At 55.5% G+C, this 55,766-nt stretch carries 44 protein-coding genes, 1 tRNA gene and 2 pseudogenes (1 of these 47 cut by a window edge); 16 read left to right on the top strand and 31 right to left on the bottom strand.

The genetic code is table 11. From position 1 onward, the window contains the following. Positions 1-503: 503 nt before the first annotated feature. On the top strand, positions 504-1,022 hold the full coding sequence (locus tag HDF15_RS13415) for a heme-binding protein (RefSeq protein ID WP_184256317.1): 519 nt from the start codon (positions 504-506) through the stop codon (positions 1,020-1,022). Positions 1,023-1,281: 259 nt separating this feature from the next. On the opposite strand, the gene HDF15_RS13410 is transcribed toward HDF15_RS13415, so the two are convergent. The 6 genes from HDF15_RS13410 to HDF15_RS13385 all read right to left on the bottom strand — a co-directional run bounded on the left by HDF15_RS13410 (position 1,282) and on the right by HDF15_RS13385 (position 9,574). Next, a complete protein-coding gene (locus HDF15_RS13410; protein WP_184256316.1) occupies positions 1,282-2,118 on the bottom strand; it encodes a hypothetical protein in 837 nt (278 codons plus the stop codon). A gap of 441 nt (positions 2,119-2,559) precedes the next feature. Then, positions 2,560-3,117 carry a histidine-type phosphatase gene (locus HDF15_RS13405; protein ID WP_184256315.1) on the bottom strand — a complete coding sequence of 186 codons (558 nt, stop codon included), beginning with the start codon at positions 3,115-3,117 and terminating at the stop codon, positions 2,560-2,562. Positions 3,118-3,252: 135 nt separating this feature from the next. Further along, positions 3,253-4,026, bottom strand: a complete 774-nt coding sequence (locus HDF15_RS13400) for a carboxypeptidase-like regulatory domain-containing protein (protein WP_260331048.1) — start codon at positions 4,024-4,026, stop codon at positions 3,253-3,255. Positions 4,027-4,270: 244 nt separating this feature from the next. Then, positions 4,271-4,855: a hypothetical protein gene (locus HDF15_RS13395; protein WP_184256314.1), complete on the bottom strand. Its 585-nt coding sequence runs from the start codon at positions 4,853-4,855 to the stop codon at positions 4,271-4,273. A gap of 20 nt (positions 4,856-4,875) precedes the next feature. Then, on the bottom strand, positions 4,876-5,676 hold the full coding sequence (locus HDF15_RS13390; RefSeq protein ID WP_184256313.1) for a YncE family protein: 801 nt from the start codon (positions 5,674-5,676) through the stop codon (positions 4,876-4,878). A gap of 475 nt (positions 5,677-6,151) precedes the next feature. Beyond that, positions 6,152-9,574, bottom strand: a complete 3,423-nt coding sequence (locus HDF15_RS13385; protein WP_260331058.1) for a Plug and carboxypeptidase regulatory-like domain-containing protein — start codon at positions 9,572-9,574, stop codon at positions 6,152-6,154. Positions 9,575-10,011: 437 nt separating this feature from the next. Here HDF15_RS13385 and HDF15_RS13380 point away from each other — a divergent pair, with 437 nt between their 5' ends. Both HDF15_RS13380 and HDF15_RS13375 read left to right on the top strand, forming a co-directional pair. Beyond that, the gene (locus HDF15_RS13380; RefSeq protein WP_184256311.1) at positions 10,012-11,124 is read left to right on the top strand and encodes a hypothetical protein; all 1,113 of its coding nucleotides are present in this window, start codon (positions 10,012-10,014) and stop codon (positions 11,122-11,124) included. Positions 11,125-11,172: 48 nt separating this feature from the next. Then, complete coding sequence (locus tag HDF15_RS13375) at positions 11,173-11,589, top strand: secondary thiamine-phosphate synthase enzyme YjbQ (protein WP_184256310.1); 417 nt, start codon at positions 11,173-11,175, stop codon at positions 11,587-11,589. Positions 11,590-11,695: 106 nt separating this feature from the next. Here HDF15_RS13375 and HDF15_RS13370 read toward each other — a convergent pair whose 3' ends face one another. The 4 genes from HDF15_RS13370 to HDF15_RS13355 form a co-directional block, all read right to left on the bottom strand. Further along, positions 11,696-12,229 carry a sigma-70 family RNA polymerase sigma factor gene (locus HDF15_RS13370; protein WP_184256308.1) on the bottom strand — a complete coding sequence of 178 codons (534 nt, stop codon included), beginning with the start codon at positions 12,227-12,229 and terminating at the stop codon, positions 11,696-11,698. A gap of 356 nt (positions 12,230-12,585) precedes the next feature. Further along, positions 12,586-13,230 (bottom strand): rhodanese-like domain-containing protein, encoded by a 645-nt coding sequence (locus tag HDF15_RS13365; RefSeq protein ID WP_184256306.1) that lies wholly within the window; start codon positions 13,228-13,230, stop codon positions 12,586-12,588. 34 nt (positions 13,231-13,264) lie between these two features. Then, positions 13,265-15,925 (bottom strand): serine/threonine-protein kinase, encoded by a 2,661-nt coding sequence (locus HDF15_RS13360; RefSeq protein WP_221314410.1) that lies wholly within the window; start codon positions 15,923-15,925, stop codon positions 13,265-13,267. A gap of 163 nt (positions 15,926-16,088) precedes the next feature. Further along, entirely contained in the window at positions 16,089-16,703 is a 615-nt protein-coding gene (locus HDF15_RS13355; RefSeq protein ID WP_184256302.1) for an ECF-type sigma factor, read from the bottom strand. 177 nt (positions 16,704-16,880) lie between these two features. Here HDF15_RS13355 and HDF15_RS13350 point away from each other — a divergent pair. Beyond that, a pseudogene (locus HDF15_RS13350) lies at positions 16,881-17,108 on the top strand (tyrosine-type recombinase/integrase); the annotation flags it as partial. Positions 17,109-17,952: 844 nt separating this feature from the next. Continuing rightward, positions 17,953-18,099 carry a hypothetical protein gene (locus tag HDF15_RS25540; protein WP_221314409.1) on the top strand — a complete coding sequence of 49 codons (147 nt, stop codon included), beginning with the start codon at positions 17,953-17,955 and terminating at the stop codon, positions 18,097-18,099. 214 nt (positions 18,100-18,313) lie between these two features. Here the strand turns inward: HDF15_RS25540 and HDF15_RS13340 are convergent, their stop codons facing one another. The 4 genes from HDF15_RS13340 to HDF15_RS13325 all read right to left on the bottom strand — a co-directional run bounded on the left by HDF15_RS13340 (position 18,314) and on the right by HDF15_RS13325 (position 21,473). After that, the gene (locus HDF15_RS13340) at positions 18,314-19,351 is read right to left on the bottom strand and encodes a D-cysteine desulfhydrase family protein (RefSeq protein WP_184256298.1); all 1,038 of its coding nucleotides are present in this window, start codon (positions 19,349-19,351) and stop codon (positions 18,314-18,316) included. 33 nt (positions 19,352-19,384) lie between these two features. Beyond that, positions 19,385-19,834: a DUF6130 family protein gene (locus HDF15_RS13335; RefSeq protein ID WP_184256296.1), complete on the bottom strand. Its 450-nt coding sequence runs from the start codon at positions 19,832-19,834 to the stop codon at positions 19,385-19,387. Positions 19,835-19,888: 54 nt separating this feature from the next. Continuing rightward, positions 19,889-20,986 (bottom strand): redoxin domain-containing protein, encoded by a 1,098-nt coding sequence (locus HDF15_RS13330; RefSeq protein ID WP_184256294.1) that lies wholly within the window; start codon positions 20,984-20,986, stop codon positions 19,889-19,891. Between the two features lie 67 nt (positions 20,987-21,053). Continuing rightward, the gene (locus tag HDF15_RS13325) at positions 21,054-21,473 is read right to left on the bottom strand and encodes an organic hydroperoxide resistance protein (protein ID WP_184256292.1); all 420 of its coding nucleotides are present in this window, start codon (positions 21,471-21,473) and stop codon (positions 21,054-21,056) included. Positions 21,474-21,661: 188 nt separating this feature from the next. Between HDF15_RS13325 and HDF15_RS13320 the strand changes: the two genes are divergently transcribed. From HDF15_RS13320 to HDF15_RS13295, 6 genes are all read left to right on the top strand, one after another. Then, positions 21,662-24,706, top strand: coding sequence for a PAS domain-containing protein (locus HDF15_RS13320; protein WP_184256290.1), 3,045 nt, complete (start codon positions 21,662-21,664; stop codon positions 24,704-24,706). Further along, positions 24,706-25,086, top strand: a complete 381-nt coding sequence (locus HDF15_RS13315; RefSeq protein WP_184256288.1) for a response regulator transcription factor — start codon at positions 24,706-24,708, stop codon at positions 25,084-25,086. Before HDF15_RS13320 ends, HDF15_RS13315 begins: the two co-directional genes overlap by 1 nt. A gap of 21 nt (positions 25,087-25,107) precedes the next feature. Next, the gene (locus HDF15_RS13310; protein WP_184256286.1) at positions 25,108-25,782 is read left to right on the top strand and encodes a response regulator transcription factor; all 675 of its coding nucleotides are present in this window, start codon (positions 25,108-25,110) and stop codon (positions 25,780-25,782) included. 168 nt (positions 25,783-25,950) lie between these two features. Then, complete coding sequence (locus HDF15_RS13305) at positions 25,951-26,910, top strand: hypothetical protein (protein ID WP_184256284.1); 960 nt, start codon at positions 25,951-25,953, stop codon at positions 26,908-26,910. Between the two features lie 856 nt (positions 26,911-27,766). Then, positions 27,767-27,976 carry a hypothetical protein gene (locus HDF15_RS13300; protein ID WP_184256282.1) on the top strand — a complete coding sequence of 70 codons (210 nt, stop codon included), beginning with the start codon at positions 27,767-27,769 and terminating at the stop codon, positions 27,974-27,976. Between the two features lie 72 nt (positions 27,977-28,048). Continuing rightward, entirely contained in the window at positions 28,049-28,966 is a 918-nt protein-coding gene (locus tag HDF15_RS13295; RefSeq protein ID WP_184256280.1) for an SDR family NAD(P)-dependent oxidoreductase, read from the top strand. A 148-nt stretch (positions 28,967-29,114) separates the two neighbouring features. Here HDF15_RS13295 and HDF15_RS13290 read toward each other — a convergent pair whose 3' ends face one another. The 5 genes from HDF15_RS13290 to HDF15_RS13270 all read right to left on the bottom strand — a co-directional run bounded on the left by HDF15_RS13290 (position 29,115) and on the right by HDF15_RS13270 (position 32,828). Then, on the bottom strand, positions 29,115-29,300 hold the full coding sequence (locus HDF15_RS13290) for a hypothetical protein (RefSeq protein WP_184256278.1): 186 nt from the start codon (positions 29,298-29,300) through the stop codon (positions 29,115-29,117). Positions 29,301-29,521: 221 nt separating this feature from the next. Further along, on the bottom strand, positions 29,522-30,214 hold the full coding sequence (locus tag HDF15_RS13285; protein ID WP_184256276.1) for a response regulator: 693 nt from the start codon (positions 30,212-30,214) through the stop codon (positions 29,522-29,524). Continuing rightward, the gene (locus HDF15_RS13280; protein ID WP_184256274.1) at positions 30,208-30,531 is read right to left on the bottom strand and encodes a hypothetical protein; all 324 of its coding nucleotides are present in this window, start codon (positions 30,529-30,531) and stop codon (positions 30,208-30,210) included. Before HDF15_RS13280 ends, HDF15_RS13285 begins: the two co-directional genes overlap by 7 nt. 30 nt (positions 30,532-30,561) lie before the next feature. Further along, positions 30,562-31,413, bottom strand: coding sequence for an SDR family oxidoreductase (locus HDF15_RS13275; protein ID WP_260331047.1), 852 nt, complete (start codon positions 31,411-31,413; stop codon positions 30,562-30,564). 83 nt (positions 31,414-31,496) lie between these two features. After that, entirely contained in the window at positions 31,497-32,828 is a 1,332-nt protein-coding gene (locus HDF15_RS13270; RefSeq protein WP_184256272.1) for an epoxide hydrolase family protein, read from the bottom strand. Between the two features lie 591 nt (positions 32,829-33,419). Here HDF15_RS13270 and HDF15_RS13265 point away from each other — a divergent pair. Continuing rightward, complete coding sequence (locus HDF15_RS13265) at positions 33,420-34,574, top strand: Fic family protein (protein ID WP_184256271.1); 1,155 nt, start codon at positions 33,420-33,422, stop codon at positions 34,572-34,574. Positions 34,575-34,992: 418 nt separating this feature from the next. On the opposite strand, the gene HDF15_RS13260 is transcribed toward HDF15_RS13265, so the two are convergent. The 3 genes from HDF15_RS13260 to HDF15_RS13250 form a co-directional block, all read right to left on the bottom strand. After that, positions 34,993-36,045, bottom strand: a complete 1,053-nt coding sequence (locus HDF15_RS13260; protein WP_184256269.1) for a beta-propeller fold lactonase family protein — start codon at positions 36,043-36,045, stop codon at positions 34,993-34,995. A 182-nt stretch (positions 36,046-36,227) separates the two neighbouring features. Next, the gene (locus tag HDF15_RS13255) at positions 36,228-36,770 is read right to left on the bottom strand and encodes a hypothetical protein (protein WP_184256267.1); all 543 of its coding nucleotides are present in this window, start codon (positions 36,768-36,770) and stop codon (positions 36,228-36,230) included. After that, complete coding sequence (locus HDF15_RS13250; RefSeq protein WP_184256265.1) at positions 36,736-37,698, bottom strand: kelch repeat-containing protein; 963 nt, start codon at positions 37,696-37,698, stop codon at positions 36,736-36,738. The genes HDF15_RS13255 and HDF15_RS13250 overlap by 35 nt, the downstream gene beginning before the upstream one ends. A 99-nt stretch (positions 37,699-37,797) precedes the next feature. On the opposite strand from HDF15_RS13250, the pseudogene HDF15_RS26450 reads away from it, so the two are divergent. Then, a pseudogene (locus HDF15_RS26450) lies at positions 37,798-38,328 on the top strand (integrase core domain-containing protein); the annotation flags it as partial. Positions 38,329-39,113: 785 nt separating this feature from the next. Next, positions 39,114-41,621 carry a sensor histidine kinase gene (locus HDF15_RS13240; protein ID WP_184256263.1) on the top strand — a complete coding sequence of 836 codons (2,508 nt, stop codon included), beginning with the start codon at positions 39,114-39,116 and terminating at the stop codon, positions 41,619-41,621. Positions 41,622-41,746: 125 nt separating this feature from the next. Here HDF15_RS13240 and HDF15_RS13235 read toward each other — a convergent pair whose 3' ends face one another. The 4 genes from HDF15_RS13235 to HDF15_RS13220 all read right to left on the bottom strand — a co-directional run bounded on the left by HDF15_RS13235 (position 41,747) and on the right by HDF15_RS13220 (position 46,057). Beyond that, entirely contained in the window at positions 41,747-43,507 is a 1,761-nt protein-coding gene (locus HDF15_RS13235) for a cyclic nucleotide-binding domain-containing thioredoxin-disulfide reductase (protein ID WP_184256261.1), read from the bottom strand. Between the two features lie 73 nt (positions 43,508-43,580). Further along, complete coding sequence (locus HDF15_RS13230; protein ID WP_184256259.1) at positions 43,581-44,402, bottom strand: alpha/beta fold hydrolase; 822 nt, start codon at positions 44,400-44,402, stop codon at positions 43,581-43,583. A 140-nt stretch (positions 44,403-44,542) separates the two neighbouring features. Next, complete coding sequence (locus HDF15_RS13225; protein WP_184256257.1) at positions 44,543-45,298, bottom strand: alpha/beta hydrolase; 756 nt, start codon at positions 45,296-45,298, stop codon at positions 44,543-44,545. A 27-nt stretch (positions 45,299-45,325) separates the two neighbouring features. Then, positions 45,326-46,057: an alpha/beta fold hydrolase gene (locus HDF15_RS13220; RefSeq protein ID WP_184256255.1), complete on the bottom strand. Its 732-nt coding sequence runs from the start codon at positions 46,055-46,057 to the stop codon at positions 45,326-45,328. 327 nt (positions 46,058-46,384) lie between these two features. Between HDF15_RS13220 and HDF15_RS13215 the strand changes: the two genes are divergently transcribed. Then, positions 46,385-47,761 (top strand): FAD-containing oxidoreductase, encoded by a 1,377-nt coding sequence (locus HDF15_RS13215; RefSeq protein ID WP_184256253.1) that lies wholly within the window; start codon positions 46,385-46,387, stop codon positions 47,759-47,761. A gap of 2 nt (positions 47,762-47,763) precedes the next feature. Here HDF15_RS13215 and HDF15_RS13210 read toward each other — a convergent pair whose 3' ends face one another. The 5 genes from HDF15_RS13210 to purH all read right to left on the bottom strand — a co-directional run bounded on the left by HDF15_RS13210 (position 47,764) and on the right by purH (position 55,046). Continuing rightward, positions 47,764-48,393 (bottom strand): response regulator transcription factor, encoded by a 630-nt coding sequence (locus tag HDF15_RS13210; RefSeq protein ID WP_184256251.1) that lies wholly within the window; start codon positions 48,391-48,393, stop codon positions 47,764-47,766. Positions 48,394-49,476: 1,083 nt separating this feature from the next. Then, positions 49,477-49,551 (bottom strand) — tRNA-Glu (locus HDF15_RS13205). 94 nt (positions 49,552-49,645) lie between these two features. Then, positions 49,646-50,815, bottom strand: coding sequence for a dGTP triphosphohydrolase (dgt, locus tag HDF15_RS13200; RefSeq protein ID WP_184256249.1), 1,170 nt, complete (start codon positions 50,813-50,815; stop codon positions 49,646-49,648). Positions 50,816-50,840: 25 nt separating this feature from the next. After that, the gene (locus HDF15_RS13195; RefSeq protein WP_184256247.1) at positions 50,841-52,931 is read right to left on the bottom strand and encodes a tetratricopeptide repeat protein; all 2,091 of its coding nucleotides are present in this window, start codon (positions 52,929-52,931) and stop codon (positions 50,841-50,843) included. Positions 52,932-53,468: 537 nt separating this feature from the next. Next, a complete protein-coding gene (gene purH / locus HDF15_RS13190) occupies positions 53,469-55,046 on the bottom strand; it encodes a bifunctional phosphoribosylaminoimidazolecarboxamide formyltransferase/IMP cyclohydrolase (RefSeq protein ID WP_184256245.1) in 1,578 nt (525 codons plus the stop codon). Positions 55,047-55,197: 151 nt separating this feature from the next. On the opposite strand from purH, the gene murQ reads away from it, so the two are divergent. Then, a protein-coding gene (gene murQ / locus HDF15_RS13185) for an N-acetylmuramic acid 6-phosphate etherase (protein WP_184256243.1) crosses the window boundary here: on the top strand, positions 55,198-55,766 show its 5' portion. 358 nt of this gene lie beyond the right edge of the window; the window shows 569 of its 927 coding nt (coding positions 1-569); the start codon lies at positions 55,198-55,200; its stop codon lies off the right edge, out of view.

Raw genomic sequence — 55,766 nt, 5'->3', positions numbered from 1 at the left:
CACAACAACAACTAAACAAACCAGATCAACATCCCGTAGTTTGCGCAGATGGGCCGCCCCAAGGGTGGCCCTTGATCTGTCCGGCCCCTCAAACGCGATTGACTCGTTCGAATCCCCTTTCAAACTTCGTCACCTTCACGACAATTGATTCTGGGAATCCGCCGTCCGCTACAGTGGAACAACAACCTACGACTTCCACTCTGTGGAGGTGATATCGCGGCACCAGGATGCACATTCTAAATGGGTTATCAGCCAAAATAGTCAGGGAAAACCGGCATTACGGGCTGGTTTGGCATCAACTGCTAACCAGTGGGCGAGGGCTGATCGTGGGGTTCAGCCTGATTTTCCTTAGCTCCTGGCAGCAAGAGAGCCATCCACTACTACTCTTCGTTGAAATCATCGCTTTTTCGTTCCAGGCCTCAGCGTTTAAATCGGTCGTCATGTGGCGCCATCGTAGTCAGAGGCTTCACATCCACTTAAGCCACCCCAGCTAGCCTCGATAAATGATCTTTACTCTAAAAAAGCTTGCATACTCTTTCTGCTTCTTCCTTCTTGAATTCTCTATCGGAGGAAAGGTTCTCGCGGCAGATTCCATTGTCACCGTGAATGTGATCAGCGAAGCAGGTGCAAAACAGGCCATTGAGGCTGCCGAGCAGGCGGCGCAAAAGCTTCACGCGCCTTGCGCTATTGCTGTTGTCGACAGGAGCGGCATACTGGTTGCCCTTCTCAAGATGGACGGCGTCCGTGATGGCAGCCCCGATCTCGCCATCGGGAAAGCGCGCACCTCCGCCTTACTACAACGCCCCAGCGCAGAAACAGAAACCAATGTAAACGAAGGCCGCACCGCTTTCGTCACCTCTGGCTTTATGACACTACGCGGCGGCGTTCCGTTGATGGCTGGCAAAGAGATCGTCGGTGCCATCGGCATCGCCGGTCTTAATAAAGATACAGACGTAACCATCGCAAACGCAGCAGCGGCAGCCTTCGCAACCACTACTGGCACACAACCTGTATCGCGCTAGCAACAGCCCACAGCCCAACTCGCCGCGGGCACGTTTTGGATGAGCAGATCGCTGATGTTCCCTTATCAGGGTCGTTGCGTTTGTCGTTACATCGCACAGCGATGGCTCTGTGTCCTGTACGTAACAGGTGACCTTCGTGCTACGAATCCGCTACCCAATCCTCCTCTTTAGGCCTGGATGAAAGGCAGCAACCCGTTCGTCCTCTAAACTTCGATCTCAAAGAGGAATGCTACGAATCTGGACTTGATAAAGCTCAACCTCAAGGAAGCGATGGCTGCTCCGCCAGCGCGACGGCCTGCGCGAGTGTCAAAGGCACTGAGAGGCGGTGGAACTGAGAGCGCGTAACATCTTGATTTTTCGCAATGGACTTAAACAAAGCCGCCTTACCGCGTATGTCGCCGAGGACATGCACGGTTCGCCACTGGCCATAAAAAGGCGCCTTGAGAGACGAAAAACTGCTCCCGGCGTGGATCGTTGCAAGGAAACCAAAGCCGATGTTGACATCGCGGGGCATGCAGCCCTCAATCGCGTGGAGGCGAAGCTGGCTTCGATCAATCAGAAGATATCCATTCATGCCATAGAGGATCTTTTCCTCAATGCCGCTGGGTGAGTAGTTAGGTGACGGATGGAAGTCGATACGCCAATCACTTCCCTCTTCACGCATGTTTTCAAGCAGAAAAGCCTTCGGCAGCAGCTCCAACATCTGTCGCGCATGCGCTTCGTCGTCCTTCTGCACTTTCTCTCGGGCCTCAAAGCCCAGGGGATCAGCTAGATCGTGGGCGAGGCGTCCACGCTCCTGCGCATCGCGATCGGCGGATAGCGGCTTGCCATCCTCGGCGATGAGGAACCGCACGCGGCCTAACGAGGTTTCAACGACATGTTCTGTCCAAGCCCTTCCACCCGTGCGGTCGGAGCGCTCCACCGAAAGGTAGTCGAATTGCTCCTTGTGGGCCTGTGCATCGAGTTCGCGAGCGACCATCGTGTTCACGATATCTACCGGAGACGATTGGCCCCACACCGGAATTGCGAGGCAAACGCTCGTCGCAAGAACGCAGACTGTGATAGGCCATAGACCGTTACAGACGCGCTCACTCATCCGTAGATTTTCACTGACGTTCCTTAACGCTACCTGAAGGTGGCCAACCTACATTAGCGGATGCAGCCGCGAGCGCCTCAGGATCAGCAAGCAAAGGAACGCATACATCCCGGTGTTGCCGTTCTTGATACTGACCGCCTCGCCAACGCGAAATTGTGTCTCGTTGTTTATGGCGGAGCCACCGGGCGCATGTGGTCAAGATCAGGTTGGTACGTAACGATCGTGATCGTCTGCCGATGCTCATCGAGGTTGTCTGGCTCTACATCGGCGTCTTCCGAACTCCAGCAACGCAAATCGATTCACTCGCCGCTTAATCCCGGCAGGCGGGTAAATCTTTAGCAGATACTCGGACGTTCAGTTGACAGCATCACTTACGAGAGACATGGGCTGAGGATGAGGCACTGTGAACTAAGTGACTTTTGACACCATTAACTTTCATTTTTATTTTACGAAGTTATCGTCGATCACCGTCTTAGCAAGAGACTCGAACCTGCTCCAATCGCAAGGAGAACCCTCTCCGAGCTTGCTGCACCTGGGAAGAAACACAACGGCTTTTCCCGGAGGCATCTCCAAGGATAAACGCACTGTGTTGCGCATCTGATCGGGAGTTTGCACCGTGTAATACACCCGAAGAGTGTCTTGATGCCCAGATTCCTGCCACAACTCAAAGACCAAAGCGCCGCCCGGCGCTGCGTCATCTCTTTGATAGCCGCTTACCAGCCAGTCGGCATCGAGCAAGGCGGCCACACTCGCAATATTGGCATCGTGTCCAACGATAACGACCACGTTGTCATCCTTTGTTCCGATCGCTCCAACCACGGCCTTGCGTTGCTCGGCTTGCTCAAGCGTCCGTAACATATGCGAGAGCAGGTTGGAAGCTTGTACACGTGCGATGTAGGGCGTTCTCTGAAGCAGGTCCGACCCGGCCGCATGGACTGCCATGAACGAGCGCATCTTTGCTTCGTCAACACGCCCCCGCCCTGCTTTATCTGCGGGCATGTCCTCCAGATACTCCAACTGGAAATTCTCCGCAAAGGAACGCCGACAAGAAGGATTTACTGGCAACTCCGTCTTCGTTGTCGCAAGCCAAGGGCGAACATTTAGTAGAGCTGCGTAGTCCTCTGACGGCAGCGTCTAGTCGAAGATGCTGCCGTGGAAGACGTCCGTTCCTGTCTTGGAGATCAGGCTGACCTGACCACCTGCAGAACCACCCGTATCGGCGGTGTATCCAGCAGTATCTACCTTGAACTCCGCGATCGATTCCGTCGAGAACTGCAGCCTCAATGCAGACTTGAGCGATGCATGAAAGACGCCACTGGCGTCTACACCATCCAGGCGAAAGTTATTGTCATCGGTTCCATTTCCCGCAAAGCGGATCGAGGATTGCTGCCCGGACCCCGCATCGATAGCGCCTGGTGCCAATAGCTCAAGCGTTGTAAGATTGCGGCCGTTCAGCGGCAACTCTGCGACCTGTACGGACTGGATTGTTCCCCCCAGAGTCGCATCGCTTTTGTTGAGCAACGCGCCGGCCCGGTCGCCCTCAACCTGTACCGTCTGCGAGACGGCTCCCACCTTCATCTTTGCGTTGATCGTACGCACGTCGCCGGAATGGAGATCGACATCGGCAATGCGAAGGTCATTAAATCCGTCACGAAGAAACACCACGGTGAATCTGCCAATGGGAAGCGAGGAGGCGACGAACTGGCCCTGCTTATCGGAGACGACGACTCGCTGCTGATTCGTTCCCTCCTGCCGAATCGTAACCGTCACACCAGAAAGCATGGCGCCAGACGGATCGCTGACAGTGCCATTGAGCTCGGTTCGGTCAATCTGCGCCATCGAAGGTGAGACTACGCAGACCAAGAGGAGAAGGAGCCAGACGAGTTGTTGCATTCGAGGGGATTTCAAGGGATCTCCAATGAAAGAAATAAGTGAGGACTGACATCTTCAGTGAACCGAAGTGTCTCTGCAGGAACATTGCATTGCGGTTGAATTTTCCTGAATCCCAACTCATCGAATCTTCAGATTCGATGAGTTGGGCTGCCTGGATCAGGGCATAAGGGGTCGTGTCCGCGCATACTACTGCGCGGATAAGACCCTGCCCTGCGATCAAAGGCAGTAAGTTGTTCAGGATGTGCAGGCTAAGAAATCTTTATTTGTGCCGGAAGAGCCACTCCAGATTTGGGATCTTTGCAGAGAGTTCCTTGCCAATTGCCTCTGCCCGGAGCGCGGCATCTTCCTGACTGGTCGCTGTCGTATCTGGAATCTCCATGACGAGAATCCCAATACGGCGCTCTGCCGCGTCGAACATCTGCATCTTCATGTTGTAGAACCCGCCGTCGGCAATATGAGGACCGTAGGTCTTACCGTCCTTCACCGCAGCGAAGTCTCCTGTCGAGCTATGAATACCAAGCCTGGTTGCATTGCCATTGGCGATAAGAATCATCGTGCTTTGGCCAGGCGGAATCACATGCAGCCCGATCTTGCGCAGGTAAGGATGGCTCGACAGTATATTGAGGATCAACTTTTCGGCGACAGGCGCATTCACAGGCTCCTGCGGCTCTGGCCCGCGTACGTCTCCCGAGCCCGTGTTCATCGGCTCAAAGATCTCAACGCGTGCACTCTTCGCACCATCCTGGGGTGCAGCAATAAAGAGCCGGCTCAGTTGCGGAACAAACCGCCCCGTCTTCGCCCTCGAATCAGTGGAGATACTGCCGCGAGATACATACTCATCCATGCTGATCTGGTCATAGACATCTACAGAGCCACCACCGATTGCATAGATCCGTTGCTCTTCGGATCGTAAATCGTGTCGTCGACGCCCGGTGTGATGGGAAGGCTTTGCAGTTCCTTGCCCGTATTGGTATCGAGGACAACCAGCTTGCCGTCCCTGCACCCAACGAAGAGGCGCTGCCGCTGTTCGTCTAATGCCATCGTGACATTGACCTTGCCCATTGTGATGGGCCACGTCGCGACGATCGTGTTTTCGAACCGGTCGAAGACAACGACTGTGTTCTTTGCCTTGTCATTGATGTAGATGCGGGGCCGGTAGGTATCGAGCGCCATGGCTTCGAGCGTATCGCCGTCGATCTTAACGTCTGTGAGCTTCTTATTACTGCTCGTATCAATCACGCTGAACATCGAGTAGGTCTGATGAACATCCCCGCCACCGTTGTCGACATACAGATACTTCCGCGAAAGATCGTAGCCGATTGAATCTGCGTCTTTAAGAAGAGGAATTCTATTGAGCAGCTTGTAGCTCTCGCCGTCGTATACCTTCACACTCCCATCGCCGCCATCCGTCACATAGAGGCGATCGGTATCTTCACGGTACAGCACCGCATGGGGACGCTCGATTCCGCTGATCTGGTGAATCAATGTACCTTGAGCTAGATCGAAGACCAGCACAGCCTTGAAATCTTCCGGTGTAGCGAACAGCCGGTTTCTCTCCAGATCGATACCGAAGTGGTCAAAATTTCCTTTGATCGTCGCAGGAAGTGTAATCGTCTGAACATGGCGCAGGGATTCACCCTTTAGCAGCCCCGCATCATTACGCACGCCTTGTGCTGAAGCCGTTATTCCCGAGAAAATAGTAGATAAGAGTACCGCCGCCAATAACCGCATTAAAGCTGACCTCGCAACTTTCATGATCCACAGGATCTTTCTCTAAAGTTAGGCCTACGGGGAGTGCGGCAACGTAACAAAGGAACAAATTTACTATCAAACGCTCTTCAGTGAATGTTCAGGAAGTTCGGCTTCTTACGAGAAAAGCTGAAGAACAAAGCGATCGACAGTCCTTCTATAAAGTAACTGCATCCATCACCGGCAAAATATTGATGCCTTGCCTCGGTCGAACAGACAATGGAGTCAAGGGTTTCCATTCTCCCCTCAAGCCCCATCACAGTCTCAGGACAAGGGGAGGCTCTTCCTGACGCTGCACCAGAGGAGCGAACCCCTCGCAGCCAGTGCGTGTTGTTTTGGCAATTACAAAGAGAGAAATAGGGAGACGGAAGAAGTATCCGTCTCCCTGTTCTTAGAACGAGTAGCGTAGCGATAACTGGAGTTGCCGGGAGAGAGCGGTCTTGCTGGTGACCTTGCCGAAGGTGGAAGTACCGGGAGTGATGCCGGGACTCGACCAATTGGCGTGATTGAAGACGTCGTAGGCCTCGGCCCGAAATTCAAAGTTATTCCGTTCATTGATGGCAAATTGCTTGAATAGCCCCGCGTTCCAATCCTCATATCCGGGACCGTAGATTACGTCGCGAATTCCATGCTGCAGGTTGAAGGTTCCCTGCGTAGGTGCGGTAAACAGCGGACCACCGTTGGATGTGGTCGTACTGAAGTATGTATTCGAACTCGTGGAGGCTGTCGAGAACTGGCGTGGATACCGAGGCTTTCCATTCAGTACCCAGAATTGAGGCAGGCCGGGAACCCCCACCCCAGCGTAGTCAGTGTTCGTCGTGTAGACACTCTGTGGAGCTCCGCTCAAAAATTGAGCGGTGAGGCTGAGCCTCCAGCCACCGAGTACCTTGTCAGTGAGGCGTCGCTTGTCTCTCAGGAACGGCAAGTCATAGGTAGAAGTAGCAACAAAGGCCTGACGAACATCGAAAGTAGAAGGGCCCCAAAGATTGCTTGAGTCGTACGTATCCGGAACAGTGTCACTATAGCTGGAGCTATTGTCCATGCTTTTGGCCAGCGTGTAAGCAGCCGAGAAACCCAGAGACCTGACGAACCGCCGTTCCCAGAAGATCTGCAAGGAGTTGTATCTTGAACTGGCCACACTCTGCTCCATCAGGATTGAGGAGAAACCCTTATAAGGAGCTAAAGCAGCTATGTTGACTCCAGGGTTCGCATACGTGGTTCCCGGGAGCGGCTCATTGATGTCCGCCGAATCCCAGAGGTGTAACCCGCGGCGACCTACATAGGCAACGGATAACACCGAACTCCACGGAAGCTGCCTCTCCACCGTAACGTTCCAGTTCCAGGCATCCGGTTGTCTGATATTGCGGTCATACGTTGTCACTGCCAACGTGGGCGCTGTAGCAGTGTTCAACCCAGCTCCTGGATTGTCCACCGAAATGCCCGACACCGTAACGAAAGGCTGGAATGGAGAGTTGCCGCCGGGGAAGATGTTGTCCAGCAACCCCATGCGAGTGAGAAAGCGGCCGCCGCCACCGCGAATTACTGTCTTCTCGGTAAATTGGTATGCAATTCCCAGGCGCGGCTGAAGGGCGTTTTGAGCATCAACCAGGCCACGAGGCAAACCAGGGTTGAACAAGCTGGTGTAAGCATCGGGAGTGGTAGCTTGAAAAACCCCGTGTTGCGCGGCGCCGTTTGGGAAGCCTGAGAGACCCGGAATGACCATTCCGTTATATTGGTTGCCGCTACCCACTGCAACCAGGCCTGTCTTGGGGTTGACACTGACAGCCTGCCCCGGGTTATACAGAGCGGGATCGAAGTAGGCAGCGTTCCCCCACAGGGAGTGAAAGGGGAAAGCAATCGTATCGCGCACCCCATAGTCGAGGTGCAGTTTTGGGGTAATCTTCCACGAGTCCTGAGCGAACGATTCATACATGGCGCCCCGCCAAATCGTGTATGCCCGCGGTCCGATTTCGGTATAACTATCAGCCAGCCCAAGAGCCAGATTGGCAAGACCTAGACCGCTGCCATTCGCATAGGAGTCGGTAAGAGTAAAGGTTCCGTTCTGGTTGCTGCTGCCTCCGGGAACCGTTGTAATGTTGATCTGGTCGTCATCATCCTCGCCCCGATAGTCATATGAAAAGCCGAACTTGAAGAGATGGTTCCCCGATGATTTCGTCAGGCTATCCCTGTAGGAATAGATCGGTCCACCGGAGTGGGATGGATAGGGCCCACCACTCAAACTAAAGAAAGGACTCGGCAGGCTTAGGCTCGGAATTTTGTTGAGGTCCTTACCCCCGGCAACGATGTAGCTATAGTTAATTCCATAATTGCTTCGATTAAAGCCCGGGTCCGCAAGATTGGCCGGCTGTGATACCCGGTCAATGCTAAGAGTCCCGCTCATCTCATTGACCGTTGTGGGTGTGATGGTCCAGACCCAGGAAAGAGTGTTCGTCTGGTTCGGCCACGTCTTGAACACACCTGTCAACCCCAACCCCTGATCGAGGGCCGAATATTCGTTATAGGAGAGGTCTGTTCGCCGAAATGAGATGTGGTGCCTATCGTTCACAATGACATCGAAGTCGTAAGTACCTTTTCTCTGGTTGATCGGATGAGGGGCCGTAGCTTCCCAGTTCTGATCTCCGTTGACGAGCAACCCCGGGATAGGCTCCGGATAAACGCTCAGGATAGCCATTCCGTTGGAGCTCCACAGATTTTGCGGGATAATGTTTCCAGCAAACGGCGCGCAGGTCTTCTTTCCGTTGTTGGTCGTGCAATCAAATGGGTTGGTGATGATCTTAGGGGTGCTATAAAACGGGTTCGGCCCGAGTAATTCGCTGAAATTACCCATGTGCATGAGGCTTGTGGGGACAGTTTCAAAATTAGTATCCGTATACCTGTATCGGATCCAATCTTCGGCCACAAACCAGAAGAGCTTTCTGCGCAGTGTGGATGGCAGACCCGGAGTCCAGATCGGCCCCCCTGCGGCAAAGCCGAAGTCGTTATAACGAAAAGGTGATGCAAATCTTGTTGTCGGACTTTGGTTGCGCGACCAGGTATTCGCATTCAATGCCGAATTTCGCAAATATTCATATACCGTTCCATGGAAGTCGGTCGTTCCACTTTTGCTGACCATGCGGACCTGAGCACCACTGGCCCCGCCGTATTCAGCCGAGTAGGCCGCGGTCAACACTTGAATTTCTTCGGTTGAGTCCACGTTCGGAGCGCCAATAACGTACGTGTTTGCGCGAGTACGAACGGCAGGCGCACCATCAAGCGTTACCGTTGTGCTTGTCGACTCCGCGCCGTTGACGGAGAAGCCCGGCTTACTTACGCCGAAATTGAAATCACCAAGTGTAGATCCCGTGATCACACCAGGCAGTAATTCAGCCATAAAGACCGGGTTCCGGCCGTTGAGTTCCTGATGCTGAATCTGCTCCCCGGGGATCAGGTGCTGAACCGACCCGGAATCGGTCTGGATTCGATCCGCGCTCGAGGTCACCTCCACAGACTCGTTGGAAGTCCCAACGGCCAGTGAGGCGTTGATCGATAAGGTCGACAGTGCGTCTAACTTATTGTGGACGCTTTCAAAGGACTTGAATCCCTGCATGTGAACGGACAGGGAATAAAATCCAGCTGAAAGATTTGAAAGCGAGTAGTATCCGCTCTTATCTGTAGTGATCGTATGGCTTTCCTGCGTGGTCTCAGATATCGCTGTGACCTGTGCGTTGGAAACCATCGCTCCCGATGGATCCTTGACGAAACCTGTAATCGTGCTAGTGTCCGATTGCCCGTACATACATAGGTGAATGCCCATCAAACAAACCAGCGCCCAAACGATATTCCGAAATCCTTGACGGCTTAGCTTCACTTTCATCTCCCGGCTGGCAGTGAAATCAATGTTCCTCCTCTATGTACACACGTCAGCCGTCGATCCGGTAGTTAGGGCCGGATTCGTAACAGTTTGGGATGTCATTGTAAATAAGAGATTTATTTCCTAACGTGAGTTTTAACAGTCATGAATCGTGGATTTGATATGTTCGCCGTGTGAACCCGATAAAACAGGAACCGTCGAATGAAGATTTGTTCGCCCTCAGGACCGATTTGATCGTTTCGCGCGCGAACGAGCTACGGCACCATGTTGATCGGATCGTAACAAGTCGAGCGTTCAGCAGAAGTCGCAGGAGTTGTGAGTTTCTACAATATCTCCTCGATAAGACGCTGGCGGGCCAGCACGACGAGTTGAAGGAACGCATGATTGGGATGCAGTTGTTCGGCCGTGATCCCACCTACGATACGGGCGAGGATGCGATCGTGCGCGTGACTGCGACCGACGTCAGAAGACGGCTGAAGCGTTTCTATGATGATGTCGAAACAGACATCCGTCTCGACCTGCCTCCCGGGGCCTATGTCATTGAGTTCGTTGAACAGGCTGCCCCACCAGAGGTGCCCAGCCCTCCACAGCCATCCGAGCCAGAGAAGATTCCGCAACCACCGGCTACACGGCCTTCCATCTGGCGCCGCCTCTTGCCGGTGGCGATGGCCTTGCTGGTGTTGGGGCTTTTGGCGAGCGTGTATCACTACCGCATGCCGTCAACCAAAGCCGACCGTCTGCCGTGGGCGGCTATGCTGCCGCGCCGAGAGCAACTGAAGATTGTGTTTAGCGATCCCGATATCGTTGCTCTTCAAGGGCTCACCGGGAGCGCGATTTTACTCACAGACTACGCGGACCATCGCTACTTACCCACGCAACAGCTACTGGATCATCCTTCCAGCGTTATAGGACGGCTCTTCAAGGGTAATAACGTTCCTATGATTGATGCCGACTTTGCCCTCGGTGTCAGGAGTCTGCTCCCATCGGGGCCTATCAACACCTATCGCGCCAGAACGCTTCAATCCCAGGACTTCAAGACGGAAGACAACTTTATACTACTCGGCAGCCCAGTGTCGGATCCCTGGGTTGCTCTCTTTCAGGGCCGGCTCGATTTCTATTTCACATATGATCTAACGCGGCATGAAGAAATTATTAATAACCGAAGAGTCGGACACGGAGAGACATCCGTTTATGCTCCTACGTCTCCAGGATGGGGTACAGGTCAGGCGTTTGCGATTATAGGATTGCTCGAGAACCCGAATCAAACAGGGCACATTCTGATCCTTGCCGGTTCCAACGCTGTAGCCACGGAAGCGGCCTACAGGTTGGTCACAGATGTGGATTCCATAGATCGAGTGCTTCAGGAGCACGGTATCGACGTTTATGATCGCAATGCTCAGTTTGAGATCCTGCTCCGCGTAAATACCATGGCCTCGTCACTCGATACCTTCGAAGTAGTAGCCTGTCATCGTCTCCCTGAGGCTGGACATTGATGGCGAGCACAGGAAAGTAATATTTAAGGAAAGCGGAGGAAGAGTCGATTGAAGCAAGCAGTGCACAATCTTGAAATCACAACGCGAGGCCAGGGTCTCTACGAATTCACATCGAGTATCAGCCAGTGGACAAGCGGCCAACAGGTGCAGACCGGACTATTGACGGTCTTTTGCCGACACACCTCTGCTTCGCTGTTGATTCAGGAGAATGCCGATCCGACCGTGCGCCTCGACCTCAAAGCATACTTCGACCGCATCGCACCCGAAGATGGAGCGTACGAACATGACTCAGAAGGTCCAGACGACATGCCGGCTCATCTGAAGACGGCACTGACTCAGGTTCAATTATCAATCCCTGTGGTGAAGGGCGTTCTCGTACTGGGTACCTGGCAGGGTGTCTACCTTTTTGAGCACAGAGTGCATCCTCACAGACGAGAGATCGTCCTTCACCTGGTGGGAGAATAATCCAAAGGCGATAAAGAACTGTAGGACCGACGCTCTCCCTGCAACGCTTCTTCATGCCAATAGAGACGACCTCAAGGCCGTGCAGGAGTTGCTACGGCACAGTTCATCATGCAAAGGCTGGTGAAAGCAATGCCCGAAGCTTAGAGCGCGCTCTTGCAAGACGCGACATGACTGTCCCTGTAGGGCAATCCAGAAGATAAGCGATCTCCTGATACGATAATTCTTCAAATTCGCGTAGCACAATAATCTCTCGGAATTCGGCAGGTAACTGTTCAATCGCCGCTCGTACCTGCTCGGCTTCCAGCTTGTTCACATAGCTCTCATAGGATTGTTTGCCAGGATCGGCTAAGTCACCTGCAGAACTAAACTCCATATCAAATTGAACGATCTGAGGGCCGGTTCTCTGTTTCCTCAGTTGGTTCAGCCATGCGTTTCGGAGAATTTTAAAGAGCCAATTTTTTATATTGCTCTCCCCACGGAGCCTGCTTATTGCCGGTATGGCACGCACGTACGTTTCCTGTACCAGATCCTCTGCTTCCGCAGAGTTGCGAGTCAGAACCATCGCGTAGCCATATAACGCATTGATATGTTCGACGCTTGAGCTGTAAGCCTCGACTGAGCCGTAGTGTTCGCAGAGCATAAGTATTAGCTTCCGATCATGATGACTTGGCAACCGCCGATGAAGTATTCGTGGATGTCTACATAACTGCAGCCATATTCATAGTTTTAGAGAAGTGCTTACACTGGGATGCCTCTATTTACCTGCGTTCAGCTTGCTCTCTGACAGAAAACGAATCGATCGCTTGGAATAAGCAGGTGGCCCCACCCATTCAAGTTGCCCAATCATTCAAGCTGATCCAGTAAACGCTGCTCCTTAACGATGGCGTTTTTGTTTCTCAGCTTAGAATGCGCAAAGGAGGCTACAGATCGATCATCCGATTGCATTTTTTTGGGAAATCGTCCGGCAAATCATCAACACGAGATGCGTCCGCTCGTCTATGACGTTTCCAGGGGCAAATCGGAGGCTCGCCATCCCTCCATTCCGTCGATCAAAATACCGAGATCGCCGGAGTTACTCCGTAGCAGAAGGCTGGCCGCAGTCGTCGCTCGATATCCTTCCTCGCAGTACAAAACATTGAGTTTAGAGAGATCGACGGATGCGGCGTCTGAACTGAGTTCAAGCAAAGGCATCGAGATCGCACCAGGCAGGTGCCCTTTCAACCACTCCGCCCGGCTACGGACGTCGATGAGCTGCAGTGGGCGATCTTCTTGTAGAGCCTGGCGTATATCGTCACACCGATGTATAGGGAGACTGATGAGCGTGAAGCCTTGCCGACGCCACGCCTTCTCGTCTGCGAGAGCATATCCGATCACATTTTGGAGACCTACCCTTGCCAAACGGTTTTGTGCCTCATAGGCACTATTTGAATCTTCGGCAATGATTAGAAGTTGCTGCGTAGGCCTGATCAGGATCGCTGCCCAACTTGCAAAAGGCCCCATGAGGCCAATCTGTAGCGTTTTGGGAATATGGAACGTGGCAAATTGTTCTGCGGCTCTTGTGTCCAAAATAAGAGCACCCTGGCGACATTCTTTCTCCAGCTCGGCTGCTGTTAGCTGCTGAAGTTCTGATGGTTCCGGCAAATGAATCTTCCTCTTTACCTATATGCGCACTGCATCACGGTTTTCGATCATCCTTTGCCACTAATTTCAGTTGTTCTTTATCTCTCTGGGAGAGATCGCTCGATCTTTTGAGGAGCCGTTCTACCCGTTGCCGTTCCTGTTCGCTTTCCGCTGTAGCTACGCCTCGTCTATTCCACGTTGCCCACACCTTTGCACTGTTCCGATACCACTCATTCGACTCGGCTTCGGCAGCATGCCGAGCAGCAGGAGGGAGGGTTGGGTCCAATGCCGCGTGAAACTGTGCATTTCCTTCACTTTCATAGCAGGACCCTACGTCTCTCAGAACCAGCAAACTGGGAGACTCCGTCCCGAACTCATGGAGAAAGGGCAACGCTGCATTCGAGTACTGGCGAGCCTTTGCAAGATCTTTCACGGCGAGTTCCGCATCGCTCAACTTGCAGTACGATCCCATCAAATGGAGGCGCCCATGCGGACTACTCTCGGCCAATTCCCACCTGATCAGATTTGCTTCCAGAAGAAGACGCAGCCGCTCCGGCGCGTCCGCTTCGCTGGGGAGCACTTCCGCCAGCGCCTCATCCCGTATCGCGATCAAGTGCCGCGCGGCCGCGCCATACATCGGAGTCAACCGCTTCGTGAGAGTAATCGAACTTCGATACCACACGCTGGCCATGTGCATGTTGTCAAGGCGAAAAGAGTCACCCATCGCCTGGTATGCGAGAGCCAGATCGAAATTTGCCTGAGCATTTGTGCTGTCGATCCCAACGAGCATTTGCGCAATCGCAAGTGCCTTTCGAGCGTAGATCTGCGCCTGCGCGGAATCTCCTATATTCAGGGCGTCTCTTCCAGCTAAAACCAGGACGACCTTCTCGTCCGCCAAAAAGAGCGCGCGTCGCACTTGGGCCGAGGATGGAAACCTTTGCACTAAAGCCTCGGCGAGAGCCACCGCTTTTCGATGGTAGGCTAGAGACTCCGATTGATGGCCAAGTTCGTTGAGAGCGTCCGCTTCGTTAAGATAAAGCTTAATCAGTATTCGATCATGATCTTCGGCGCCGTTTGGATTGTCCCCGAATATCCGTAAAGCCGCAGAATATCTATCTAATGCCTGCTCCGGATTCAAGCCCCCGAGATTGACATCGCCGATTCCTGCATAGCTCATCGCCAAAAGCCGTATACGAGTCGGATCGGCTGGTCTTTGCTTCCAGAAACCTTGTGCCAACAAAAGTCCTTGCTGGTAATGATCATTCGCTTGATGCAGGCTTCCGAGAAACTTTTCGATGCTGCCCAGGCGTTGATAGGCTTCAATGACAGCTTCAGTGCTCTCGTAACCAGGTGTTCGGCTATTCGCTTCCATGGCAACCCGCAAAGCTCCCTGGTAGCTGGTAATGGCAGCATCCGAGTTGCCCAAATCGGCAACCGAGGGTGACCCCTCCAGGTCGCCAACGCGCACATAAGCTTTGGACAGTTCAAGCAATAATCGAGGGTCGTTTCCAGTGCTCTTTTGCAGTCCATCCAAATACCGGAGCGCACTGCGGAAAATTGCTGCCTGTGTCTCTGCGGAGGCGGAAGAATGTTGGAGCTTGTCGGTCATATCCGAGATAGCGGAGTCCGAAAGCGTCCGAACCTGCCGCACTCGACGATCGGCCAGGCGAGATTGCCTCGAACCGATGAGGAGAGAAAAAAATAATGCTACAGAGACGGCAGATGTCGCAACCACCGCTGTCTTATGGCGTTGCATCAACTTTCTCAATCGATAGGCAGCGGATGTCTTTCTCGCGGAAACAGGCCTTCCTTCCAGGTAGCGAAACAGATCCTCGTCAAAGTGCTGAACCGACAGGTAGCGTCGTGATGGATCGGGATCCATCGCCCTCAGTACAATCCCGTCGAGGTCTCCCGATAACTCCTTTCGGATCCGGCGAGGCAGATCTGGAGCCAGGCTTAGCTTCCAGCTATCTTTCTTGAAAACGACTTGCTCCGTTGCGGCGTCCGACAGATTTTGAAGCTTATAGGGACGCGAACCTGTCAGAAGCTCGAACAGCAGGACTCCCAGAGAATAGATGTCAGTAGCAGTCGTCAGTTGTTTTCCCTGAAGCTGCTCCGGGCTTGCATAGTCAGGAGTCATCATTCTGGAGCTGGTTTCCGCAGAGGAAACATGTCCTTGAATCGGTTGCGGCACCAGCGGTTTTGAAATTCCGAAGTCAATGAGCTTGACCATGCCCTCCGGCGTAACCATCACGTTGCTTGGCTTGATGTCTCGATGCAGGATCAGCTTCTGATGAGCGTAGTGAACGGCGGAACATACCGAACGAAATAGTTCAATGCGTTGCCGGATCGACAGGTTGTGGTTTTTGCTGGCAAGCGTAATCGGCTGACCTTCCACATACTCCATCACGATGAAGGGACGACCATCTTCGGTCTCGCCTCCATCAAGAATGGCACCGATATTCGGGTGGTTTAGCGTCGCCAGAACCTGCCGTTCCATGCGAAACTGTTGAACCATCTCCTCTGAGTCGCGCCCCTTGCGAATCGTTTTGATAGCCACGATCTGGAAATACTGATCGTCAGAACGAACAGCAAAGTACACAACTCCCATCCCCCCGCTATCTAACTCGCGCACCAGAAGATAGGGGCCAAGGCGCAGCCCGATCTCCGAGGGGCCTGAAGTACTCGTCATTTCCTTCAGGTCTTTCGCTATCACGGAATGGAGTACGCTCTCGGCGTCATTGTCGCTTGCAAGAAGAGACTCGATCTCGGAGCGTAGTTGCTTGTCATTCCCACACGCCTGCTCGACAAACTGCTTCCGTTCCTCCGATGGCCGGTCCAGGGCTCCCTGAAAGATCTCCTCGATCAATTGCCAACGATCACTTTTCATCTTTGTTATCGATCAGAGCGCCTGACATCTCGCGGCGTATCCATGCTTGTCCCAGGCGGAGTTCGCGGCCGACAGTCGCCACCGAAATCCCTAAATGCAGACCAATTTCTTCCGTACTCAGACCGCCAAAATACTTAAGTTCGATGGCTTGGCTCTTCCTTTTATCAATTTGTGCCAGTCGTCCAAGGGCTTCATCCAGCATGATAAAGTCCGGCGGGCGCTCCTGGGCGATATCCATCCCCGTTTGCAATGTAATCCTCATCCCGCCGCCCCGTTTCTGAGCGTTATGGTTTCTCGCGTGCTCAATCAGCACGCGTCTCATGGTATTGGCTGCAATCGCATAGAAATGGATACGACTTTCAGCATGTACCTTGCTCTGGCCAGCCAGCCGGAGATAGGCTTCGTGAACCAAACCCGTTGGTTCAAGCGTGCAATCGCCATACTCGCGTCTCAACTTTGCCTTGGCAAGGCGAAGTAAATCGTCGTAAATAATGGGAGTGAGTTGTTCGAGGGCTGAATCGTCTCCTCGACTCCAGAGAGCGAGAAGACTGGTTACATCACCCCGACCTTCAAGTGCTGCACTGAGGGGCGCCCCCTTGGACATTCAGAGTCTCCTCTTCAAAAAATAGCATGCCCCGGCATGAACGCCCCACAGGTGATAACCCTGCATTTCTTGTTGAAAGAACAGGTCGTTTCGAAGTCGATTGCCGTTGGGATTGGATCCTACCGTCGAACTTTACCAAACACCATCAAATAAGGAAGAAAGCCCGCTCTAAAAGAGGCGATGATCACCGGTAAGGTGGAATGTCACACGTTCCGTCACTCCTACGCGACGATCTTGAAGTCGCATGGCGAGGACGTGAAGACTGTTCAGGAACTGATGCGATACGCCAATAGCAGTATCACCCTCAATCTGTATGCCCAAGCCATCAGGGAAACCAAACGTGCGGCTCAGGGCAAAGTAACCCGGCTGGTTTTTCAGTCGGCAAAAAGGCCATCCGAAAAATAGCTTTTTCTTATCGGACGGTGGCAGATTTTAGGGATTTGCGCTAAGTTGTTGAAATGATTTGGCGTCCCCGACGGGATTCGAACCCGTGTTACCGCCGTGAAAGAACCCGGGTAAACCATAACTGCAACAAAACAAATGCGTGGGAAGCCATCGGAACGCATCCTTCGCGTAGTAGCAGACAATCAAATGGGTCCCCAAAGGGTCCCCGAGCATCAAGCGGATTGGCGGTCCCCTGCCTCTACTATTGCAAGGGGCACTGGCGCTACCGTGGCGCCACCACCAGACTGAAGTTCTGAGCAGGCACACTTCAACTCACAGAAACAATCTCTATCGCATCCAGTGTGGGGGAGAATTCAATGCAGATGAGACTCACTGCAATCTTATGCCGTGACAGAAAAGTAGAAACTCGTAACCGTAAGAAACCAGGCGCAACGGATGGCTCTCTGAGCGCCTAGAGGCACCTTCGGAAACGGTTATCGCCCCCTTATCGAACCCACGTCCTCTGTCCACCAAACCTCTGCCATTCGACCACAGAATGGCCAGTGAAACGGACTTTCAGTCTCTTTGTTGACGATTTGCACGGCGTCATCCTGGCCGGTCAATTCTTGCTGCAGCGACAGCCGCCTGTTCCTGGCTAGTGGTTGTCCCCAAGGATTCACATGCATTGATAATAAAGGGGATATGACTATTTCCCACAGCTTCCCCACGCCGTTCCCCATACGCGAAATAAAGATTGTTTATTCGATTCGTCGGGCACTTTGTAGCCTAAAAGGATAGGGTGATATTTTGTGCGTTGCGCTCGCAAATTTCTGCGATTGTCCAGACATCTTGATGGTCCGTTCCAATGTCCTCGGTCGTGACATCCTCACTCCACTCGATGGGGTCAATTACGGGGCGTGAGGCCGAGGGCGTGGGCAGCGCGAAGACGATGGCAACCTTCAAGAGCGACCCACTCCCCGTTACCCTTCCATCCAAACAGCACGAACAGTAGGAGCGCCCATTTCCGCCATTTCGGACTGGACTTTAGCGAGATGGTCGGCGTCGAGGTGGTTGTGTGAGGACGATTCGCATGTCCTTATTGCCTCTCCATAGGGTAGATGATTCGCCGACAAATCGGTGGCTGGGTTGTTTTGAGTTTTTCGGCAGGTCCGAACCTACGACTTCCACCGTGTGAGCGGTTGTGGGCCTTGCGAAACGGCAGTCCATCAGGACACCCTAAGGGCATCTTCAAAAGCGGGTTGATACGCAAACAGACCGGGAAGACCGCCGGTCATCAGGAGCAGAATTGCGTCGCCATCGCGGTGAGCTCCACTGTTTACTTCGGAAAGCAAGCCCGCGAAAGCCTTGCCGGTGTACACCGGATCGAGCAGAAGTCCTTCGGTTCGGGCCATCGTTCGCACCGCACTCAACATAGCCGGAGTCGGAATACCATATCCATCCCCAAGTTGATTGCCGACCACATCGATTGTGTTGGGGGCTATTGACTTGGTTGTGTCAATCAGCGAGAGAGTTGCGCTGGCAAGGTCACGGGTAGTCTTCTGCGTCTTCTCCGCAGTATTGAGAACGGCGTACGAACGTACTCTTGCGGTATCCATCCCCATCGCGGTAAAGCCAGCAGCGAGGCCGGCATGCGTTCCGGAGCTTCCATTTGCAAGGACGATATGAGCAAAGCCGCCGTCTATAGCCAACTCTTGCTCTGCAATCTCTGTCGCGCATGCCGCATAGCCAAGGCAACCGACTGGTGAGCTACCTCCTGCACCTACGACGTAGGGGCGTCGGCCTTCCTTCTTCAGAACCTCGGCTCGCTCGTCAGCAAAATACAGGGCGTTCTCCATGCCATCGAGCAGATGGATTCTTGCCCCGAATATTTCATCAAGCAGAATATTGCCGTTGCGTCGATACGCCACATCCGTTCTAGGCACAACCTCAGTAAGGATAAGCTCGCATGCAAGCCCCGCTCGCGCTGCGGATGCGGCGCTTAACCGTGCGTGGTTCGATTGCAGGCCGCCAGTTGTGATGAAGGTATCGCACCCTTGCTCAATCGCCTCGCCCAACAGGAACTCGAGTTTCCGCAGCTTGTTGCCACCTCCACCGAGACCCATCAAATCGTCGCGTTTTACAAAGAGGCGTACACCGGTTCCCAAAACATGCTCCAGGCGATGCAGCCGCTGAATGGGTGTGGGACCCTCCAGAAGCTGTGTGCGGCGGAAACGCTGAAATAGGGATTCGTATTGGGTGGTCATCGTTGGCGCCTCATCGTGAATCTCCTTTCGAGTTCAGTGATCACGGGTTACTTTCGGAACGACGAAGGTGACAACGCTTTTATCGATGGTTTGGTGGTTTGGATTGACCAGTTCGATCAGGACCGTATGTGGTCCGGGAGGAAAACCATTCAGGATGAGCGGTTCGCCGCTGGCATCTGCCCAGTGCCAAGGGAGATCGTCCACGGTCACGTGAATGTGTCCGATGCGCGGAGACACAGAGAGCGCCGCGGGTCCGAACACAGGAACGATATGCAGGTTTTCGGTACGGTACTGGATGACAACACGTCCGAACGAGAGCGGGCCCGCAAGCGGAGGATCTACAACAATTCTCGGTGCGGGTTCGCTCAGGAGCGGCACAACTGCCGCTGGGCCACGGATCTCCCTTGCGGTCTGTGCAATCCCCGTTAGGGAATAGAGGATGACTGTGGTTCCAATCACCCGTAAAAATTTGAGATGTTTCATGAGTCCTCTTCCTGAAGCTTTCTTACTATTTCCGCTGGTGTGCTCGGCCATCGATTACCCAAACGTGAATACAAAAGCCTCCACGCCCGGATCGAGAAACTCGATGTCGAATGTGTGATCTGAAATAGGCTTCGGTTGCCGTATCAACTGATACATACGCTGTTCGATGACTGCGCCATTTCCTTGATCGTCCACGTCGATTCCGTGGGCAGCACCGGGAGGTCGTCCATCGATGAGCACACGAAATCGCACGGCGCTGCCTCGCGCTACCGGTCCCATAACAAGGTGAAGATCACGCGCATGGAATCGATAGACGATTCGCCCATTAGCAGCGTTTAGCACTGCCCCTTGTTTCCCTACAGTCCAATCTCCGGCAAGAGCCCAATGATTGAGTTTCAACTCGGCAGGGCTGGTGTAAAGCCGACTCTTGTTCCGTGCGGTACCACCGGCACTTCCAAAGTTCTCGCTGCGCTCATAGCCGACATAAGTCTCTGGAGACTTCAAGCTTCCCCAATCGGCCGCAGCTTCAGCACCGCGCGCATCGACGGAAACTAGACCATGATCGAAGCCGTCGTTTCCGGCCTCGGCAATCAACTGCTGAATAATCATTTCTGCCTGTGCGTATCCGCCCTCGCCTAATTGATGATGGAGAACGTGCCCTTTCGCATCGATGAAATAGAGAGCCGGCCACGCTTCGTTATCGAAGGCGCTCCATATCGCATCCTCGTTATCAATAGCGATCGGATAATTAAGTCTCATATCGTTTACAGCCCAGCGGACGTTATCGATGTTTTCCTCAAATGAGAACTCAGGCGCTTGTATCCCGATAACCACCAAGCCATGATCCTTGTACTTCTCGGCCCACGCACGGAGATACGGAAGTGTGCGGATCGAATTTATGCAGGAGTAGGTCCAGAAGTCGACGAGGACGACTTTGCCGCGCAGGCCGGAAGGCGTCAAAGGCTCCGAATTGAGCCACCCGGTCGCGCGCCCCAGAGACTGCAATTCCCCTTCACCTGGCAATCGAACGCCTAAGGAAGAGTCGCTGCGTTGCGCTCTCGCGCAACCGATCAACCCGCGTTGAATGATAGCGAGGGTTAAAGCTGCAGCGCCAAGGAAGCGCGGATAACGTGTGTTGCTTCTCACGGACATCTTTTGCTCTCCAATTGGAAGTGGCCTGTTCCGCAAACGCGGCAGGCCACCTCTTTGACTGACTAACTCAGACGAGGTTGATCACAACGCTGATGTTTCCGCGTGTGGCCTTGGAATACGGACAGGTTTGATGAGCGGTGTCTGTCAAAGCCTGGGCGACCCCACGATCCAGTCCGGGTAGATTGACGTTGAGTCGAGCTTGGAGAAAATAGGCGTCGCCGTTTAGGCACAGGTCGACTTCGGCGTCGATAGCCGCGTCAGGAGGAAACTTGACCTCCATCTTGTGTGCCGCGATCTTCATGGCGCCGATGAAGCAGGCCGACCAGCCTGCGGCGAACAGCTGCTCCGGGTTGGTGCCAGTTCCCCCAGTGCCAGGAATCGAAAGCTTAATATCTAGACGGCCATCAGAACTTTGCGATGTGCCGCCGTCCCGGCCACCTGTGGTGTGATCTTTCGCGGTGTAAAGGACATTTCCGAGTTGAGACATGGCGTTTCTCCTACATGAAATTTCGTTACAAGAGCCGTTCGTGCAGGTCCGCTGCACGTGTCCGATCACACCAGATGCATGGAGGAGAATCTATGGGACGAAGGTATCGACCAATACCTTCGTCCTGGGCCCACAGGGATTCGGGATCGAAAACCAATACCAAAGGATGATGGACGACCGGGCGCAAAGTGGCGCATGCTTATGCCATGGAGCACGGCGCAGGAAGCACCGGAGCGCAAGACGATCCTGAACGCGCAGGGGACGCGAAAGCCCTGCCCGCAGGCGAGGCCCAATTCCGCGGCATTCTGGATGGAATTCCCGGACTTGTGATTACCGCCGCCGGGACCGGTGAGCTTGAGCTCTTCAATGCCCCAGTACTGGAGTTTTTTGGTAAGACGCCCGAAGAACTAAGAAACTGGACGATCAGTGGAATCGTCTATCCCGATGACCTTCCTCGCTTAATCGAAGTCTTTACGGTTTCGATGTCCACCGGTTGCCCCTACGACCTTGAATACCGCCTGCGGCGTTTCGATGGCGTCTACCGCTGGTTTCACGGTCGAGCGCTTCCCCTTAGGGCCTCGGACGGACGCATTCTCAACTGGTGCTTTCTGCTTACCGATGTGGAAGACCGCAGACGCGCTGAAGCTCTGCTTGCCAGCGAGAATCGGTTACTCGAAATGGTTGCGGGCGGCGTTTCGATACCGAAGATACTCGATGAGCTTTGTCGGCTTGTCGAAGACACCGCTACTGGATCTTATTGCAGCGTCGTGTTGGTCGATTCTACCGGTACCCAACTGGAGCACGGTGCTGCGCCGAGCCTTCCGTCCACCTTCATTAAGGCTATTGAAGGTCGTCCTGTAAACGTTGACTCTGGTCCGTGCGCCATGGCGGCATACCTTAACGAGCAAGTCATCTCCACTGACATCGCTTCGGAGACACGTTGGGCAGCATACGAATGGTGTCCGATGGCACTGGCCCATGGACTGCGGTCCTGCTGGTCAACGCCAATCTCGTCCACGACCGGGAGGGTACTCGGCGCGTTCGCGATCTATTACACGGAGCCGAAAACACCGACAACTGAAGACCAAGTCCTTATCGGCCAGTTCACACATATTGCGAGCATCGCGATCGAACGCCAGAGATCTCAGACCTCACTCACGCTGGCCCTCGACGAACTCAAGACATCGGAAGGTCGCCTCCGCACAATCATCGACGCAATCCCAGGCCTGGTGTGGAGCGCCGCACCTGATGGAAATGTCGATTTCCTGAGTCAACCGTGGTGTGACTATACCGGTGTCAGTATGGAGGAGTCGGGCGGTTCCGGCTGGGCGAAGACTCTTCACCCGGAGGATGCAGAGCGATTGACCACCTATTGGCCATCGCTCCTGGCCTCCGGACAGCCCGGTGAATTTGAGGCTAGATTCCGACACTTTGATGGTAGCTGTCGCTGGTTTCTTGTTCGGGCAGTTCCATTACATGATGAGACTGGACAAATCATAAAGTGGTACGGCCTGAATACGGATATCGAAGATCGCAAGCGAGCCGATTCCCTGCTCGCTGGCGAGAAACGTTTGCTGGAGATGGTGGCCAGCAGCACCCCGTTAGCGCTAATTCTTGAAGACCTCTGTAAATTCGTCGAAGCTACCGTCAGCGAGTGTTATTGCAGTGTTTTACTGGTCGACCCAACTCGCACCCATCTCCAGCACGCGGCTGGACCAAGCCTTCCGGCTAGTTTCAACGCCTCCGTTAATGGTCTTCCGCTAATCGTCGAGTCAGGACCCTGCGCGACGGCGGTGTGCCTGAACGAACAGGTGATCGCTGCCGACATTTCGCTGGATACACGATGGGAACAGTATGCGTGGTGCCCTATGGCCTTGGCGAACGGGCTGAGAGCCTGCTGGTCTACTCCTATATCGTCTACAACCGGGATGGTTCTCGGAATCTTCGCTATCTATTACACCGAACCCAGAACGCCCACGTCGTGGCACCAGGCCTTGATTGGCCAGTTCACCCACATCGCGAGCATAGCAATTGAGCGTGCACAAGGTGAGGCGGCCTTGAGACGCAGCGAAGCGTTTCTCGCGAAAGCTCAGCGTCTCAGTTCAACCGGAAGTTTTTCTTGGCGGGTAGCAACCGGCGAAATTACCTGGTCGGAACAGGCCTATCGCATCTTCGGCCTTAGCCCCGCTTTGCCAGTGACTCTCGAACTGATCGGCTCTCGAGTGCATCCGGAAGACATACCGTTAATGCATGACATGGTCGCCCGTGCGCAAGCCGGTCAAGATTTCGAGTACGAGCACCGGCTGCAGATGCCCGATGGCTCGACTAAGTATTTGCACATGCTCGCTCACGGGACTGTGGACAGGGAAGGTCAGACGGAATATATCGGCGCAGTCCAAGACGTGACCGAGCGCCGGCTATCGGAAGAAGCATTGAGCAAAGTGCGCTCGGAGCTCGCGCATGTGGCCAGGGTCACTAGCCTCGGGGCTATGACAGCGTCTATCGCGCATGAAGTTAACCAGCCGTTGTCGGGCATCATCACCAACGCCAGCACCTGTCTTCGCATGTTGGCCGCCAATCCCCCCAATATCGAAGGCGCACTCGAAACCGCGCGACGCACCATTCGCGACGGAAACCGAGCCTCCGATGTCATTACAAGATTGCGCGCCCTCTTCAGCAAGAAGGAAGTAGTGAGTGAAGCTTTAGATCTAAACGAAGCCACGCGTGAAGTGGTCGCGTTGTCGCTGCGCGATCTGCAAAGAAGCCGCGTCATCTTGCGTTCGGAACTAGCCAACGACCTGCCGTCCGTCACCGGCGATCGGGTCCAACTTCAGCAGGTCATCCTGAATCTCTTGCGGAACGCCTCAGACGCCATGGCCGGCATAAAGGATCGCCCCAGAGAGCTGGTGATCAAGACTGAACGCGATGAATGCGATCATGTGCGTTTGACCGTGCAGGACACGGGAATCGGTCTTGAAGGTCAAGGTGTGGATAAGCTCTTTGAGGCATTCTACACCACCAAGAGTAACGGTATGGGAATTGGGCTCTCCGTAAGCCGTTCCATTATCGAGAATCATCGCGGTCGTTTATGGGCAGCACCGAATGATGGTCCCGGGGCTACGTTCTCATTTTCAATTCCCCGGGGACCCGGGGCTGTAACCGGCGCCAACAGCCTTGGTGCTATGCGGACGCGTGCCGTGACGGATGCGACGCGCGTCATGGGGAATCCGTAATGCCAATTTGTTCATTAGTATCGGTCGTCGATGATGACGAGTCTGTACGTGAGTCGCTACCCGACCTGCTCAAGGAGTTCGGGTTCACAGTCCAGGCGTTCTCTTCGGCGGAAGAATTCCTCGCGTCAGATTGCGTCACACAAACTAAGTGCCTGATTCTTGATATTGCCATGCCGGGTATGACCGGGCCGGATCTTCAGCAAGAACTTATACGTCGCCGGCAAGATATCCCGATCGTCTTCATCACCGCTCACGGAGAGGATAATGTTCGTCCACGCATGCTGAAGGAAGGTGCTGTAGAGTGCCTTTTCAAACCCTTCAGCGAGGCCGCTCTACTCACAGCCCTGAACACGGCGCTTCAACTCAACGAACTGAACTAGAAACTTTGCATCTGGGGATCAATGAATCTAGCAAACGAATCTCAACATAAATCGAGAGCGTCGACCCTGCCGCAGACCACACCCATCGTGTTCGTTGTTGACGACGACATTTCGGTTCGGGAGTCGCTCGAATTGCTGATCCGCTGCGCGGGCTGGCGCCCAGAGCTATTCGCCTCCGCCCAAGATTTTCTAGCCCAACCTCGCGCACTTGCTCCGAGTTGTCTGGTGCTCGATGTCGGGCTCCCGGACCTAAATGGTCTCGATCTACAAAAGCGCATCGCAGGCGATCGGACGGACATGCCAATCATTTTCATCACAGGCTGTGGCGATGTGCCGATGACGGTTCAGGCAATGAAAGCTGGAGCAATCGAGTTTCTGACCAAACCATTCGGCGACGAGATACTGTTGAACGCCATCCGGCATGCGATTGAGAGAAGCCAGATCGCTCTTGGGCATGAGGAGAAGATACGTGTGATTCGCGACTGCTACGCGTCGCTCACACGTCGCGAACGAGAAGTCATGATGCTCGTGGTTTCCGGCCGATTGAATAAGCAGGTCGGCGGGGAGCTCGGTATCAGTGAAATCACGGTGAAGACACACCGAGGTAACGTGATGCGAAAGATGAAGGCCGATTCGCTGCCTGACCTCGTGAAAATGGCGACGAGACTTCGCCTTACATCTACGTCGAAAGGGTAAACCACTCGACAGCTCTTCCACTCGCTTTTCCTTCTTCATCTCTCGATTCGCGTCGATCGCTCTTTGTGCAACCCGATACTTCGGTATCGATCGATACCATCGTCCAATAGATTAGCCTTCACGCGCATGTCAATCTTCTGATTGTCGGATATCCGATCAGGAGGATTCATGAGAAGGTCTATTTTCATTTCTGCGTCGTCAATGCTCTTTGCTGCCGCTTTCGCTGGACTGAGCATCATGCAGGCTCAGCAGAGCGAGCCTGTGAAGTCTGTTCCCACACGGATGACGGTTACACTGCGTGTTCAAGATAGCGATAAGAAGACACCCGATGTCAATCGGGATGACGTCATCGTCAAGCAGGGCAAAGTCCCGCTACAGGTGATCCGCTGGACGCCTGCCATCGGAGCTAGTGCAGGACTCGATCTCTTCATCTTGCTGGACGATGCGTCCGATCCCGTTCTCGGATCTCATGATGAAGATCTTCGCGCCTTCATCATTGCCCTGCCCGACTCCAGTTCGGTAGGTGTCGGCTACATGCGAAATGCGACGGTGCAAATCGTCCAGGATCTCACAACCGACCATGCCGTGGCGGCGAGGACATTGCGTCTTCCCTTGGCTTCCAGCGGAGCATATGGAAACCCTTATCTCTCTTTGATCGATCTGATCAAACGCTGGCCCGAAGACGGCAAGCGGCGCGAGATTGTCATGATCACGGACGGCATCGACCGATTCCGTGGTGAATCTCACTATCGCGGCCTGAGTTTTATCAGTCCAGATGTCGATTCCGCAAGCCGTATCGCCCAACGCACAGGAACCGTCATTGACACGATCTTCACACGCGGAGTCGGGCGTCGCGCGAGGAATTACTGGGAGATCACCAACGGACAGAATGCCATCGCCAAACTTTCAGACGAAACGGGTGGTGAGAGCTACTCTCTCGGGACACAAAATTCCGTGGGCTTCTCACCCTATCTGGACGATGTTCAGAGAGCCCTCAGGAATCAGTATTTGCTGGAATTTCGTGCCATTCCGGCGAAGCGATCCGGTTTGCAATCCATAGACCTGAAAAGCCAAATTGCCGGCTTAGAACTTGACTCTGCCGATAGCGTTTGGGTGCCCGGGCGATAGGGTGCCCAAACATTACTCCTTCGAATCCGATCGACGTTGCGAACCCCTCCCGTTTCGAAATGAATGGAATCCATGCTCGACACTCAACAACTAAAGGTCGCTCCAAATGTGTCATCCGTAATGGCTCGTACATGGATTAGGAGAAGTTTGATCTGGCTCGAATATCTACTGCTGCTATCAGGCATTCTGATCCTCGCAATTGACTTGACGGCCTTGTCAAAGGGCAGACTCCGGTCGCGGGCACGACTAAGGAGATTCAATGACCTTCGGTTCACGACCTCACAATCGCACGTAAATCGGGACGGCCGAGTTCAGGACACAAAAGACAATGGCTCCGACTGAGAGACGATCGTCCCAAAAGGAGAATGAAATGAAACAGAAACGCTATGGTTTGGGATGGGTGCCGTTCGCTGCACTGACGATGGCTGCATGGATTGGAGTACCACGACCACTCTTCGCCAACGCATCCGCTTCTTTGAGTCAGCTGAATCCCGAGAAGCAACGGAGTAGTGACGCAAATGGCGAACAGCAGAGCCCTTCACCGCGACCGCAGCGAAGTGGAAGCAATGGATCGGGGGTTAATCTCCACCCTCGCACCCCACGGAATGGAGCCCCCGCTGAAAGTCCTGAACCGCGGCCGAATCCAACCCAACCTCAATCCGGAGGCCCAGCTGTACATCCGGGAATACCCGATCCTCGTCCCTCTCACCCGTCGGCTCAAGGCAGGCCTCCAATTCGCCCTTCGCCGCAGCCGCCCGCGTATCACCATACCCCTCACAGGCGTCCGCGCCCAAACTATCGATGGGGAAACAACGGCTGGCGTCTCCATCAATTTTTCTTTGGCGATGGACCTCGGATGCAGCCGACGCGCAGACATTATTTCTTCGCCGGAGAGTATTTTCCACTCCTATATCTGCCGTACATGCAGCCTATCCCGCCACAGATACTGGAGTATCTGCCGCCGGTTCCTCCGGGATATGACATTGGTTACTACGACGGTTATGGACTGGTCTACGATCCAAACACTTTGATGATCATCAGCGTGATCGATCTATACCGCTACTAGCTCAGGATACGGAGCCAATGTCTATCTCTGCTCTACAAATCGAAAAGAAGCACGAATCTCAAGGAGAACATCATGAACCTAGTAATCGCAATTACCGGAGCATCCAGCGGGTTTGGCGCATTGACTTCGCACGAATTGGCGAAAGCAGGGCACGTTGTCTACGCTTGCCTGCCTGACATCCAAGGCATCAATGCGTCGCAGGTTAAGGCGCTCAAGAAGTTTGCGAAACAAAAGAAGGTGGATCTGAGGCCGGTGGAGTTGAATGTCAGCTCACACGAATCTGCAGAGGCTGTAGTTCGACATATAGTGAGTGAATGCGGACGACTGGACGTTGTCATCCACAACGCAGGGCCCGTGGTCTTTGGCCCCACAGAAGCCTTCACGACAGAGCAGCTGGCACAACTCTACGATACCAATGTACTTAGTACGCAACGCGTGAACCGCGCCGCACTCCCGGTACTGCGGGAACAGGGAAAGGGCTTGGTGATTTGGGTTGCTGGCGGTGAAATACCTGGAGGAGCTCCGCCCTATCTAGGTCCCTACTTTGCCGCGAAAGCCGGTCTGGATGCCTTGGCCGTCAGCTATGCGTCCGAACTCGCACGGTGGAACATCGAAACGGCAATCATCATTCCAGGTCTGCTCCTATCCGGGGTAAACGACTTCGTTAGCTCTGAATCACCAAGCGATACATCACGCCTCAAACAGTACACGTCTGGGCCAACTTCCGGATTGGCCAAGCAAGTTATGAAGGGCTTTGAATGCTCCGTCGCCGCGGATGCCGTCGCATCGCAGGTAGCCAGAGCGATCGTCAAAGTTATCGACATGCCTTTTGGAACGCGGCCATTTAGAGTACATCTCGATCCCGCTCAGAACGATGTCGAGATCATTAACGGCATGCCCGACCGTGTTCGCGCGGAAATGTTGCAGACTATGGGGCTCGCCGATCTACTTAGCCCATCCTCGCCGCCGGCAATCGACATTTACTCATGAGGCCAGAAGTCTGCGGAGAGGTCTGCGTGGCTCCTTCAACAATCGTCGGCGCCCTTCGCAGACGGTCGCGCAGAAGCGTCGTGCACGACAACCCCGAGGGATCGCAAGCAGCGCAACAGAGGCTTTCTGTTGCCCTCACCTTACGGTCCTAGGCGCCATTCGTTGTGCTTGGTGTGCCGACAGCCGAGGCCACTCGAACTAGGGCTTTCCCAAAGTTACGCCCTTCCAACATCCCCATGAAGGCTTGCGGAGCATTCTCCAACCCGCCGGTTACTTCCTCTTGATAGCGAACTCGTCCGTTGGCGACCTCCGCCGCCGGTAGCACCTCGGGCATTGCTGTCTACTCCAGGCCGAAGTCGTTGGTGCCCGGCCGTCCATGCGGTCGCGCCGCAAGAACAATCTGATGCATAGTCGCTTCGGACATGAGATTTCACTCCCTTACTTGTCGAGATTTCCCTTGCCATTGCCGTTGTCCTTCTTGGGTGCGGATTACGAAGAGTCTCATGAAAGTTCCCTTTCCAAGGGTCATTGCAGCGACACTGAGCAAAATATTGATCACTGTGACGAACACTCCGACCAGGATGACTTCACATCCAGATAGCTCGCGAATGGAGGTTCGCCTATCTCACTTGCCTTGGGCGTCAATGGGATGGTAGTGGTGTCCATCTCTTGCGAGCGCGGGACCACCGCCAGGTGCACGGGATAGCAGCAATGTGGACATGAGATCGCTTCAGGCGCCGAACTCACATGGTTGAGAGTATGAGAGTATGTCCTCATGCATTCCGGGCAGGCGACAGCCATCGTCGAGGCATTATCAATATGTATTGGAAGTCGGGCTATCCATACCGGAACGTTCGTATCACGGATGGATTCGAGCGTCTTCCGGTCTTCGATAGCCCACAAGATCTCAAATAGTCTTGCAATGCTAGTCGCGCCTTTGGCATAGAACGCGTCCGCCGCAATTCCTGGAGGAACCACAACGCCTCTATAAACCCCGCTCATCGCAATAACGGCAATCTTTGGGAATCGCCGGCGTACAACGGATAGGAGCTCAAATCCCGACATGCCAGGCATGTTGAGGTCGGAAAGTAGAAGGTCGGGCACATAATCTCTGATGGCCGCCAAAGCCGAGAATCCGTCAGACGCTATCCGAACAGAATAGCCGCGACTCTTGAATATCTCCGATAGCGCATAGAGCAGCGAGGGGTTGTCGTCGACAATGACGATGTTGCTCATTCCATTCAGCATCGTTCTCCCTTCGACACCAGAACACCGTGGAGAAGCAGCTGGTTCGCCGCGAGTTGGTAGGCGACGGTGATCGTGATGCGTCGCCAATTCGGATATCCGTCGACCTGTGGCGCTGTAGCGCTCTCTGCGCGCTCGATCCAGCGGCTCGCCGCAAGAGTTGCTGCCCGCGCCCCGAACCGCCTTCCCACAGCCGTCGTACTGGCCGACAGTTCTCTCTTCGCAGCAAGAATCCGCTCTTCGCAACCCTCGCAGCACCGAGCATCCTCGGGGCTGCGAATTGCGGAGACAGAAGTCGGTTGTGGATAGAGTGCAATCAAGGCATACTCCTTCCTCAACGAGTTGGCGAATTACCTGAGGTTATAGCGCGCCGCAGGAACGCTCATTGATAGGTTCGGTATCATTTTTTGCCGCGCCGCTTCGTATGCTTCCCAATCGGCCATATCCGGCAGCGAAGGAATGGTGATCAATTCGCTCTGCGCGAAGCCGGCGATCGCCGCGTCGACCATCTCGTCCGCATTCATGACAACCTCCTTTGGGAGTTCGCCAAGTGGAGTTCCCGAGATGTCCCAGAAATCGGTGGCCGTCGCGCCGGGCAGAACCGCTTGGACTTGGATCTTTCGCTCCGAGAACTCCTTGTGAAGCGAGAGGCTGAAGGCAAGAACGAAGGCTTTGGTGCCTCCATAGACGCCATTTAGCAATTCAGGCACGATGCCTAACGCCGACGAGATGTTGATGATTGCCCCACCGCCCCGATTCAAGAAACCCGGTACAACCGCATACGTCAAACGCACGAGTGCGGCAACATTCAGGCCGATCATCTGATCAATCTTGTCGATGCCTGAGTCAAGCAGCAGAGGCGGCGCGCCGACACCTGCGTTATTGACCAGAGCGGTGATGGTGGCGTCTGTGCGGAGAACCTGTTCAACCCGGGCCAGGTCCGATTTATTGTTTAGGTCGGCAACGATGATCTTGACGGAGCGACCGGTATCCTCGATAACGCGTTTCGCCACTTCATCGAGTCGATCTTGATTGCGCGCGACGAGGATCAGATCATACCCTCGAATCGCTAGCCGATCTGCGTAGATCGCGCCGATACCGGAAGAGGCACCGGTGATAAGCGCAGTTCCTTTTGGGCTTGAATCCAATGACGCATTGCGCAAGAAGCGATTGCGTTCTTGATCGATTTTGTTAGACATCATCTCTCTCCTATTGGGGTCAATCGACATTGCGGCAAATGGGGTAGGAATGCACGTATACATCGCGCACTCCACCCCGCTTCCAATTAGCGCAGTGATCGGAATGCGGCTCGGATCTCTTGGGAGAAGATTTCCGGCTGCTCCCAAGCCGCGAAGTGTCCGCCCTTCGGAGGCCGGTTGTAGTAAATCAGCTTGGGATAGGCTTTTTCTGTCCAGCTCTTCGGAGCTTGATAGATCTCGTCCGGGAAGGCGCTCACAGCCACCGGGATGGAGACACCCCGGGGGTCAAAAAAACCACCCTTATATTCCCAATAGAGACGAGCCGAAGAGACGGCTGTCCTGGTCAGCCAGTACAGCGAGATGTTTTCCAGAATGTCGTCTCGCGTCAGCCCCCCGGTCTGACCATCGAAAACACGATCGATGAGCGAGCGACTACTTGCATCGTGATCAAGGACCCAGGCAGCCAGACCGATTGGTGAATCCTCAAGGGCGTACAGTGTCTGCGGACGCCCGGACATCTCCTGGGCGTAACCCAGGCCGTGTTTATAAAAGAAGTCGAGTTGCTCCCAGGCGCGATCCTCGTCGGCTGAGAGTGCATACGGTGGCGGGGCGCCTGTCTGTAGAGCCTTCTCAACGTCTGCTGGCACAGTGCCTGGCATGTTGGTGTGGATTCCGAGTAATTCCGGCGGCACCTGCAGAGCCATCAACTCCGTAACAGAATTCCCCCAATCGCCGCCCTGAGCCACAAATCGCGTATAACCGAGGCGCTTCATCAGCACAGTCCAGGCACGAGCGATGCGGGTGGGATCCCAGCCAGGCGTGGACGGTTTTTCTGAAAACCCATAGCCCGGCAGCGAAGGAATAACAACGTCAAAAGCATCTTCCGCGACACCGCCATAGGCAGTAGGGTCGGTGAGCGGGCCTATCACCTTCAGCTGTTCGATGATCGATCCGGGCCAGCCATGCGTGATGATGACAGGCAAGACGTTCTCATGTTTGGAACGGACATGAATGAAATGGATGTCGAGCCCGTCGATGGTCGTGACGAATTGCGGTAGGGCATTCAGTCTGGCCTCTACCTTGCGCCAGTTGTAATCATTCGCCCAATACTTCGCGAGCCTCTGCATCGTCGCGAGTTGAACGCCTTGCGTCGCGTCACTGACCGTTTCCCGCTCGGGCCATCGTGTCGCGATAATACGACGGCGCAGGTCGACGAGGTCCTCTTGAGGAACTTTGATACGGAAGGAACGGATGGAGGCGTCTCCGCTCGCCCTACGCGGTTTGATTGACGACGGACTGCTGTAAACAGCCTGAGCGTCACTTGAGCTGGCTAGCCCGAGAAGGCCCGCTGCGCCAGCGGCAGCTGATGTGGTGAGAAAGCTTCGCCGAGTCGATACGATTTCTTCGAGTTGCGTCATGGTGAGTTCTCCTTGAGAAAAACTGTCGTTGCACGTATCCGTTCGTTCGGATCCGATACACAGTTGCGATCACACCAGAAGCCTGAAGGCCAATCTATTAGACAAAGGTATCGACCAATACCTTCGGATCAGCCTGATGGCAATCCGTCAAGAAAGCTGATGGAACGAAGATGAGTTTGCATAATTTCAAGCTGCAGTGGCCTTAAATCGCCAACAACCTACGACTTCCACCGCGCGAAGGTGGCAATCGTGGCGCACGCTATTGACGGCAAAGCACTTACGAGACGGTAAAACCGGCCCAAATGGCGGTATTTGCCACAAAAATGCCACAAAGCCATAGCACACCATGTGGGCATGGGTTGGTCCGCGGGGAACCAACCCGGCTTGGCTTACTTCCCTTCTTCCTTTTTTGCCACCGTGGAATATTCGCGGACTGGCATGCGCTAATCGTGCCAATCGAATCGAAGAGAAATCCCGTCAAATGATCGTTCGATCTCGATCACCGACCGCGCTAATAAGTGAAGCCACTATTTTCGTTTTTCATGTATAACAATAATAGCGACACGACTCTATTTGCGTGCTTGAACCCCTATGAGTGGACCTAACAAACTGCCCGGCCAGAAGGTCTCACAAGGCGCATACAGTGCCTTCATCCCGGCACCTCTGCCTCCCGCCTTCGAGTGGACACCGAGGCTCATCCGAGCGCTTTCTGATGCTGATCGGATGGTCGGCAGGCTGGCCGGAGAGGGTGGGCGACTGCCCAACCCCCACGTCCTCATCCGCCCTTTCATCCGGCGTGAGGCCGTGCTGTCGAGCAAGATCGAAGGAACGCAGGCCACTTTAGGTGAACTGCTGGCTGCTGAGGCTGGGGCCGTCGTGGATTGCAGCCCGGAAGATCTCCGCGAAGTCGGCAACTATATCGTCGCGCTAGAACACGGAATGGCCCAGCTCAATAAGCTGCCTCTATGTGTCCGTCTCATCCGGGAACTGCATAGCAAGCTCATGACCGATGTAAGAGGCGATCAGGCAACTCCGGGCGAGTTCCGGCGGTCGCAGAACTGGATTGGCAAGCCGGGAAGCACTTTGGCGACAGCCTCTTTCATACCGCCCCCTCCGGGTGAGGTCGCGCCTTGCCTCGCGGCCTGGGAGAAGTTTCTCTACGAATCGGAACTGCCACCGCTGGTCACGATTGCTCTGGCCCATTACCAATTTGAGGCCGTGCATCCATTCCTGGACGGCAATGGCCGCGTCGGTCGCCTGTTGATTACGCTGTTTCTGATCGAGCAAGAAATACTGCCTGCTCCCCTGCTCTATCTCTCGGCATTTTTTGAGGCAACGCGGCGTGACTACTATGAGGGCTTGCGCGGGGTGAGTGAGCGCGGTGCATGGAACGATTGGCTGGAATACTTCCTCATCGGCATCGCCCGCACCGCCCAAGACGCGCTGAGTCGTGCAAGTCGCATCAACTTGATTCTTGCCCAATGGCAACGGCAAGTAGCTGGCGAGTCCACCAATACCCCGTTGCGGATCGTAGATCTGCTGGCCGCAAATCCCTTCATTACCGCAACGGGCATCGCCGGGGAACTAGGCGTCGCCTTCACAACGGCGCAACGCGCAATCGAGCGACTGGAACGCATGGGAATTGTGAAACGGGCGACAGATGCCAAGCGCGACCGTGTTTATTGCGCTCAAGCATTGCTCGACATACTCGAAGAGCCGGCGAACCTCACAGACTCTCTTGCCTAATGATGGGGAAAGGCAACGCGGTTTACTCGCGGGACGCTCCCTTTCTCCTGGCGACCTTGGTACAACCGGACGAACCGGTCGCAATGGATGGGCTCCAATGGACCCGAAAAACACAACCAGGAACCATGATCCTGTCCAAGCAATTCGTACTAAAACCTCTGCCGTCCTGCGGCAGAGGTCTCGGGCGAGCGCACTAGATTCTGCCCTTCACATGTCCACTGATCGAGCTGATTACAACTCTCGCGGCGTGCTGGCTAATGCTCTTAGCCCGTAATTTTTACGGGGACGGCACATCCCTGACCTCCAACACCAAACGCTTGCCCAGGAGGTGTGCCCGCGTCAATGTATCGAGCAAAACCGCCGTGTTCTGTGGGTCATGCAATCGGTCCAATTGAGAGCGATAGTCTTCAGTTCTGGCCTAGCGTGGAACGAGGACGATGGCTTCAGGTCCACCATCCGTGGTGGCACTGCCCACTTGAATGAGTTGGCCACCGGACTCGATACCAAAGATCGTAACCAGGCTGCTACCGGCACAACCAACATAGGCCAGTTCATTCCCCGGATCCACCACAATATTGGTCGGATTTTCCCCTCCGGGAATAAACGTATTTCCCAGAGATGTAAGAAGCCCAGAGGTAGGGTCAACACTAAATCCGGAAAGAGTGCTCTCCGTGCGATTCGTAACATAGGCAAATTTTCCGCTCTGCGTTAGCGCAACAGAGGTTGGACCGTCTCCTGTTTGTATCCTGCCAGATGCGACCTGAGACAGGATGCCTGTAGCTGGGTTGAGAGCAAGAACCGTAATCGTCGTGCCAGCCTGATCCGGAGAGTAGTAAAAGGTTCCAGCAGCATTGATCGTGCCAGCAAACGGTCCATCGGCTCCTACAGCAGAAGCAGGGTTGTTAGGGGTCAGATTTCCTGTGTTTGGATCGATGACGTATTGAGAGATATAGCCATCACCTTTGTTTGCAACGTAAACATATTTCCCAGAAGGATCGGTCGTAACACCGCTAGGCTCCTTATCTGTGGCGGCCGAGGATACGGATGTCGGAGTCAGAACGCCAGTCGTTTGGTTGATTACTAAAGACGTGGCCGTATCGCTATCGGTATCCGCTGTATAGACATACTTGCCCAAACCATCGACTGCAATCCCTTGGGAATAAAGGCCTGGGATATCAATGCTCGCCGGCGAGGTTGGGAGCAGAATTCCTGTTCCTGGCGTGACGGTGAACATATAGATGGTGCTGGAAGCGTCGCTACCACCAATCGCGTAGACAAATCGATGTTGAGGATCTATCGCAATGGCTATGCCTGTAGGAGCTCCAACCGTCGGAGTGCGGCCAATCTCGCTCCATACCCCCGCCGTAGAGATGCTGTATTCGTCAATTAGACCTACACTGGTACTGACGTACGCATATTGGGCGCTCGCTGTATAGGTTGACGCACTCGGTGGTGTTACTGGCGGCGTCACAGGAACAGATGTCTTCGCAGTGCTTCCACATCCCGCTAAAAGCGCACAAGACAAGAGAAACGGCAGAGTACGAGAAAGCACGCATATTAGCTCCATAGGTCATCATCGCTAAGCCCCATACTTGCCTTCGCCATTGGCAGAAATTGGCCCAGACCTCTCTAGGATACAAGCTGGACATCTTCTCAAGCCTTTCTTCCTCGGCCATGAAGTGCGAGCACGACACCCGCCGCCAAAGCCAAAGCTCCCACAGTGATGATGATGAAAAGCAAACCGCCACTCTTCCGAAAAGATGGAGATTTGAGGGCAGCATTCTCTTCATCCGATAGCGGTGCGCCGGACAATTCCTTAATCTCGCTTACGAGATTCATAATCAAATGCGAAGCACGTTTGTTCCGGTTCCCTTCCGGATACAGGCCATTCGAAGGATCACTGACGGTCCATAATGTGATCCTGCTCGACGGCTCTAAAATTTTCACTTCAAGCGGAGAATCGTTAAATTCAAAGATGACATCCGCTTTATCCGGTGACTCAAGAATCGTGTAGCGGCCCCAAGCTGTGAGCGCAGTGATAAATCGCTTGTACATATCGCTCGACTGAGCGCTGCTTTCGACAAAGATATTCTTCGCCGCGCGAATCTCCGCAGGGACAGGAGCATCGAGGAATTTCGGGGAAGCAGTTGCCTCTTGCAATTCAAATGCGATTGGAGTTGCCGCTGGAGTTGACATAGCCTGAGCGGTTTGAGTACTGAATAGTACGAAGCACAAAATGGATGCGACTATCCTGGCCGCCGGAGATCAACACGGTATCGTCGTACAACAAGGTGGCTGTGTGGTTCGACCTGGAAGCTATCATTAAGGTCTGACCAGTTTGAGATTCTGTATAGATAAATGTCCCAGTCACAGGATTGTATAGCTCTGCCGTATTCGATTCATACTGGCCTCCGGTAATCAGCACCAAACCACTCCCCAGCCTTGTTGCCTGACTCCCTATTCGCGCGACATTCATCATCTGCTTGGTCGAAGTAAAATTGTTTGCCACGGGATCGTAAATCTCAGCCGATTGAATTGGATTACCATTTTGATCTGTTCCGCCGCTCATCAGAACCGTGCCATCCAGCAGCAGGGTGGCGTTATGACCGATCCTTGCGACCTGCATGGGCCCACCGGTAGCAGTGAAACTTCCCGTAAGAGGGTTGAAGAGCTCGGCGCTTGCCAAGGGATTTCCGCTTGCATCACGGCCTCCGGCGATCAGAACCTGACCATTGGTCAGCTGTGTCGCCGTGTGTTTCGCTCTGGGGGTTGTCATCGTCGTTGGATTATTTGTGAAGATCTGCGCCGCCGGGTCATATTGTGTCGTTAGCTGAAAACTTCCTGGCGTCCCGGGTGTTGATCCTGGCGTGAACAACTCCGCAGAAGATAGTGCCAGCGAAGTGCCATCAGTCCCCCCGGTAATCAACACTTGTCCTGCTCCAATGCTCAAAACCGTCTGTTGGTGTCCAGAGCGAGCCGTCAGCATTGACGCTGCGGGGGTGAAAGCTCCGTTCATATACAGTTCCGAGCTCGACAACGGGATCGAACCGTTGTCTCCGCCGGTGATAAGAACCGTTCCATCTTTCAACAGACCTGCCTGCTGGTTCTCCCGGGCTTGATTCAAGGTACCCGCCACGGCTTGCGTAGCAGGCGGAGCCACAACGGCAGTACCAGCTACAGGAGTTGACTGACTATTAGCAAACCCCGTGTTCCCGAGGAAGCTGCAGCACCGTTTGCGGGCACCGGGCTCTTGGGGCTGTCGAAGCTCTCGCTCGGATGGATGAAGCTCGGGATCGTGCACGAGCGCATTCAAGCAGGTCGGCCGCAACAAAACGGCCGCCACGAGCGGATGCATCGCACTTTGAAGGAGGACACGACCAAACCACCTGCGGCATCCCTTCGAGCACAGCAGAGCCGCTTTGATAACTTCCGCTAGGTGTTCAACAACGAGCGCCCGCATGAGGGGCTAAACAACCAAGTTCCCGCAACTCTTTACATGCCCAGCGCGATACGACTGCCGCGCAAGTTGCTGGAGTTCACGTACCCGAAGGGGCTCCAGTTGCGACGAGTCAATAATAGCGGGGACATTAGCTGGCACAAGAACAGAATCTTCATCAGCGAAGTATTCCGCTTCGAAGAGTTGGAAGTCGAGTTGATCACACCGGGGCTTTATAGAGTCTTCTTTCGAGATATGGAGATAGGAGAACTCAATTCCGAAGAGCTTCGTTTCAGAGCTGTGCGTAGAGTGGTCTGAGCCTGCCAATGAGTGCATTGGGCTGATATCACCAACTGACCCGAGAACTTGCCGAAAATACGGGCAATTCACCTATCAGCAGCAGCCAGCAATGCGCTCTAGACTCTCCGAGCATCCGTCGAAAAAGCGAGTCATTTACGTTCGAAATTTCGGGTGAAATTGCCTTTCTCATGAATCAAGATTTATTGTGAGTACTATCAATCATGACTGAATGAACGAAGGGTGAGAGAACAGTGATTATCTTCCTTAGGGCCTTCCGTTCGCCTCGGTCCCGCAGATACATCTACGTGCTCCTCCTCCTGGCCGGAGTGCACGGGCTCAACGCACAGGATCCACTCAAGCTGATTCAGCTCAATCACATGTCTTGGACCGCTCGGGAGGGCGCTCCTTCAGAGATTGCCGGGCTTGGACAGACGGCCGACGGAGTGCTCTGGATTGGTAGTGGAAGTGGGCTGTACCGATTCGACGGCATAAGTTTTTCTCTCTTTCGACCCGCTTCGGGAGAGCCTCCGTTGCCGCGAATCTCGATCAGAACGCTTTGCGTGGCTCGTGACGGGACGGTGTGGGTAGGATTCAGACCCGCCGGGGTTGCTGCAATCAGGAATGGCCATGTCAAACTCTACGGAGTACAGGAAGGTCTTCCACCAGATACAACCTATCAGCTGCTTCAAGCAAATAATGGAGCGATGTGGGCCATAGCCGGTCTACACCTTTGGCAACTACGAGGAGAACGGTGGCAACGAGAGTCACCGAGCGAACCGTTCTCATCCGAACGCGTTTATAAGATGTTCTTCGATAAAGCGGGAACACAATGGGTGGGAACTAACAAATGGATTTACCGACGAGAACCCAACCAGGATAAGTTTGAAGCGACAAACGAGGTCGGCGGGGAGTTGATACAGTTCGCAGAGTCGCCGGATGGCAGCCTTTGGGTTGGTGGCGAAGAGGGAGCGGGGACATCTATCCCAATCGTAAGACGCCTCGACGTGGAGGGCCATCGGTCCCCATATCCGATCCGGTTGCACGTACTATCGGATACCCTCCTCTTCGATCCGGAAGGGCAGCTATGGATCGCATCGGTCTATGGTCTTTTGAAGGTCAACCCACGAGAGATCGCAAAAGCCCCGACTCCCATAGCGGTGGATCAGGACAAACAGTTCAAGTGGTTTGGGCACGATCAGGGATTGAGTACAGATAGTGCCACCGCAATGTTCAAAGATGCCTCAGGAGATATCTGGGTAGGAACCATGCGTGGACTGGATCGATTCGAGCAGCCCAAGCTGATTCAACCCGAAAACGTCCCGATATCAGACCGGCGCATGATGGTCACGAGTTGTTCGGACGGCGAAGTGTGGATAGGAGTGCCTCTTGCTCCACTGGTTTCGATCCGCGACGGACAGACGATCACTCGCATAAAGAAAACATATGAGATGGACTCCGTCTACTGCGGCCCCAGCGGCGTCATCTGGTTCACCGATGATCAAGGAATTGGAAGGTTTGATCGTAAAACAACCACTCACATCCCCCTCCCCGAAGGGATGCGGCCATCCTCGGCTAAGCAAGTTATAGAAACAAGTGATGGATCCATCTTCGTTACCTTTCGCAATGCCGTGGACCTCTGGCGATGGCAACGTGGAACATGGTCTCAAGTCGCCGTTCCTGCGATTCAGAAGGAGGGACGGAATGTTATCTTCAGGGACCGGGCAGGAAGACTCTGGGCAGGCTATGCCAACGGCGCCATCACTGAACTCGAAGGCAATTCCGGACGTGACTTCCAAGCTCCGGGCCTGGGCGACGTCACCGCTTTCGCTGAAACCAGTCATGGCTTTCTTTCCGGCGGCATGAATGGCATAGCAGTGCAGCGCGGAGACACCTTTGAACATTTACTTTTGGAAGACGAACTTCACGTGCGTGGAATTTCGGGTCTGGTTGAGGCGGACAGTGGCGATTTATGGCTGAACGTGGCCTACGGCGTGGTGAGAATTCCGCAAGCTGAATTTCTCAAAGCCCTCGACTCCCCTGCCTACCGAATGAAGTCGCAACTTATCACTGAAGGTAGTGTCATTGGGCCGGCACCTCTCAGCTACGCCCTGCCATCAGCCGTTCGCGGCGCCCGCGGGACAATCTGGTTCGCCAACTCTAGCACCGCGTTCTACGTAGATCCAAGCCGGCTACCCCAGAATCAGATCCCTCCCGTACTAACCATCTCGGCGGTAGTTGCGGACGGAGTCACTCTTACTGATTACCATCAGATTCGACCTGGTGTGAATACATTAGTTATCAAATATGCGGGGATTAATCTTCCTGCCCCAGAACGTGTAACGTATCGCTACCGGCTCGAAGGAAGTGACAGGACTTGGCAGGAAGTCGGATCCAGAACAGAAGCTGTTTACACAAAACTGCGCCCAGGCCGCTATACATTTGACGTGCTCGCCTCAAATGGTGAGGGAATCTGGAGTCAGCCCTCCAGTACTCGCTTTCAAGTTCTGCCGGCTTTTTACCAAACTGTGTGGTTCTTCCTCGCATGTTTCGCTCTTACAGCCGCTGTGGTTTGGCTCATACTCATGCTGCGAATCCAACGCGTAACCGAAACAGTGCGAATCAGGGCTGAAGAGCGCGCAGACGAACGGGTACGGATTGCGCGCGATCTGCATGACACCCTCCTGCAGGGAGTACAGGGACTTATGCTTCGCTTTGATGTCGCCTCCCAGGAAGTCCCTGAAGGGGGACGCGCCCGCAGGATGCTTGAGGATGCACTCAAATCGGCAGACACTATTTTATTAGAAGGGAGGGACCGGGTCAGAAGTCTCCGATCCGACACATTCAAGGATCTAACGCTCGCTGAAGCCCTCGCCGCGGTCGGCACTCATCTCACGCGCTATAGCGAAATTAGATTTCATGTTCAAACCGAGGGACCGATGGTTGTCGTCGATCCGATCGTTCTCGAAGAAGTCTTCTGCATCGGACGCGAAGCCATTACGAATGCTTTTCAGCATGCGGATCCTTCCGTTGTTGAGGTCAGGATCACCTATAGTAAAAACGCGTTCGTTGTCTCCTGCGAGGACGACGGCAAAGGGATAGATCCGATTCTTCTCACTGATGGAAGAGCGGGCCACTGGGGGATGAGCGGGATGAAAGAACGTTCGACTAAGATTGGCGCTAAATTTGAATGTACAAGTTCAACGGCCAATGGAACTCGGATTACAGTCACTGTGCCAGCCAATCGGGCATATGGAGTCAGATCTCCGATCATGCGCCTATTCTTTAGATATCTGCCTCGGTTGCGATCCTAAACCAAAGAGATAATCCCATGAAAACTCGTCTCATCACTCATGCAAAAATTACACGCAGACGGTCCGTAGCCCAGATGACGATCGGTGTCGACCCTGGAGTTGTCTGTAGCCACTGGTAGGAAGCTTCATAACGTTGCGGCGCTGTATGCCGACATCGCGGTTCGCAGGGTTACGGCAAGCGGCAGGTCCGGTTGTTCCCCTTCCTGCCGCGACAGCTTCGAAGCAGTCAGGTATTTGTGGATGTCGGAGACCACGACGGACCCCTCCCCTACAGCGGAGGCGACGCGCTTGACCGAGCCGCAGCGCACGTCTCCGACGGCGTAGACGCCTTCGAGGTTGGTGCCGAAGAAGGCGCTTGATGAGGCGCTGCTGCCAGTAATGATGAAGCCCTTGTCATCCATGGAAAGAGTGTTGCGAAGCCAAGTTGTATTGGGGCTGGCGCCGATCATGACGAAGACATGCGAGACGTTTATCGTTTTGGATGTGCGGCTTGCATTGTCCCGAACCGTCACGGTGCTGAGCCGATCGGCTCCATCCATGCCGACGATCTCGGCCTGCAGGCGCACGGTAATCTGGCTGGTGGCAAGGATGCGCTGGACGAGATAGTCCGACATGGTGGCCTGCAGGCTGCGACCCCGGACAATCAGGTGAACGTGCTTCGCGGTTTGCGCGAGAAAGAGGGCGGCCTGCCCGGCTGAGTTGCCTGCACCCACCACGACGATCTCTTCGCCGCGACAGAGACTAGCTTCCATCGCCGTAGCCGCGTAATGGATTCCCTGGTACTCGAAGCGGTGATAGTTCGCGACGTTGAGCTTGCGATAGCGGGCGCCGGTAGCGATGACGACGGTGCGTGCACTGACAGCGGGCGCGTCTTCGATCTCCAGACGGCACATACCGTCCTGCTTGCTCATACTGACCACGTTGCGAGAGATAGAGAAGTGTGCTCCGAACTTCTGCGCCTGGATGAGTGCGCGCTCCGAGAGTTCCTGACCGGAGACACCTGTAGGAAAGCCAAGGTAGTTCTCGATGCGCGAGCTGGTCCCCGCTTGTCCGCCGGGCGCGGCTCCTTCGATCACGATGGTCTTGAGGCCTTCGGACGCTGCACAGACGGCAGCGGCGAGGCCAGCAGGGCCGGCGCCGACGATCGCGACATCGTAGACGATTGTGTTCTCTCGCAGGTCGGTCAGGCCGAGTTCATCGGCGAGCATGGTGATCGATGGGTTGCGTAGAACGCGCCCGTCCGGCAGGAGGGCCACAGGAAGGCCGGCTTGCGTGATCTCGAAGGTCCGGATGAGGGCATCGGCGTCCTGATCCAGTTCAGCGTCGATGATGCGGTAGGGATAGCCGTTGCGGCTGAGAAATCGCTGGATGCGAATCGTGTCGATGCTATACCCGTGGCCGAGAAGTATGACCCCACTGGTGGCTTGCTGAACAAGGTTACCCCTGCGGCTGATGGAAGCCTGCATGATGAGGTTGGCGATCTCAGTCTCTGACCGCATGATCTGCGCCAGCGATGCGCGGCATATACGCATTAACCGCGTGGGCTGGACAGCACGGCAGCTAACCAGGGTCTCCCGGTTGTCCAGGAGATCCAGTTCACCGGTGAACTGGCCGTCGGTCAAGCGTGCAACGATATGCTCTTTGCGATTGTTTCCGGCACCTTCGAAGATCTCGACGGCACCATCGAGAATCACAAACCAGTCAACATCGCGCTCGCCACGAACGAAGAGGTAGGAGGACTCCGAGACAACTTCTTCGTTGCCATAGCATCTCAGGCGCTCAAGCAGAGCGGGGGTGAAAATTGGGTGGAAGATGCCAGCGGTCTGGATGCCAGCGGTCTGAGGGCTGTTCGAATTTGCTTCGGGAAAGGTCAGCGGGGATGTCATGACGCGCTCCAGCGAAAAATAGCGGTGATGGGAAGCGGGACGCCGTTGCGGGCGCCCCGCGACCTCGAGAGACCTAGCTCTTGAGAAACCCGAGCAAGTCCTTGTTGATCACATCGGCGTGCGTGATGGGCATGCCATGCGGGAAGCCGGCATAGACCTTCAGCGTCGCGTTCGGGACCAGCTTGGCGGTCAGCGCGCCGGCATCCGGGTATGGAACGATCTGGTCGTCGTCTCCATGCATGACGAGGGTCGGGACATCGATCTTCTTCAGGTCCTCGGTGAAGTCGGTTTCAGAGAAGGCCCTGATGCAGTCGTAGGAGCCCTTGATGCCGCTCTGCATTCCCTCGAACCAAAAGTTCTCGCGCACGCCTTCAGAGATCGTGGCTCCCGGCCGGTTGTAGCCGAAGAACGGGAGGGAGAGGTCCTTGTAGAACTGGGAACGATCGTTGACAACGCCATTGCGAATCGCATTGAGCGCTTCGATCGGAGTCCCAATGGGGTTGCGCTCGGACTTCACCATGATCGGCGGCACAGCACTGATGAGCACGGCCTTCGCCACGCGGCTTGTTCCGTGGCGCGCAATGTAGCGCGCTACCTCGCCGCCTCCGGTGGAGTGGCCCACCATGATTGCGTCCTTCAGGTCGAGCGCTTCGAACAGCTCTGCTAGGTCGTCGGCGTAGGTGTCCATTTCGTTGCCATCCCATGTCTGGCTGGAGCGGCCGTGGCTGCGGCGATCGTGTGCGATGACGCGATAGCCGAGATTGCCGAAGAAAAGCATCTGGGCGTCCCAGGCGTCCGCGTTCAGCGGCCAGCCGTGCGAGAAGGTGATGGGCTGACCGGTGCCCCAGTCCTTGTAGTAAATCGTGGTTCCGTCCTTCAGAGTAAGTGTGCTCATGATCTCCTCGATTCTTGCGGGTGACTGTTGCGTTTGAGTGGAGACTCCGCTTGCCTGATGCTGAGTCGGTTTCTTCTTTCTGAAAGTGATTCTGACCCCGCCCACTTGGTGTGAACACCTCACGAAGGGGGCTTTGCAAGCTACTCGTTCGGGTGGTTGTTCAGCGCGTTCCTTGCCGCCTGGTCGATGATGTTTGCCACCTCGACCGGGGCCTGCTGAATGACCATGTGGCAGCTGTCCACGGAGACGGTGACGGCGCCCATTCGCTTCGCCATCATCGCTTCCATTGCGGGGGCCAGCATCTGGTCCTGCGTGGAGATGAGAGACCATGTGGGCTTCATCTTCCACGCAGCCACCGTCAACTTCTCGTCGAACATGGGGCCGTAGCTCTGGCCCTGGGTTGCGAGCGCGAGCAGACGTTCCTCCATGGGCAGGCCTTCGGTAACGTAGTCCAGCATGCCCTCCGTGGTCAGTGTGGCGAACTTGTCCGCCGTGAGACGAATCTGCTTTTGCCCGGAAGTCCAGCCGTAGGGGCTTCCTGCATCATTCGAAGATTCTCCGACCTCGGGCGCGTACGCCGTGATGTAGACAAGCCCGGCGACTTTTGGATCGTCGCCGGCTTGCGTGATCACTGCGCCACCCCAGGAGTGGGCCACGAGAATGAGTGGACCGTCTTGAAGCGCGATGATTCGTTTCGTGAAGGCGACTTCATCCTCCAGAGAGGTCATTGGGTTTTGCACGGCGACGACGTGGTAATCCATCTTCTGCAAGAGCGGGATCACCTTCGACCAGCTTGATCCGTCCGCAAATGCACCGTGCACCAGAACGATGTTCTTGACGTGTGTCGCAGAGGACGCTTTGGCTTCTGCATCGGTATTGAGTGGTTGGCTTGACATGGCAGTTCTCCTTTGGAGGTTGTGGCGTTATTTGCGCAACGCGGTCTTTGCAGCCTGATCGATCACCGCAGCTACTTCGACTGGCTGCTGGAGCATCGCGAGGTGGCAGGTTGGGAGGGTCGTCGCAGTGGCGCCCAGACGCTTCGCTGAAGCCGCTTCCATGGCCGGCGGAAGCATCTGATCATCCGATGCGATGACGACCCATGAGGGCCTCGTCTGCCAGGCGGCGACGGTAAGCTTCTCGTCGAACATGGGGCCGTAGCTCTCTCCCTGTACGGCAAGCACTACCCGGCGCTCTTCCATGGGAAGCCCTTGCGCGAAGTGGTTGAGAATACCGTCCGAGGTCATGTAGGCGAACTTCTCGCTGTCGACGCGAATAGCTTTCTGTCCTTCGGTGACGCCGAAGGGAGTGCTCGCCTGGTTGGCTGATTCACCGGCATTGGGCGCGTAAGCCGCGACGTAGACGAGACCTGCAACCTTGGGATCGTCGCCTGCCTGCGTGATGACCGCGCCGCCCCAGGAGTGGCCGACCAAAATGACAGGACCATCCTGCAGGGCGATCGCGCGCCGCGTGGCAGCCACATCATCGGCAAGCGAGGTGAGAGGGTTTTGCACGGAGACGACGTGATAGCCCTCGGATTCGAGGATAGGAATGATCTTCGACCAACTGGTTCCATCGGCGAAGGCGCCATGGACGAGGACGATGTTCTTTACCGCGGGGGCGGGCGTCAGTGCGATGTGAACGTTTTCGTTGAGCATGATGTTCTCCCATTGAGGTTATGGATCGGTGAGTGAGCTCATGCCGATGCGAGAATTCGACACGAAGGGATCGGTGTTGCTGCGGTGCTGACTTGGGTCAGCTTGTAGTGAAGTATGGCCGGATTCCATGCAGCACGGGCCACCCGGAAGTAGTGAAAAGTGACTACCTCATGGGGGTGCAGCAACCGGTATCGCCTCATACAAGAAAATTGTCGGAAGACCACCCCATCGGGTGGTGACGGGCAGGCGCTGCGGAGATAACTTGGAACGGATATTCGCTCGGTCGATAGCCGACACAATGCGCGCGAAGAAAGAAGCAAGAGATCAATGGCAGCTTATGACGCAATCATCGTTGGTGCCGGGCAGGCAGGTCCTGCGCTCGCCGGAAGGCTTACAGCGGCTGGGTGGACAGTTGCTCTAGTGGAGAGGAAGCTATTCGGCGGAACCTGCGTGAACACCGGCTGCACGCCCACCAAGGCGTTGGTCGCGAGCGCTTATGCAGCACATCTGAACCGGCGTGCCGAAGACTTCGGGGTTGTCCCAAGCATCGCGGTGATGATGGATATGCCACGCGTCCGGCAGCGCATGGAGGCAATTGTAGCGAAGTCGCGAGAGGGTGTGGAGCAATGCCTACGCCAGATGGAGCGTTGCACGATTTACCAGGGCGCCGCGCGCTTCGTCTCCCCATCTCAGCTTCGGGTTGGAGACGAACTGCTCACCGCGCCACATATCTTTCTTAACGTCGGCTCGCGGCCTGCCATTCCCAACCTGCCCGGTATCGATACGGTTCCCTACCTGACAAGCTCGACGATCCTGGCGCTCGACTCACTACCACCTAAGCTGGCCGTAGTAGGCGGAGGTTACACAGGGCTCGAGTTTGCGCAAATATACCGGCGCTTCGGATCCGAGGTCACTGTGATTGAGCGCGCGGCACGACTCGTCGCCGATGAGGACGAGGATGTTTCGAACGCTGTGCAAGGTATCCTGGAGGCGGAAGGGATTGAAGTGCGTCTTAACGCGGATTGCATTTCACTGCGCTTCGATGGCGAAGACGTCTCGGTGGGCGTAAACAGCGTTGACGGTGAGCTGGAGGTTCCGGCATCGCATATTCTGCTGGCGATGGGACGTACGCCGAACACAGACGACCTCGGTTTGGAAGCTGCCGGCATCGCTGTTGACGAACATGGCTACATTTCGGTCGACGACCAGCTCCAAACCGCCGTCCCGGGAATATGGGCGCTTGGCGACTGCAACGGACGCGGCGGGTTTACTCACACTGCCTGCAATGACGCCGAGGTTGTCGCGGCAAACCTTCTCGATAACGATGCGCGCAACGTGAGCGATCGCATTCCGGCGCATGCGCTGTACATTGATCCACCGTTAGCGCAAGTCGGTATGACCGAACGTCAAGTACGGCAGCGCGGACGAGCTGCGTTGATCGGAATAAGGCCGATGACCAAGGTGAGCCGCGCCATCGAGAAGAGTGAGACGCACGGATTCATCAAGCTGCTGGTCGACGCGGAGAGCAAGGAGATTCTGGGTGCGTCCATCCTGGGGACCGGAGGCGACGAAGCGATCCATTGCATTCTTACCGCAATGTACTCTGGCATGCCTACCTCGCTGCTCCAGCGCGCGATGCGCATTCACCCTACGGTCGCTGACCTGATCCCGACGGTACTTGGGAGCTTGAAGCCGCTCGTCTAAACTCAGCCCTCGAGGAAGCCGCGCTTCATCGCGATCATGACGGCGTGGGTACGATCATTCGCCTGCAGCTTGGCAAGGATGCTTTTCATGTGTCCCTTCACCGTATCTTCGGAGATAAAAAGCTTGTCGGCGACGATCTTGTTCGAGCATCCGGATGCAACCACGCGCAGCACTTCAATCTCTCGGTCGGAGAGCGCGTCGGCGCTGTAGTGCTCTGCAATCTCCGAAGCAATCTCGGGTGGAATTCGCCGGTGGCCTGCGTGCACGGAGCGGATGGTATCAATTAGCTCGGTGCGCAACATGCCCTTGAGCAAGTAGCCGACGGCCCCGAGTTTGAGTGCGCGCGAAGCCTGGATATCTCCCGAATAAGTGGTGAGGATGACAATGCGCGCATTGGGAAACTCGCTACGAATGGCAGCCGTTGCATCGATCCCGTTCATCTGCGGCATCTGCAGGTCCATCAAGGTCACGTCAGGGCGATGCTGTCGAAACGCCGCGACAGCGTCAATCCCGTTCTTCGCCTGCGCAACCAGTTCCATGTCGTTCTGCTGCTGCAGCGCGAATGCGATGCCATCGCGAACAAGCGGATGATCGTCAACGCAGAGCACCCTGATTTTGCTTGAAGCCGCCATGACCGCCTAACTGAAATCTACATCGTCTATGCGCTTAAGATACCACTCGTCGCTGCGCCGTCCGCCACCCGAAAGAGTGGTTTTCATGAGCACCAGATGCCGCCGGCCGCCTACGCTAAACCAAGCCATCATTCGAGGCAGGGGCGTGGAAGGTGTAAGTGTGAGGTTAGAAGTTCATGTGGGTCGCTTCGGTGCGGGTTCGTTTTCACCCAATTTTGCCTACAATCTCTGTTGGGCTGGATCGGTTCCTAAATCAAACTACACAAAATACTGGCTTTTCGGCAACTACGAATAGTTGTGATTCCTCCCGCAGCAAGGTCAAATGGTGGGAAATCGCCAATGCACTCATTGATAACCGATCACGATAAGCGGTCGTGGCGGGTGCGGTGTATTGGGCCAGGTGGCGTAGCTGATTTATCTGGGTCGCCGGGCAAAACAGGCCATGGAAATGACAGAGTATGGAAAGCCATGAAGTCGGCTTCCCACCCTTCCCACACTCTTTGGAAATCCCTTCGGGATTCCCACATTCCCACGGCCTCGACGACTGGATATATGTCTTCTCGTGCCCGCTCAACTCGAACCATCGCCACCGCAAGGCGCTTGTAACGGATGTCTCAGGTCCACAGCGTAACGCATGTCCCGGTACACTCACCCCTAGCAAGGCTTGGTTTCCTTAGGCGCGTGCGCGAGCACGCAAGATCTGTTTGGGAGGGCGTTGCGGGAAGGAACGTCCGTGCGACTTGAAGCTGTTTGAATGATTGTTCAACACGAAAGGAGTGAGCTGAACCTGCGGTTCCGTCCGCAGAAGCCTATCGACATCGGCGTAGCTGGTAACGGCTGGGTCGAAAGCTGTCGAGACAACGCACCTCTGTCTTCGGACAAGGAAGAATGGCTCGGCGAAGGTGACCATGGACGTGTACAGCCAAGCCCAAATGCCTGCCAAGCGAGAGGCCCAACGAAAGGTCGTCGCAATGATGCGCTCAGAGGAGGTGGCCCAGGTCCTTGCAATGAGCGCATAGAAATAGGGTCCCCAGAGGGTCCCCGGCCATTTTGCGGTAAAAGCGCTAAGTTATTGAAAGTATTTGGCGTCCCCGACGGGATTCGAACCCGTGTTACCGCCGTGAAAGGGCGATGTCCTAACCACTGGACGACGGGGACGCATGCAACGCGAGGCTTCGCTTTGCTCAATTCCTTAAGGCTAACAACACCTGGAGACAAAGGCAAGTAGCCCCTGTGAGTCCTGAGGCCAAAACTAGTGTCGTTTAGGCCATAGAGCAAGGCTGGTGCGCACTTTACGGCGCACATCCGCATACCGCAGCAGGATGAAGTTGTCGGTCATGCCCGCGATGTAATCGGCCACAACCCTCGCCAATCCTTCGCTTTCGACCTCGGCGTAATACGCCTCAGGCAGCTCTTCCGGCTCGTTTACCCAGAAGTCGAACAGCTCCGTCACGACCTCGGCGGCCTTCGAGTGCTCGAGCTCCAGATCCGGACAGGTGTACAGCGTGTCGTAGAGATAGCGCTTCTCTTCCAGGCGCTCCGCCTCCGCCTGCGGAGAAAAGACCGCCAGGCGATGGTCAGAATTCCGAATATCAGCCAGCGATTGTGCCCCAATGGCCGCCACGTTCTCCCGCGTCGTACGGATGAGATCCAGCACCAGCGTCTTCTGCATGGCCTGCAGCGCGTCGTGGAAGATGTACTTCTCCTGCGCTCCGGCGTGCGCCTGCTGGACTGCGGCATAGCTCTTGCGCAGGATTCCGACGTGGTCGCGAATATGCCGCACCTCGAGCAGACCGGACTCCACTCCATCGTCAAGGTCGGCGGTCAGGTAAGCAATCTCGTCCGCGAGGTCGATGATCTGGGCCTCCAGCGGTGGCCGCTGGCTTAGGAAATACTCCGCCAGCTCCGGGTGCTCGCCTTCGCTGTAGTCACGCGAGTGCTTGATGATGCCCTCACGCGCTCCCAGCGTAAGATTCAGGCCGCGATGCCCGGCATACCGCTGCTCGAACCGCTCGACGATGCGCAGCGCGTGGAGATTGTGGTCGAAACGCAGTCCATGCCGCTTAAGGCACTCGTCCAGGGCACGTTCCCCTGCATGTCCAAAAGGTGGGTGCCCAATGTCATGAACCAGAGCCAGAGTCTCCGCCAGGTCAACGTTGAGCCCCAGGGCTGCGGCTACCTGCCGGGCTACCTGGGCCACTTCGATGGTATGGGTCAGGCGGCTGCGAAAGTGGTCAGAGGCACGGCTGGTGAAGACCTGCGTCTTCCCTGCCAGGCGGCGAAACGCGCGCGCCTGCACGATGCGGTCACGGTCCCTCTCGAACGGCTTGCGGCCATCGCTGGGAGGGGCTGGAAAGGCGCGCGACGATAACTGCTCTTCGATCTCGCCGAAGACGCCACAAACTTGCAGGTCTGACTTCATTCCTTATTAGTTTAGCCGGAAATCCCTAGTGGTTATTTTCCGGAGTGATGTTCGCATGGGCCAGCTTGACGCGAGCGCCTTCCAGCTTGTGCTGCACCTTCTCAACGTCGGACGGATCGGCCTCAGGCGCAAGCGAAGTAGCGTATTGCGCCAGAGACTTCTGCCACTGGACCACCGCTTGCGGCAGCTTACCGGTCTTTGCGTAGATCTCACCCAGGTGGTCGAGCACCGTTGGATCGTTGCCCGCTCGCGCAACGGCCTTCTGCGCGTAGTCTTCCGCTAGCGCATACTGCCCCTGCTTGTAATAAGCCCACGCCAACGAGTCCAGAAAAGCGCCGTTCTGAGGATCGTAGGCTACCGCCTTTTTCAGCATGGTGACAGCTTCATCCAGCCGAATGCCGCGGTCCGCCAGCATGAATCCGTAGTCGTTCTGGATGGCCGCACTCTGCGGATCGATCGCCAGCCCCTTGCGGTACTCCGACTCCGCCTCATCGAACATCTTCTGCTTGTCCGCAATCGTGGCCTTGTACGAATAGAGGAAGACCTTATCTTCAGGCTTCGCAGAAAGAGCTTCTACCTTGTCGAGAGCTGCCGATGTTTCCTTCCAGTGCTTCGCCCGCGAATAGATATCGGCAATGGTGAAATAAACGATCCGGTCTTCCGGCGTGCCAGGGGTCTTGCCGCTCAACTGGGCATTGGCAAGCTTGATCGCCTCATCCAGCTTGCCTGCATCTCCCAGCTGGCTGGCATAGGTCAGTTGAATATCACGGTTGGTCGGCATCGCCTTGGCCGCGTCGGCCGCAGCGCGCAGGGCCTCAGGCCATTGATGGCCGTCTCGATAGGCCTGGACAAGACCATCGGCGCCACGCGCCTGGAAATCGCCGCCCAGCGCTTGAATCTGCTTATAGGCCTCTACGGCCTCCTGCGTCTTATTCGATTCGCGGTAGACGATCGCAAGCCGTTCCAGGAATAAAGCACGGTTGCCCCGGGCCTGGTCGTCATACTTGCCGTCGGCCTGTTCGGTCGAAGCGAGCATATCTTTCAGGGTCTTGATGGCCTCGTCGTAACGTCCGAGCGCATCGTAGACCAGCGCCTCGTTGTAGTTGAGCTCGAGATTGTTAGAGACCAGCGCTCCAGCCTTCTTCAATGTCGTAAGAGCCTGCTCGTAGTGCCCCTGCTGGCGCTGGATGTCGGCCTCACGAATCAGGGACTGCGCATCCTGCGGATCGGAGCTGATGATCTCCGCAAAGATCTTCGCGGCGGCATCGGTTTCGCCATTGGCAATCAAGGCGTTGGCTAATCCACGCTTGGCGTCCGTATTGTCGGGATCCTGGTCGAGTGTGGCCCGATACGCCGCAACGGCCTGCTTCGGCTGCTTCAGCTGGTCGTAAATGCCGGCCAGCGCAAAATCCATACGGGCGCTGCGGTCATCTTCCGACACATCGGCGATCACCTTCGCTGCGCGCTGCAGGTCGCCCTGCTCCGAATAGAGCCGGGCCATGCTCAACACGACCTCTTCGGAAGATCCGTCGATCTGCTGCGCCGCCTTGAACTGCGCCTCGGCCTTAGCCGAATCGTGATTCAGGCCGTAAAGCTGGCCCAGGAGCAGATGTGTCTCAAGGTCGTTGGGCTTGAGTTCTGCGATCTTCTCGTACTCCTTGATCGCCATCTGCAACATGTCGCTGGACTGCGGGCTCTGGCCGTCGCCAAGCGAACGGAGGTAGACCCGTCCCAGCAGCATATGGGCATCGGCGTCATCCGGGTGCTTGGTTACCTGGTCCTGCGCAGCCGTAACGGCTTCACGAATCCGTCCCAGCTTGAAATAGAGGTTGGACAGGCCGTCCTGCAACATGCGCGAGCCGGGATCGGCATCGAGCGCGAGCTTGTACTGCTCAATCGCCTGCGTTGCAAGGTCCTGGCGGCCATTCCCTGAGGCCTCATCTTCGTAGATCTTGGCCAGACCGTAGTGGTAGTACGCGGAAGAGCGATCGGTCACAGGGGGGGTAACCGTCTTCGCAGTCGCATTCTGCGCGAGCATACTGCCGGAGGCGGCGAACGAGACAAGGGCAACGGTAAAGCAAAGAGGCAGAAGTGAAGTACGAAAAGCTGGGCTCATGGGCAGAGATCCTGAAAACGCTCGTTCTAATTCCTTAGACGGCACTGTACAGGGTTTGGATGCTGTTTGCTAGCAAAAGCCGAAAGCCAGGGATGAGGGCACAGGGATTAGGGATTAGAAAAGCAAGGGATTAGATAGCGTCTGACGAATCGGACATCACCTAAACACCTAGTTTGCCCCCTACACAGAGACGTCATCCTGAGCGGAGCGCCTCGCGCTTTTGCGAGGTGCGCAGTCGAAGGACCCCGAAGAAATCGATCTCACCCGTGCTGTTAGGACCTTTTCCAGCACGAACGTTCAGGATCGAGCGCTCGAGGTAGAAAAGGTGAAAAAGGTTTGGGCAAGAGGTCAACCCTCGGGGTCCTTCGACTCCGCGTCCCAAAAGCCGGGACGCTACGCTCAGGATGACGCCGCTGTAGGGAAAGAGAAGATAAAAGCTATATCTCTCGATCTTGGCTTTGGTCTAAACCGTGGTCTCCGATTCGTCAGACACGAGCTGGAGCTTGGCTTTCCATTACCCCTGTTCCCTGGCTTTTCTCAGCCGTGACGGAAATGGCGCATCCCCGTGAGGACCATCGCCAGCCCTAACCGGTCTGCGGCAGCAATCACCTCAGGGTCGCGTACCGAACCACCCGGCTGAATCACCGCCGTAGCGCCTGATTCCGCAATCAACTCCAGGCCGTCCGGGAAGGGGAAAAAGGCGTCTGAAGCGGCGACAGTTCCCTGCAACGGCAGAGCCGCCTTCATGGCGCCAAATCTCGCGGCATCGACGCGGCTCATCTGCCCCGCGCCCACGCCTACCGTCTGCCCAAAGCCGCCATCGAGCCGTGCATAGACGATGGCGTTCGACTTGACGTGCTTGCACACGCGCCACGCAAAGAGCAGAGCCTTGAGCTCCTCCTCCGTCGGCTTGCGTGTGGTGGCAACCGTCAGTTGATCCGGCTGCACCATTGCGCTGTCTTCGTCCTGCACCAGGTAACCGCCCGAGATCTGCTTGATCATCCGTGATGGCTTGGCCGGCTGAATACGCAGCACACGCAGATTCTTCTTCGTACCGAGCGCAGCCAGGGCCTCGGGAGTAAACTCCGGCGCAACCACAGCCTCGACGAACAGCTTGGCAATCTCTACCGCTGCTGCGCCGTCCACGATGCGGTTAATACCGATCACTCCACCGAAGGCCGACACAGGATCGGCAGCCAGGGCACGAAGATAGGCTTCCTCCACGGTCGTTCCCTGTCCCACACCGCACGGGTTCGTATGCTTGATGATCGCCACCGCGCAGGCATCAAACTCGCTCACCAGCGCCCAGCAGGCGTCGAGGTCGACAAGGTTGTTGTAGCTGAGCTCCTTGCCCTGCAACTGTTCCGCATCGGCAATACCCAGGCCCGAGCCATCCACATACAGCGCCGCAGACTGGTGCGGATTCTCTCCGTAGCGCAACGAAGCCTTGCGAGGAGCGATGACGCGCAGGGTTGCCGGCAGTTCCGTGGTCTTTGCCGATTCGCCCGGGATGTCCGGCATCGCTTCCAGGGTCGAGGCAATCCCCACATCATAAGCGGCCGTCGTCGCAAAAGCCTTCCGCGCCAGCTGCCAGCGAGTCTTATAGCTCAACTTGCCTTCGTTGGCCTTCAGTTCCTCCGTCAGCGAGGCATAGTCCTGCACACTCGTGACGACCGCGACATCCTCAAAGTTCTTGGCCGCCGAGCGCAGCATGGAGGGGCCGCCAATATCGATATTCTCGATAATCTCTTCGAATTTGACGCCCTCGCGCGAGGCCGTCTTCTCGAACGCATACAGGTTGACGACGACCATATCGATCGCCCCAATGCCGTGCTCTTCCACCGCGCGCACATGCGCCGGGTCGCCTCGGCGATGCAGGATGCCCCCATGCACCACCGGGTGCAGCGTCTTCACGCGGCCATCGAGCATCTCCGGAAAACCGGTCAACTCGGCCACATCCAGGACAGTGAGGCCCGCATCGCGCAACGCCTTAGACGTGCCGCCTGTCGAAACCAATTCAACGCCAAATCCAGCCAGCGTCTTCGCAAACTCTACCAAGCCCGTTTTGTCGGTTACAGACAACAGGGCACGCCGTACAACTTTCTGATCGCTCATGTCGTCCACCATTCTAATCTGTGTGTTGCTAATGGAGCGCATCTAATCCCCTGCAAGCCAGACATGCACGCTTTGATTTAGAATGCTTCAGAACCGTAAATCCAACGCTACTCACACTATGTCGTCTTCGCCGTCCCTGATCGAGAAGCCAATGCAGCAACGCATGCCCGCCGACCTCCAAACTCTTACCACGGAGAAGCCGAATGACGCGTCAACCGGTCTCGATACGAAATCCGCTATCGATATTGCGCGCATCATCAACCACGATGACACCAAGGTCGCGGCAGCCGTAAAAAAAGCCCTGCCTGAGATCGCGATGGTGATCGACACCGTCGCACGCTCGCTCCGCGATGGCGGACGGCTTATCTACGTCGGCGCCGGCTCTTCCGGCCGCATCGCCGCCCTGGACGCCTCCGAGTGCCCCCCGACGTTCTCCACTGCGCCCTCGCAGGTGCAATACATCATGGCCGGCGGCCCCAAGGCCCTCGCCAGCGCTTCGGACGTCAACGAAGACTCGCCCGAGCTCGGCCAGCGCGATATCGCCCGCCGCCGCCCCACGCGCAAGGACATCGTCATCGGCGTCTCGGCTTCGGGACGCACCCCTTACGTCATCGGCGCCACGGAATACGCCCGCTCACGCGGAGCCAAGACCGCGGCCGTCACCTGCAATCCCGACTCCGACCTCTCACAGGTTGCCGACGTTACCATCTGCGCCGAAGT

Source organism: Granulicella mallensis (genome assembly GCF_014203225.1).
Taxonomy (GTDB): domain Bacteria; phylum Acidobacteriota; class Terriglobia; order Terriglobales; family Acidobacteriaceae; genus Granulicella; species Granulicella mallensis_A.
The sequence above is the reverse complement of the archived record's forward strand: the minus strand, read 5'-3'. Positions and strand labels throughout refer to the sequence as shown.

Coding starts and splice junctions, on each gene's coding strand:
- HDF15_RS13415 (WP_184256317.1), top strand. CDS start 504: ATGATCTTTACTCTAAAAAAGCTTGCATACTCTTTCTGCTTCTTCCTT.
- HDF15_RS13410 (WP_184256316.1), bottom strand. CDS start 2,118: ATGAGTGAGCGCGTCTGTAACGGTCTATGGCCTATCACAGTCTGCGTT.
- HDF15_RS13405 (WP_184256315.1), bottom strand. CDS start 3,117: ATGCCCGCAGATAAAGCAGGGCGGGGGCGTGTTGACGAAGCAAAGATG.
- HDF15_RS13395 (WP_184256314.1), bottom strand. CDS start 4,855: ATGGATGAGTATGTATCTCGCGGCAGTATCTCCACTGATTCGAGGGCG.
- HDF15_RS13385 (WP_260331058.1), bottom strand. CDS start 9,574: ATGGGCATTCACCTATGTATGTACGGGCAATCGGACACTAGCACGATT.
- HDF15_RS13380 (WP_184256311.1), top strand. CDS start 10,012: ATGATTGGGATGCAGTTGTTCGGCCGTGATCCCACCTACGATACGGGC.
- HDF15_RS13370 (WP_184256308.1), bottom strand. CDS start 12,229: ATGCTCTGCGAACACTACGGCTCAGTCGAGGCTTACAGCTCAAGCGTC.
- HDF15_RS13355 (WP_184256302.1), bottom strand. CDS start 16,703: ATGTCCAAGGGGGCGCCCCTCAGTGCAGCACTTGAAGGTCGGGGTGAT.
- HDF15_RS25540 (WP_221314409.1), top strand. CDS start 17,953: ATGTCCTCGGTCGTGACATCCTCACTCCACTCGATGGGGTCAATTACG.
- HDF15_RS13340 (WP_184256298.1), bottom strand. CDS start 19,351: ATGACCACCCAATACGAATCCCTATTTCAGCGTTTCCGCCGCACACAG.
- HDF15_RS13335 (WP_184256296.1), bottom strand. CDS start 19,834: ATGAAACATCTCAAATTTTTACGGGTGATTGGAACCACAGTCATCCTC.
- HDF15_RS13330 (WP_184256294.1), bottom strand. CDS start 20,986: ATGTCCGTGAGAAGCAACACACGTTATCCGCGCTTCCTTGGCGCTGCA.
- HDF15_RS13325 (WP_184256292.1), bottom strand. CDS start 21,473: ATGTCTCAACTCGGAAATGTCCTTTACACCGCGAAAGATCACACCACA.
- HDF15_RS13315 (WP_184256288.1), top strand. CDS start 24,706: ATGCCAATTTGTTCATTAGTATCGGTCGTCGATGATGACGAGTCTGTA.
- HDF15_RS13310 (WP_184256286.1), top strand. CDS start 25,108: ATGAATCTAGCAAACGAATCTCAACATAAATCGAGAGCGTCGACCCTG.
- HDF15_RS13305 (WP_184256284.1), top strand. CDS start 25,951: ATGAGAAGGTCTATTTTCATTTCTGCGTCGTCAATGCTCTTTGCTGCC.
- HDF15_RS13300 (WP_184256282.1), top strand. CDS start 27,767: ATGCAGCCGACGCGCAGACATTATTTCTTCGCCGGAGAGTATTTTCCA.
- HDF15_RS13295 (WP_184256280.1), top strand. CDS start 28,049: ATGAACCTAGTAATCGCAATTACCGGAGCATCCAGCGGGTTTGGCGCA.
- HDF15_RS13290 (WP_184256278.1), bottom strand. CDS start 29,300: ATGCCCGAGGTGCTACCGGCGGCGGAGGTCGCCAACGGACGAGTTCGC.
- HDF15_RS13285 (WP_184256276.1), bottom strand. CDS start 30,214: ATGCTGAATGGAATGAGCAACATCGTCATTGTCGACGACAACCCCTCG.
- HDF15_RS13275 (WP_260331047.1), bottom strand. CDS start 31,413: ATGATGTCTAACAAAATCGATCAAGAACGCAATCGCTTCTTGCGCAAT.
- HDF15_RS13270 (WP_184256272.1), bottom strand. CDS start 32,828: ATGACGCAACTCGAAGAAATCGTATCGACTCGGCGAAGCTTTCTCACC.
- HDF15_RS13265 (WP_184256271.1), top strand. CDS start 33,420: ATGAGTGGACCTAACAAACTGCCCGGCCAGAAGGTCTCACAAGGCGCA.
- HDF15_RS13255 (WP_184256267.1), bottom strand. CDS start 36,770: ATGTCAACTCCAGCGGCAACTCCAATCGCATTTGAATTGCAAGAGGCA.
- HDF15_RS13240 (WP_184256263.1), top strand. CDS start 39,114: ATGTTCTTCGATAAAGCGGGAACACAATGGGTGGGAACTAACAAATGG.
- HDF15_RS13235 (WP_184256261.1), bottom strand. CDS start 43,507: ATGACATCCCCGCTGACCTTTCCCGAAGCAAATTCGAACAGCCCTCAG.
- HDF15_RS13230 (WP_184256259.1), bottom strand. CDS start 44,402: ATGAGCACACTTACTCTGAAGGACGGAACCACGATTTACTACAAGGAC.
- HDF15_RS13225 (WP_184256257.1), bottom strand. CDS start 45,298: ATGTCAAGCCAACCACTCAATACCGATGCAGAAGCCAAAGCGTCCTCT.
- HDF15_RS13220 (WP_184256255.1), bottom strand. CDS start 46,057: ATGCTCAACGAAAACGTTCACATCGCACTGACGCCCGCCCCCGCGGTA.
- HDF15_RS13215 (WP_184256253.1), top strand. CDS start 46,385: ATGGCAGCTTATGACGCAATCATCGTTGGTGCCGGGCAGGCAGGTCCT.
- HDF15_RS13210 (WP_184256251.1), bottom strand. CDS start 48,393: ATGGCGGCTTCAAGCAAAATCAGGGTGCTCTGCGTTGACGATCATCCG.
- dgt (WP_184256249.1), bottom strand. CDS start 50,815: ATGAAGTCAGACCTGCAAGTTTGTGGCGTCTTCGGCGAGATCGAAGAG.
- HDF15_RS13195 (WP_184256247.1), bottom strand. CDS start 52,931: ATGAGCCCAGCTTTTCGTACTTCACTTCTGCCTCTTTGCTTTACCGTT.
- purH (WP_184256245.1), bottom strand. CDS start 55,046: ATGAGCGATCAGAAAGTTGTACGGCGTGCCCTGTTGTCTGTAACCGAC.